Annotated in this window: 41 protein-coding genes (1 of these 41 running past the window's edge); 24 read left to right on the top strand and 17 right to left on the bottom strand. The window is 35.0% G+C overall.

The window, feature by feature from the left end; all coding sequences use genetic code 11:
• A protein-coding gene (locus A6I66_RS10805) for a SixA phosphatase family protein (RefSeq protein ID WP_067149108.1) crosses the window boundary here: on the bottom strand, positions 1-269 show its 5' portion. It extends 217 nt beyond the left edge of the window; the window shows 269 of its 486 coding nt (coding positions 1-269); the start codon lies at positions 267-269; the stop codon falls past the left edge of the window.
• Positions 270-817: 548 nt separating this feature from the next.
• Between A6I66_RS10805 and A6I66_RS10800 the strand changes: the two genes are divergently transcribed.
• The 4 genes from A6I66_RS10800 to A6I66_RS10785 all read left to right on the top strand — a co-directional run bounded on the left by A6I66_RS10800 (position 818) and on the right by A6I66_RS10785 (position 14,813).
• The gene (locus tag A6I66_RS10800) at positions 818-10,630 is read left to right on the top strand and encodes an HYR-like domain-containing protein (protein ID WP_067149106.1); all 9,813 of its coding nucleotides are present in this window, start codon (positions 818-820) and stop codon (positions 10,628-10,630) included.
• 10 nt (positions 10,631-10,640) lie between these two features.
• On the top strand, positions 10,641-11,567 hold the full coding sequence (locus tag A6I66_RS10795; protein WP_067149103.1) for a PorP/SprF family type IX secretion system membrane protein: 927 nt from the start codon (positions 10,641-10,643) through the stop codon (positions 11,565-11,567).
• A gap of 11 nt (positions 11,568-11,578) precedes the next feature.
• The gene (locus A6I66_RS10790; protein WP_067149100.1) at positions 11,579-13,498 is read left to right on the top strand and encodes an OmpA family protein; all 1,920 of its coding nucleotides are present in this window, start codon (positions 11,579-11,581) and stop codon (positions 13,496-13,498) included.
• 139 nt (positions 13,499-13,637) lie between these two features.
• Positions 13,638-14,813, top strand: coding sequence for a DmpA family aminopeptidase (locus tag A6I66_RS10785; RefSeq protein ID WP_067149098.1), 1,176 nt, complete (start codon positions 13,638-13,640; stop codon positions 14,811-14,813).
• A 61-nt stretch (positions 14,814-14,874) separates the two neighbouring features.
• Here A6I66_RS10785 and A6I66_RS10780 read toward each other — a convergent pair whose 3' ends face one another.
• From A6I66_RS10780 to pdxH, 3 genes are all read right to left on the bottom strand, one after another.
• Positions 14,875-16,194: a hypothetical protein gene (locus tag A6I66_RS10780; protein WP_067149094.1), complete on the bottom strand. Its 1,320-nt coding sequence runs from the start codon at positions 16,192-16,194 to the stop codon at positions 14,875-14,877.
• 53 nt (positions 16,195-16,247) lie between these two features.
• On the bottom strand, positions 16,248-17,126 hold the full coding sequence (locus A6I66_RS10775; protein WP_067149091.1) for a hypothetical protein: 879 nt from the start codon (positions 17,124-17,126) through the stop codon (positions 16,248-16,250).
• Between the two features lie 401 nt (positions 17,127-17,527).
• The gene (pdxH, locus tag A6I66_RS10770) at positions 17,528-18,175 is read right to left on the bottom strand and encodes a pyridoxamine 5'-phosphate oxidase (RefSeq protein WP_067149088.1); all 648 of its coding nucleotides are present in this window, start codon (positions 18,173-18,175) and stop codon (positions 17,528-17,530) included.
• Positions 18,176-18,260: 85 nt separating this feature from the next.
• Between pdxH and A6I66_RS10765 the strand changes: the two genes are divergently transcribed.
• Complete coding sequence (locus tag A6I66_RS10765) at positions 18,261-18,674, top strand: hypothetical protein (RefSeq protein WP_067149085.1); 414 nt, start codon at positions 18,261-18,263, stop codon at positions 18,672-18,674.
• Here A6I66_RS10765 and A6I66_RS10760 read toward each other — a convergent pair.
• The 5 genes from A6I66_RS10760 to rpsA all read right to left on the bottom strand — a co-directional run bounded on the left by A6I66_RS10760 (position 18,671) and on the right by rpsA (position 23,848).
• Complete coding sequence (locus A6I66_RS10760; protein ID WP_067149082.1) at positions 18,671-19,576, bottom strand: ribonuclease Z; 906 nt, start codon at positions 19,574-19,576, stop codon at positions 18,671-18,673. The two genes, A6I66_RS10765 and A6I66_RS10760, sit on opposite strands and share 4 nt — an antisense overlap.
• Positions 19,577-19,659: 83 nt before the next feature.
• Positions 19,660-19,992 carry a ribonuclease Z gene (locus A6I66_RS10755; protein ID WP_067149079.1) on the bottom strand — a complete coding sequence of 111 codons (333 nt, stop codon included), beginning with the start codon at positions 19,990-19,992 and terminating at the stop codon, positions 19,660-19,662.
• 3 nt (positions 19,993-19,995) lie between these two features.
• Positions 19,996-20,925: an aspartate carbamoyltransferase catalytic subunit gene (locus A6I66_RS10750; RefSeq protein WP_067149077.1), complete on the bottom strand. Its 930-nt coding sequence runs from the start codon at positions 20,923-20,925 to the stop codon at positions 19,996-19,998.
• Between the two features lie 80 nt (positions 20,926-21,005).
• Complete coding sequence (gene pyrR, locus A6I66_RS10745) at positions 21,006-21,551, bottom strand: bifunctional pyr operon transcriptional regulator/uracil phosphoribosyltransferase PyrR (protein WP_067149074.1); 546 nt, start codon at positions 21,549-21,551, stop codon at positions 21,006-21,008.
• Between the two features lie 464 nt (positions 21,552-22,015).
• Positions 22,016-23,848 (bottom strand): 30S ribosomal protein S1, encoded by a 1,833-nt coding sequence (gene rpsA / locus A6I66_RS10740; RefSeq protein WP_067149072.1) that lies wholly within the window; start codon positions 23,846-23,848, stop codon positions 22,016-22,018.
• A 464-nt stretch (positions 23,849-24,312) separates the two neighbouring features.
• On the opposite strand from rpsA, the gene A6I66_RS10735 reads away from it, so the two are divergent.
• Entirely contained in the window at positions 24,313-24,693 is a 381-nt protein-coding gene (locus A6I66_RS10735; RefSeq protein ID WP_067149070.1) for a LysM peptidoglycan-binding domain-containing protein, read from the top strand.
• A 147-nt stretch (positions 24,694-24,840) separates the two neighbouring features.
• On the opposite strand, the gene cmk is transcribed toward A6I66_RS10735, so the two are convergent.
• From cmk to A6I66_RS10715, 4 genes are all read right to left on the bottom strand, one after another.
• A complete protein-coding gene (gene cmk / locus A6I66_RS10730; RefSeq protein ID WP_067149068.1) occupies positions 24,841-25,524 on the bottom strand; it encodes a (d)CMP kinase in 684 nt (227 codons plus the stop codon).
• A gap of 207 nt (positions 25,525-25,731) precedes the next feature.
• On the bottom strand, positions 25,732-26,751 hold the full coding sequence (gene porQ / locus A6I66_RS10725) for a type IX secretion system protein PorQ (protein ID WP_067149066.1): 1,020 nt from the start codon (positions 26,749-26,751) through the stop codon (positions 25,732-25,734).
• A gap of 123 nt (positions 26,752-26,874) precedes the next feature.
• A complete protein-coding gene (gene lon, locus A6I66_RS10720; protein ID WP_067149064.1) occupies positions 26,875-29,325 on the bottom strand; it encodes an endopeptidase La in 2,451 nt (816 codons plus the stop codon).
• A gap of 208 nt (positions 29,326-29,533) precedes the next feature.
• Positions 29,534-30,184, bottom strand: coding sequence for a rhomboid family intramembrane serine protease (locus A6I66_RS10715; protein ID WP_067149061.1), 651 nt, complete (start codon positions 30,182-30,184; stop codon positions 29,534-29,536).
• Between the two features lie 63 nt (positions 30,185-30,247).
• On the opposite strand from A6I66_RS10715, the gene A6I66_RS10710 reads away from it, so the two are divergent.
• Positions 30,248-31,132: a lysophospholipid acyltransferase family protein gene (locus tag A6I66_RS10710; RefSeq protein ID WP_067149058.1), complete on the top strand. Its 885-nt coding sequence runs from the start codon at positions 30,248-30,250 to the stop codon at positions 31,130-31,132.
• A gap of 73 nt (positions 31,133-31,205) precedes the next feature.
• Here the strand turns inward: A6I66_RS10710 and glmM are convergent, their stop codons facing one another.
• Complete coding sequence (gene glmM / locus A6I66_RS10705; protein ID WP_067149055.1) at positions 31,206-32,597, bottom strand: phosphoglucosamine mutase; 1,392 nt, start codon at positions 32,595-32,597, stop codon at positions 31,206-31,208.
• Positions 32,598-32,788: 191 nt separating this feature from the next.
• Here glmM and A6I66_RS10700 point away from each other — a divergent pair, with 191 nt between their 5' ends.
• From A6I66_RS10700 to A6I66_RS10685, 4 genes are all read left to right on the top strand, one after another.
• The gene (locus tag A6I66_RS10700) at positions 32,789-33,382 is read left to right on the top strand and encodes an acyl carrier protein phosphodiesterase (protein ID WP_067149052.1); all 594 of its coding nucleotides are present in this window, start codon (positions 32,789-32,791) and stop codon (positions 33,380-33,382) included.
• Positions 33,383-35,065, top strand: a complete 1,683-nt coding sequence (gene ggt / locus A6I66_RS10695) for a gamma-glutamyltransferase (RefSeq protein WP_067149049.1) — start codon at positions 33,383-33,385, stop codon at positions 35,063-35,065.
• Between the two features lie 67 nt (positions 35,066-35,132).
• Positions 35,133-35,852 (top strand): hypothetical protein, encoded by a 720-nt coding sequence (locus A6I66_RS10690; RefSeq protein WP_067149046.1) that lies wholly within the window; start codon positions 35,133-35,135, stop codon positions 35,850-35,852.
• Between the two features lie 386 nt (positions 35,853-36,238).
• Positions 36,239-36,598, top strand: coding sequence for a hypothetical protein (locus A6I66_RS10685; RefSeq protein WP_067149043.1), 360 nt, complete (start codon positions 36,239-36,241; stop codon positions 36,596-36,598).
• Positions 36,599-36,710: 112 nt separating this feature from the next.
• Here the strand turns inward: A6I66_RS10685 and A6I66_RS10680 are convergent, their stop codons facing one another.
• On the bottom strand, positions 36,711-37,235 hold the full coding sequence (locus A6I66_RS10680) for a hypothetical protein (RefSeq protein WP_067149040.1): 525 nt from the start codon (positions 37,233-37,235) through the stop codon (positions 36,711-36,713).
• A 176-nt stretch (positions 37,236-37,411) separates the two neighbouring features.
• Here A6I66_RS10680 and uvrA point away from each other — a divergent pair, with 176 nt between their 5' ends.
• The 10 genes from uvrA to A6I66_RS10630 all read left to right on the top strand — a co-directional run bounded on the left by uvrA (position 37,412) and on the right by A6I66_RS10630 (position 50,929).
• On the top strand, positions 37,412-40,261 hold the full coding sequence (gene uvrA / locus A6I66_RS10675) for an excinuclease ABC subunit UvrA (protein ID WP_067149037.1): 2,850 nt from the start codon (positions 37,412-37,414) through the stop codon (positions 40,259-40,261).
• Positions 40,262-40,316: 55 nt separating this feature from the next.
• Positions 40,317-41,006 carry an LOG family protein gene (locus tag A6I66_RS10670; protein WP_067149034.1) on the top strand — a complete coding sequence of 230 codons (690 nt, stop codon included), beginning with the start codon at positions 40,317-40,319 and terminating at the stop codon, positions 41,004-41,006.
• A gap of 109 nt (positions 41,007-41,115) precedes the next feature.
• The gene (locus A6I66_RS10665) at positions 41,116-43,944 is read left to right on the top strand and encodes a gluzincin family metallopeptidase (RefSeq protein ID WP_245683454.1); all 2,829 of its coding nucleotides are present in this window, start codon (positions 41,116-41,118) and stop codon (positions 43,942-43,944) included.
• Between the two features lie 171 nt (positions 43,945-44,115).
• Positions 44,116-46,527 (top strand): alpha-ketoacid dehydrogenase subunit alpha/beta, encoded by a 2,412-nt coding sequence (locus A6I66_RS10660; protein WP_067149028.1) that lies wholly within the window; start codon positions 44,116-44,118, stop codon positions 46,525-46,527.
• Positions 46,528-46,741: 214 nt separating this feature from the next.
• Positions 46,742-47,212, top strand: coding sequence for a jacalin family lectin (locus tag A6I66_RS10655; protein ID WP_067149024.1), 471 nt, complete (start codon positions 46,742-46,744; stop codon positions 47,210-47,212).
• Between the two features lie 109 nt (positions 47,213-47,321).
• Positions 47,322-47,543 (top strand): hypothetical protein, encoded by a 222-nt coding sequence (locus tag A6I66_RS10650; RefSeq protein ID WP_067149020.1) that lies wholly within the window; start codon positions 47,322-47,324, stop codon positions 47,541-47,543.
• Positions 47,544-47,849 carry a type II toxin-antitoxin system RelE/ParE family toxin gene (locus tag A6I66_RS10645; protein ID WP_067149016.1) on the top strand — a complete coding sequence of 102 codons (306 nt, stop codon included), beginning with the start codon at positions 47,544-47,546 and terminating at the stop codon, positions 47,847-47,849. It begins immediately after the preceding gene.
• A 336-nt stretch (positions 47,850-48,185) separates the two neighbouring features.
• Complete coding sequence (locus tag A6I66_RS10640) at positions 48,186-48,860, top strand: hypothetical protein (RefSeq protein ID WP_067149012.1); 675 nt, start codon at positions 48,186-48,188, stop codon at positions 48,858-48,860.
• Positions 48,861-48,960: 100 nt separating this feature from the next.
• Complete coding sequence (locus A6I66_RS10635) at positions 48,961-49,563, top strand: outer membrane beta-barrel protein (RefSeq protein ID WP_067149009.1); 603 nt, start codon at positions 48,961-48,963, stop codon at positions 49,561-49,563.
• Between the two features lie 403 nt (positions 49,564-49,966).
• The gene (locus A6I66_RS10630) at positions 49,967-50,929 is read left to right on the top strand and encodes a D-2-hydroxyacid dehydrogenase (RefSeq protein ID WP_067149006.1); all 963 of its coding nucleotides are present in this window, start codon (positions 49,967-49,969) and stop codon (positions 50,927-50,929) included.
• Positions 50,930-51,391: 462 nt separating this feature from the next.
• On the opposite strand, the gene A6I66_RS10625 is transcribed toward A6I66_RS10630, so the two are convergent.
• Both A6I66_RS10625 and A6I66_RS10620 read right to left on the bottom strand, forming a co-directional pair.
• Positions 51,392-53,896: a heavy metal translocating P-type ATPase gene (locus A6I66_RS10625; RefSeq protein WP_067149003.1), complete on the bottom strand. Its 2,505-nt coding sequence runs from the start codon at positions 53,894-53,896 to the stop codon at positions 51,392-51,394.
• Positions 53,897-54,021: 125 nt separating this feature from the next.
• A complete protein-coding gene (locus A6I66_RS10620; protein WP_067149000.1) occupies positions 54,022-54,414 on the bottom strand; it encodes a hypothetical protein in 393 nt (130 codons plus the stop codon).
• Positions 54,415-54,503: 89 nt separating this feature from the next.
• On the opposite strand from A6I66_RS10620, the gene xerA reads away from it, so the two are divergent.
• The 3 genes from xerA to A6I66_RS16840 all read left to right on the top strand — a co-directional run bounded on the left by xerA (position 54,504) and on the right by A6I66_RS16840 (position 57,571).
• Positions 54,504-55,634, top strand: a complete 1,131-nt coding sequence (xerA, locus tag A6I66_RS10615) for a site-specific tyrosine recombinase/integron integrase (protein WP_067148997.1) — start codon at positions 54,504-54,506, stop codon at positions 55,632-55,634.
• A 150-nt stretch (positions 55,635-55,784) separates the two neighbouring features.
• Complete coding sequence (locus A6I66_RS10610; protein ID WP_067148994.1) at positions 55,785-56,780, top strand: hypothetical protein; 996 nt, start codon at positions 55,785-55,787, stop codon at positions 56,778-56,780.
• A 311-nt stretch (positions 56,781-57,091) separates the two neighbouring features.
• Positions 57,092-57,571: a glycosyl-4,4'-diaponeurosporenoate acyltransferase CrtO family protein gene (locus tag A6I66_RS16840; RefSeq protein WP_067148990.1), complete on the top strand. Its 480-nt coding sequence runs from the start codon at positions 57,092-57,094 to the stop codon at positions 57,569-57,571.
• Positions 57,572-57,671 lie beyond the last annotated feature (100 nt).

Below are 57,671 nucleotides of genomic sequence, written 5' to 3'. Positions count from 1 at the left end.
AAATTATAACCTGCGAAATCATACAAATCATAATCGAAACTTATAATCGATGCATCTATTTTAAGGTTTTTAATGAAGATTTCAGCCGTGTTTTTTGCCCGATAAGCATCGCTCGAAGCTAGCTTATCTACAGCTAGATCTTCCTTAGCTAATTGTTTTGAAACCAAATCGGCATCTTCTAAACCTCTAGCATTCAAAGGGCGTTCATGGTCTATGACATCAAACTCCCAAGAAGATTTAGCATGTCTAACTAAAATTAAATATTTCATAATAATTTATAATTTTTTAATATTTCAGGGCCAAAATAATTTGAAAAAATCACACTATTTAGAGTTAATATCCAATAAAACGACACTAAACCTCATAAAAAATAGAAGAATTTTATAAATAATTAATCATCACACGATAATTATCAAATTCTTCCGATTAAGTTCTCTTAACAAACTCTTAATCGAATAAATAAGTGATTTAACATTTTTTTTTGAACTTAAAGAGGCATATAACTTCATTTGTTATACCTACAATGATGATCCTATGCTCTCAAATCCAACTAAAAATAAATTATATCACATTGTTTTACAATGCCTTCCCTCATTTTTTACAAACAACATAAAATTACAGCGTTACTTTAAACGGCTTATTACGGTTCAAATTTATTTTGAACACTAGCCCTAATCTGTAACGCTTGATAAATTTATATAAACACTTTATCAAATGCAATATGAGAAATAATTACCATTGTATTTTAAATAAACATATAAAAAGCAGGTTACTTCTATTTGGATTGATCTTGTTTCCGTTATTCATTTTTGCTCAATTGAGTACACAATCACCCTCTATACGTACTGGAGTTAATTTCGGCTGGTCTACCACACATAATACAACCATTGAGAAAGTAACAGTTAACAGCACTGAGTATAATACCTTTGTAGTACCATCTAGCTACGAACTTACAACATTAGGACCAAATGGTAATGGTGCAAATAATATTAGAAAGGATGGTAATGAAGTCGTCGGTTCATCTACTCCAAGAGATGCTTGGAATACGGCTGCTTTGGATGCATTTCAAGATAAAAACTTAAACCATTATTTTACATCGGATAGTAATGGCGAAGATTTGTGTGGCGATTTTGCTGCTGCTGCAAGTAGCACGGCTACATCGCAAAGGCAATCTTTAATTTATTCGCCAGCCATACCATCTAATGATGATGGAATTTTAGCCATTACCGAAAGAGGTGGAAATAACTGTTTATATGTAGAAGTTTACGGCTATCCAGCCGGATCTACAGGCGGAACAGAGCAACGTTTAGGAGATACATTTGTACGAACCAATGGTAATTTTGGTAGTTGTACTATGACAACGGCTCCTGTATCTGGCTCAGATTATTGGGCTTCCGATCGCTGTAATGACAATGGTCAAGGTATTGGAATTGCACTTTTTTATCTTGATGATTTAGCACCAACAGGTTCATTAATTACAAGAATAGAATTTGTAGGAGCTACCGAAGACCATGGCGATGGGAAATTCTTTTTACTTCAAAAATATGCTGTAGATCAGCAATTAATTGAATGTTTAGATAATACCTATAATGGTGATTTAAATGTTTTAAACAATGCACCTGCTAATTCTACATACACCATTGTACCCCCTACTATAACAGGTGGTGGTACATTTACCTCTAATACAGATGGAACGTATACATTTACCCCAGCTCCTGGATATACGGGTACTATTACTTTTAGTTACGAACTATGTTTACCTCCACCAAACACCACTGTTTGTGAATCAGGCACTGTATCATTACAGTATGTTAATCTCCCTCCCGAACCCACTCACGCTATTACTTGCAACAGTACAAATAATTTTACTTTAGAAGTGACTTCCCCGCTAGGAGATTATGCTTATTCCATAGACAACGGCAGTACTTTTCAAAGTTCATCCACATTTGATAATTTAACCGAAGGCTCGTACAGTTTAATTGTAAAAAGCACTGCTACCGACTGTGAAAAACAAAATAGTTCTAACCCTATTATTTTAAAAGATTTAGTGCTTACAGGTACTGTAACCGATGTGACTTGCAAACAAGATTCTACAGGAGAAATAGACATAACTGTTTCTGGAGGACAAGCTACATACACTTATTCATGGACTGGCCCTAATGGGTTTACAGCAAGCACAGAAGACCTTACAAACTTAGTTATTGGTGATTATGAAGTTAAAGTTACAGATAGTAACGGTTGTGAAATTATTGATGATTTTACTGTTTCAGCTTCAGCCGACACCGTAGCCCCCACGATTACTTGTCCGAATGACATCACTATAAATACCGATAGTGGTTTATGTACCGCTTCTTCGGTGAATTTGGGAACCCCTGTGACCTCTGATAATTGTATGGTAGTGAGTGTTACCAATAATGCTGTTGAACCATTTGCTTTAGGAAGTACCACAGTAACTTGGACTGTTGAAGACAATTCGGGAAACAAAACGACCTGTACACAATTGGTTATTGTTGAAGACAACACACCTGCTTCGGGAACAGCTCCAAGTGGAACTACTAGTGTTAATGCTTGTGCAGAAGAAAGTGCAATTGATAGTATTGTAACGATAGCCAGTGACATTAGTGCAATTGAAGGAGCATACACAGATGTCTGTGGCATCGTAAGTGCTACTTTTAAAAGTCAGACATTGACAGGAGATTCTTGTGGCTGGTCGTTGGCGCGAGTTTACATTATTTCTGATGGCAATAACTCAAATGATTTTGATATCACCATCACACACACAGGAAGAGATCAAACTGCGCCAATCTTAACAGGAACTGCACCTTCTGGAGTTACAAATGTCGATGCGTGTCTTGCAGATGCTCAAACCGATTATCCATTTAATGCCACAACATTAGCAGCTAGTTATTCTGATAATTGCAATAACGTCACAGTTAACCTCACAAATACTAACCAAACTGGCAATGACTGTTCTTGGACTTTTGTTTACACTTACGAAGTTGTAGATGACTGCGGAAATAAACTAGAAAATCAAACTATTACACATACAGGAAGTGATCAAACTGCGCCAACCTTAACAGGAACAGCGCCTTCAGGGGTTACTAATGCAGATTTGTGTCTTGCTGATGCTCAAACCAATTATCCTTTTGATGCCACCGCAATAGCGACGAGTTATTCTGATAACTGTAATAATGTTACTGTTAACCTCACAAATACCACACAAACAGGTGATGGCTGTTCTTGGACTTTAGTTTACACTTACGAAGTTGTAGATGACTGCGGAAATAAACTAGTAAATCAAACCATTACACATACAGGAAGTGATCAAACCTCACCAACATGGATAGACGAACCGGCAAATTTAACTGTAGAGTGTGATAGCACAACAGATGCAAGTGGCGTATTTGCTAATTGGTTAGCCTCTTTCAGCGGGACAGATACCTGTGGAACAGCTACTGTAACTAACAACAGCGCCGGTTTATCTGATTTATGTGGCGTTACCGGAACAGAAACGGTGACTTTCACTTTAACAGACGATTGTGGTAATTCCATCTCCAAAGAAGCCACTTTCACGATTGAAGATACCACCAATCCAACTTGGACTAACGAACCTACAGATTTAACCGTAGAATGCGACGGTACTACAGATGCTAGTGGAGCTTTTGCTAATTGGTTAGCATCTTTCAGTGGGACAGATACCTGCGGAACAGCCTCCGTTTCAAACAATAGCACTGGTTTATCTGATTTATGCGGTACTACCGGAACAGAAACAGTGACTTTCACTTTAACAGACGATTGTGGTAATTCCATCTCCAAAGAAGCCACTTTCACCATTGAAGATACCACCAATCCAACTTGGACTAACGAACCTACAAATTTAACCGTAGAATGCGACGGTACTACAGATGCTAGTGGAGCTTTTGCTAATTGGTTATGGTCTTTCAGTGGGACAGATTCTTGTGGAACAGCAACCGTGACTAACAACAGCACCGGTTTATCTGATTTATGCGGTACTACAGTTACAGAAACCGTGACTTTCACGCTTACTGACGATTGTGGTAATGCCATCACCAAAGAAGCGACTTTCACTATTGAAGATCATACGAATCCAACTTGGACTAACGAACCTACAGATTTAACCGTAGAATGCGACGGTACTACAGATGCTAGTGGAGCTTTTGCTAATTGGTTAGCATCTTTCAGTGGGACAGATACCTGCGGAACAGCCTCCGTTTCAAACAATAGCACTGGTCTATCCGATTTGTGTGGCGCTACAGGATCAGAAACGGTGACTTTTACTTTAACAGACGATTGTGGTAATGCTATTACTAAAGAAGCGACTTTCAATATTGAAGATAATACGGCGCCAATTATTGATAATACCAATAAAGTCAATATTGATATTGTTTGTGGAACTGGGAACACACAACAGCAATTAAACGATTGGTTAAATAGTAACGCTGGATCAACTGCTACCGATAATTGTAGCAATATCACATGGACTAACAATTACGGTAGTGATACCTCAATAAAATGTATAGGAGAAAACGGTATTCCAGTAGTATTCACAGCTACAGACGATTGTGGAAACTCTAGTACTACTACCGCTACTTATATTATAAAGGATGATGTTCCTCCAACCCTGACTACGCAAGCACAAAATGTCACAGTTCAATGTGATGGCGTTGGAAATACTACCCAATTAAATGATTGGTTAAATACGAATGGTGGTGCTACAGCAACCGAAAATTGTTCTACCATAGTGTGGTCTAATGATTTTATTGCACTTTCAGATGGCTGTGGAGTAACCGGTTCAGCCTTAGTAATTTTTACCGCTACCGATGCTTGCGGAAATACCACGACCACTTCAGCAACTTTTACTATTGAAGATAGTACGAACCCAACTTGGACTAACGAACCTGCAGATTTAACGGTAGAATGCAATGGTACAACAGATGCTAGTGATGCTTTTGCTAATTGGTTAACATCCTTCGGTGGTACTGATACCTGCGGAACACCTATAGTAACTAACAACAGCGCAGGTTTATCTGATTTATGCGGTGCTACAGGTGCAGAAACCGTGACTTTCACACTTACAGATGATTGTGGTAATGCCATCACCAAAGAGGCGACATTCACCATTGAAGATAATACGAACCCAACTTGGATTAATGAACCTGTGGATTTAACGGTAGAGTGCGATGGAACATTAGATGCCAGTGGCACTTTCGCTAATTGGTTAGCCTCTTTCAGTGGGACAGATTCTTGTGGAACAGCCACCGTATCAAACAACAGTACTGGTTTGTCTGATTTATGCGGCGCTACAGGATCAGAAACCGTGACATTCACTTTAACAGACGATTGTGGTAATGCCATCACCAAAGATGCTACTTTCACTATTGAAGATAATACAGCGCCAACTATAGACACCACCAATCAAATGAATATCGAAATTGTTTGTGGAGCTGGAAACACACAACAGCAATTAAGCAATTGGTTAAATAGTAACGCTGGAGCAACCGCTACCGATAATTGTAGCAACATCACGTGGTCTAACAATTACGGAAGTGATACAGCTATTAAATGTATTGGAGAAACCGGTATTGAAGTGGTATTCACTGCTACAGACGATTGTGGAAACTCTAGCACCACTACCGCTACTTATCTTATAAAGGATGATGTTCCTCCTACCCTGACTACACAAGCACAAAATGTCACAGTGCAATGTGATGGCCTTGGAAATACTACCCTATTAAATGATTGGTTAAATACAAATGGTGGTGCTATAGCAACAGAGAATTGTTCTACTATAGTGTGGTCAAATGATTTTACTGCACTTTCAGATAACTGTGGAGAAACCGGTTCAGCTACTATAACGTTTACAGCCACCGATGCTTGTGGAAATACGACTTCCTCTTCAGCAACTTTTACTATTGAAGACACTACGAACCCAACTTGGACTAACGAACCTTCAGATTTAACGGTAGAGTGTGATGGCACTACAGATGCCAGTGGCGCTTTTGCTAATTGGTTAACATCATTCAGTGGAACTGATACTTGCGGAACGGCAACAGTAACTAATAATAGTTCTGGGTTATCTGATTTATGTGGGGCTACCGGAACAGAAACCGTGACTTTTACCCTAGCAGATGAATGTGGAAATTCAATTGCAAAAGATGCTACTTTCACTATTGAAGATACCACAAACCCAACTTGGACTAACGAACCTTCAGATTTAACTGTAGAATGCGACGGTACTACAGATGCCAGTGGCACTTTCGCTAATTGGTTAGCCTCTTTCAGTGGGATAGATACTTGTGGAACAGCAACAATAACAAACAACAGTTCTGGGTTATCCGATTTATGTGGCACTACCGGATCAGAAACCGTGATTTTCACCTTAACAGACGATTGTGGTAATGTCATCACCAAAGATGCTACTTTCACTATTGAAGATACCACCAACCCAACTTGGACAAACGAACCTACAGATTTAACAGTAGAATGTGATGGTACAACTGATGCCAGTGGTGATTTTGCTAACTGGTTAACGTCTTTCAGTGGGACAGATACCTGCGGAACAGCTATTGTAACAAATAATAGTGTGGGTTTATCCGATTTATGCGGTGCTACAGGATCAGAAACCGTGACTTTCACTTTAACAGACGATTGTGGGAATGCCATCACCAAAGAAGCGACTTTCACTATTGAAGATAATACAGCACCAACTATAGATACCACCAATCAAATGGATATTGATATTGTTTGTGGAGCTGGAAACACACAACAGCAATTAAACGATTGGTTAAACAACAACGCTGGAGCAACAGCTACCGATAATTGTAGCAACATCACATGGTCCAACAATTACGGAAGTGATACGGCTATTAAGTGTATTGGAGAAAACGGTATTGAAGTGGTATTCACAGCTACAGACGATTGTGGAAACTCTAGTACCACTACTGCTTCTTACCTAATAAAGGATGATGTACCACCAACCCTGACTACGCAAGCACAGAACATAATAGTGCAATGTGATGGTGTAGGAAATACTACCCAATTAAATGATTGGCTAAATACAAATGGTGGTGCTACAGCAACCGAAAATTGTTCTACCATTGTCTGGTCTAATGATTTTACAGGACTTTCCGATGATTGTGGAGAAACCGGTTCAGGCACTGTAACCTTTACAGCTACTGATGCTTGTGGAAATACGGCTTCCACTTCAGCAACTTTTACAATTGAAGACACCAGCTTCCCAACTTGGACTAACGAACCTTCAGATTTAACAGTAGAATGCGATGGTGCAACAGATGCCAGTGGAGCCTTTAGCAATTGGTTAGCATCTTTCAGTGGGACAGATACCTGCGGAACAACTACAGTAACTAACAATAGCACCGGTTTATCTGATTTATGCGGTGCTACAGGTACAGAAACCGTGACTTTCACACTTACAGATGACTGTGGTAATGCCATCACCAAAGAAGCGTCTTTTACGATTGAAGATCATACGAACCCAACATGGATTAACGAACCTTCAGATTTAACTGTAGAATGTGACGGTACTGCAGATGCCAGTGGCGCTTTCGCTAATTGGTTAGCCTCTTTCAGTGGGACAGATACCTGCGGAATAGCAACCGTGACTAACAACAGTACAGGTTTATCCGATTTATGCGGTGCTACAGGTACAGAAACGGTCACTTTCACTTTAACAGACGACTGTGGAAATTCCATCACTAAAGTAGCCTCCTTCACAATTGAAGATACCACCAATCCAACTTGGACTAACGAACCTGCAGATTTAACGGTAGAATGCGATGGTACAACAGATGTTAGTGGTGCTTTTGCTAACTGGTTAGCCTCTTTCAGCGGGACAGATACTTGCGGAATTGCAACCGTGACTAACAACAGCGTTGGATTATCCGATTTATGTGGTGCTACAGGTACAGAAATGGTGACTTTCACGCTTACTGATGACTGTGGAAATTTCATAACGAAAGAAGCCACATTCACGATTGAAGACACAACAGCTCCTATAATTGATTCACAAAATCTTGCGGATATCGAAATTATTTGCGGCCAAGGAGATACCGAAAAGGAATTAACCGATTGGTTAAATAGTAATGCAGGAGCAACCGCTACCGACAGTTGCAGTTCCATAACTTGGAGCAACAACTATGGTGGTGATAATGCCGTAAAATGTAAACTAGGAAAAGGTATTGAAGTTATCTTCACTGCAGAAGATGAATGTGGAAACACAAGCAATATCAGCGCCTACTATCATATTAGAGACATTACGCCTCCAACTTTAGTAACTCCTGCTTCCGATTTGACCGTTGAATGTGATGGTACGGGCAACTTAACCGCATTAAACAATTGGTTAAATGCTAACGGAAATGCTGTTGCTACCGAAGATTGTTCAACTATAATTTGGACGAATGATTTTACAGGGCTTTCAAATAGTTGTGGAGAAACTGGCTCAGCAACGGTAATATTTACGGCTACCGATGGCTGTGGTAATGCCACAATCACTTCAGCTACCTTTACTATTGAAGACACTACAGCTCCAAGTCTTCCAATTACTCCTTCAGACATTACTTATGAGTGTTTAAGTGATGTTCCTGTAGTGGGTACTTTAACGGCTTCCGATCAATGTAGCGGTCTCATTACAGCTATAGGGGTTGATGTTATTGATGATACAAATCCTTGTCATGTCATTATTAAAAGAACTTGGACCTTTACAGACGACTGCTCTAATACATCTAGAACCACTCAAACTATAACCGTTACCGATACCACAGCGCCTGTGCTTGATTTACCGGTTAATGTAACTGCCGAATGTAGTGATAGCCTATCACCTATTATATTCGGAACAGCCACGGCAACCGATAATTGTGATCCTGCACCTGTTGTTACTTATAATGATGTAAAAACCAACGGATCTTGTTCTGGAACTTATACCATTACACGTACCTGGACCGCAACAGATAGTTGTGGAAATACCGTTTCAGCAGATCAAATTATTTCAACTTCTGATACCACTGCTCCAACATTCGACCAATCAGTTTTACCTGTCGATGTGGTTGTAGAATGTGATAACGTGCCTGCATCCGAAGTTCTAACGGCTTCTGATAACTGCGGAAATGCTTCGGTTAGTGTCTCTGATCGAAGAATTAATGGTAGCTGTCCTTCAGACTATATCATTAAAAGGACTTACACGGCTACTGATGAATGCGGACTTACAAACACACATATCCAAACCATCACCGTTCAAGACACTAAAGCACCTGTATTTGTTGAAACTTTACCAGCAACTACCTTAACTGTTGAATGTGATGCCGTGCCGTCTCCTGAAACTTTAACTGCAACCGATATTTGTGGATCGGCCACTGTTACCGTTAACGATGTTAGAACCAATGGCTATTGTAAATATAACTACAGTATCACCAGAACTTGGACTGCCAAGGATGAATGCGGATTAACAACAACACATACACAAATCATCACCGTGCAAGACACTAAAGCACCACTATTTGTAGAGAGCTCACCTACGGATATTACGGTGGAGTGTGATGCTATACCTTTTCCAGAAAATTTAACGGCTACAGATAATTGCGGAAATGCAACTGTTAGTGTTAGTGATGTTAAAATTATTGATAATTGTGCCAATAACTATGTTATCGAAAGAACGTATACGGCAAAAGATGAATGTGGTTTAACCACGACCCATACCCAAATAATAACAGTTCAGGATACCACTGCTCCAACACCTTCAACCTCATTTGAAGCCAATTTAGATGTGAGTTGTACCAATATTCCTGAAATTCCGAATGTGACTTTCACAGATAATTGTTCTTCGAACATTACAATCGATTTTGAAGAAACTAATTCATTCGATGAAAATGTGCTTCAGGATTATCAAATTATAAGAACGTGGACTGTAAAAGATGAATGTTTAAATGAAGCCACTTACACTCAAACTCTACATGTTACTCTTGATGAAATATATACAGAATTTGTCGCTCCAGACACCTGCTTTAATGAGGGTATAGTAGATTTAAACAGCTTAATACCAGATGACCTAAATAAAACTGGATTATGGGAAATTATTGAAGGAGAATCTGCTGCAACCCTTGTAGGGCATATTTTCGATCCTACTAATATTAGAATGAGTGAAGACTTCCGCCCTGGCACTGATGGTATTCTTTATAGATTTAGATACACTACAACAGACAATGGTTGTATGAGTGTTAATGAAGTGGTTATGAATTTACATGCCGATTGTGTGGTACTTCCATGTGGTGTTGATAACATAAAAATTTCAACAGCCATTACACCTAATGGAGATGGATATAATGATACTTTCGATATTAAAGGTATTGATTTATGCGGATATACTGCTGAGGTTCAAGTATTCAATCGTTGGGGAGCTCTCGTTTACCAATCTAACGATTATACTTTAGGAAGTATTGAAACTTCTGGTGTACACGGCAACTGGGATGGGTCATCACCTAGTTCATCATTAGGGTCTAGCGGACGATTACCTTCCGGCACATATTATTATATCATTAATTTAAAAAATAGTGGAATTAGTCCATTGACTGGCTCTGTTTATATAGGAACCAATTAACACTTAACCTATGAAATTATTAAAACATTACATAATAGCCGTTTTATTGCTTCATTGTACTCTAGGTGTTGCTCAGCAATTGCCGCAATTCACACAGTACATGTACAATACCATTTCTATAAATCCGGCGTATGCTGGAAGTCGTGAAGCTCTTAGTATTGTTGGGTTGCATAGGAGTCAGTGGGTTGGTTTTAAAGACGGCCCTATTACTCAAACATTATCTATAAATACCCCGCTACGAAATGATCGAATCGGTTTAGGACTGTCGTTTATTGAAGACGATTTAGGCCCGACGAATTTCACTTATGTTTACGGTGATTTCTCTTACGCCATTCCAACTGGTAAAAATGGACGTTTAGCTTTTGGGGTTAAGGCAGGATTTACACATTTTAGTTTCGATTCAGATTTTCGTTTGGATGAGGATAATAAATTTGATCCACAAATCTATGGAACCGAAGACCGATGGTCTCCCAATATCGGTGCAGGAATTTATTGGAGTACAGACCGTTTGTATTTTGGTTTATCGGCTCCTAGGCTTTTAAACACCGATATCCACAAAAAAAATGGATTTGAAGCACTTGAAAATATCAGTTATTATTTAACTGGAGGTGTCGTCGTAGATTTGAGCAATAAATTCAAATTTAAGCCAGCCTTTTTAGTTAAAGCTGTTAGTGGTGCTCCACTATCGTACGATATTACCGCGAACTTTTTGTACAACGAAAAATTTTGGCTTGGAGCTTCTTATAGAATCAATGAAGTAACGGCTGCCATTGGTGGTATTGCTGATTTCCAAATATCAAAACAACTCCGTATAGGTTATGCCTATGAAAAGCCCATTTCTGATATCGCTAGATACACTACAGGTACTCATGAACTTTTACTCATGTATGAATTTAAATTCATAAAAACAGAACTAAAATCTCCTCGTTATTTCTAATCCGATTATTTATGAAAAATAAAAGCTACATTTTCCTTTATATCACGCTACTCATCAGTTTTTCTGTATTCTCGCAGCAAGGAAAACAAAATAAAGCTGATACCTTGTTTAATAAATTTTCATTTGTAAAGGCTTCGAAACTTTATCAGGAACTTATTCAAAATAACTATAATAGAGATTATGCTACTCGTAAAATTGCCGATTGCTACGCACTGTTAAGAGATCCAAGAAATGCCAACAGGTATTATAAAAGCGTGGTTAAACAAGATGATGTTCCTGTAGAGTATTACTACAAATATGCGCAGTCTCTTCGAGGTATGAAAAAATATAAAGAATCTGAAATTTGGCTACAACGCTACATCGATTCTGGTGGTGTACCAGGTGACAACGATTTTACTAAAAACGTAAACTTTATAAGTAGTGTATTTGGAGCAAAACAACAGTATTTTCTAGATAAAGTAAGGTTTAATTCTAAATACAGTGACTTTGGAGCATTTGAACACCAAGGGCAAGTTTACTTTGCCTCCTCTAGAGATCAAGGGGTACTAACAAAACGTGTTTACGGATGGAATGAGCAACCCTTTCTAGATGTTTATGTCGCTAAAGCAGGTACGCGTAGAAATGTGGATCATGGCGCTAAAGTTCCTGGAGATGTTAATTCGGTATATCATGACGGTCCCGTAACCATTACTAAAGATGGGAAAACCATGTACTTTTCTAGAAATAATTTTGCAAAAGGTGTTGAACGAAAGGATGCTAAAGGAATCACAAATATGAAAATATATAGAGCGCACCTCGTGGATGGGCAATGGACAAACCTTGAGGACTTAGAAATAAATAGCGATGATTTTTCAACGCAACATGCGGCCTTAAATAGCGATGATACTAAATTGTATTTTGCATCTGATAGACCAGGAACCTACGGAGGATCTGATATTTGGGTCGCTAATATCAATCCTGATGGTTCTATAACCGATGTACAAAATATGGGTAAAATCGTAAACACAGAAAAATCAGAAGGTTTCCCTTTTATTAACAACGAAGGCATTTTGTTCTTCTCCTCGGATGGCCATGTGGGACTAGGTTTGATGGATATTTTTGCAACATTAAATGATGATGAAAATGATAGTATTATCGACATTATAAACTTAGGAATTCCTGTTAATTCTAGTACCGATGATTTTGCCTTTACCATGAATCCTAATGGTATTACAGGCTATTTTGCTTCAAACCGTCGTGGCGGAAGAGGTAGCGATGATATTTATGCCTATCACCGTGAACCAGTACTACACGTTGAAGGCGAAGTTATTGATGCCATAAATATGAATCCTATTGAAGGTGCAAAAATCACCTTATACGATGCCAATGATAAAGAAATCGCCTATATGCTAACGGATGAAAATGGCTATTACCAAATAAATATCGACCGCAATAAAGACTATAAAATTGTGGCTACTCAAGATAAATATATAGAAGATTACAGGAAGTTTACTTCAAAAAATATTCAAACAGAATTGATTACCGTTCACACTAACTTGCTTTTAAATCCGAAACACGATGTGGTTAAGCTCGCTGAATTGGAAACCATATATTTCGATTTTGACAAATATGAAATCCGTAAAGACGCTGCAATAGAATTAGATAAAATTGTAAACCTCATGCTAAATGACTATCCTGAAATGGTTATTAGAATTGAATCCTATACCGATGCTCGAGGTTCCTTAAGTTATAATGAAAAACTATCTATTGATAGAGCCAATGCCACTTACGATTATTTAGTTTCCCATGGCATTGATTCCAGTAGAATTGTGGCTCATGATGGTTTGGGTGAAGGCCAATTGACCAATGGCTGCGAAAATGATACCGACTGTGAAGAAAAAGAGCATCAACTCAACCGTAGAACCCAATTTATTGTGGTTAAAATGGAATAAACAGTTAAAATAAGTTTTAATCTGTTTTGGCGGTGAATTTTGTATCTTCATCATAAAGACTTAAAAAACAAAATATTAAAACAGAACCTGTGTTGAGTTGTTTTTAATTATAGGTTGTACCACATTAAAATCAATCGTTATGAAAACTACAAAAGTTGCCTTACTAATCATGTTTTTATTCATTCAAGTTTATGGACAAAAACCAAGAGCCCGAGATCTAGGCGTTCCCTTTTATGGAAAAACTGGCGAATTGAATGCAATAACTGATGTTAAAGGTGTTGAAGTTGGTTATTCTACTATAATCTCCGGAGAAGGTGAAAATATAATTGGAAAAGGTCCTGTAAGAACTGGTGTAACAGCAATTTTTCCTCGAGGAAAAGCAAATAAATTTAGTCCAGTTTTCGCAAATTGGTACAGTCTAAATGGAAATGGAGAAATGACTGGAACAACATGGATTACAGAATCTGGATTTCTTGAAACTCCAATCATGATTACAAACACGAATAGCGTCGGAGTTGTTCGAGATGCTGTTTTAAAATGGTATGTTGATACAGACTGGTATAAAGGAGAAGATTGGTGGTATACTTATCCTGTTGTTGCTGAAACATATGACGGCTTTTTAAATGATATTTATGGTTTCCATGTTAAAGAAAAGCATGTTTTAGAAGCCATCAATAAGGCTTCTACGGGTAAAATTCAAGAGGGAAATGTAGGTGGTGGCACAGGAATGATGTGTTTAGGTTTCAAAGGAGGAACTGGTACAGCTTCTCGACAATTCAAAATTGCAGAATCGACTTATACTATTGGCGTATTAGTTCAAGCTAATTTTGGAGCTAAATTCAATTTAACAATTGCAGGTGTTCCTGTTGGCCGTGAGTTGATGGACACCTTAAATTACGAAATGAAAAAACCACCAAAATCCAACAGACAAGAAGGCGATGGTTCAATCATTGTGGTCGTGGCTACAGATGCACCACTACTCCCTCACCAACTTAAACGAATAGCGCAAAGAGTACCTATCGGTATTGGAAATGTTGGAGGCCGAGGATCAAATGGTTCTGGCGATATCTTCATTGCTTTTTCCACAGCTAATGAAAATGCTTTTAATAGAAAAGAAAAAGTAAGTATAGAGAGTTTGCCAAATGATCAAATGAATTGGTTTTTTCAAAGTACTGTACAAGCTGTTGAGGAAGCTATAATAAATGCCATGATTGCAGCAGACGATATGAAAGGAATCAATGACAACAAAGCCTATGCAATTCCTCACGACTTGCTCATTAAAACCCTAAAAAAATATAACCGGATAAAGGAATAACCAACTACAATAATTACTCATTAAAGATTATTTTTAGATGGATTATTTTTCAAAATACCATTTAATTTTCCGTAGATCCTGAAATAGTATTCATAGCGATAGTTTCATTATTTTTCAATCTATAATCTCTTTTATTATTTGAGCTTAAGTCTATAAATAATTCTGAATGATTGGTTTTAGTATAATCATTATAAAATGAAGCATTTTTATGCCAATTTTCTAAGGTAATATCGTCTTCCTTCAAATTTAATGAAATAGCCCTTTTACATATGTTAAAACATATATTTCTTAACTGTATTTTAGACAAATCAGTATCATTAATTTTGATGTTTTCGCTAAGTAATATGGCTTTATTAAAACCAGAAACAACACTACTTTCAAGGCTAAAGTTAGTACCTTTTCCAATAAATATAGATTCCTTTATTAAACCCACTTTAACATCAGAATCTATGTCTTCTGAATCTGTTAAAAGCGTCATGTTTTTTGCTGTTACCATGGTTTCTTTTTCAGTGTCAACAACTTTACTAGAATTAGTATGCGATAAAACGTTCATGCATCGAGATCCACTTAATGATAAATAAGGTGAACGGACAGCCAGCGAATTGTTTATGTTACAAACGGCACCATATCTAAAATCATAATCATTCCCTTTAGGTTTGTTTGAAACCATTTGATTCATTTGAATTTCCCCTCCAATAACGCCAAACGAATGACCAGATGAATAACTTACCATAACATGATTTACTGTTGTACTAGCTCCTACGGCTGCGAATAATAATCCATTTGAAATAACACCTTTGCTAGTAGTAGCTCCAGCGTATTCTATTCTAACATAGGATATAAATCCGGAATTACTTTTTAAGTTTTCTCCACCAAATTTGGTGTATTCATAATTTGTAGGTTCTATGCTTCCAAATAATGAAGCTACATGGCTTTTTCCTAATTTATTGGTATACCCATCACCAAGGATGATAATGCCTCCCCAGTCACCCGCTTTTTTCCTTGAAGCATTTGATGTAAAAACAATAGGATCTAATGAAGTTCCTTCAGCTATTATAGCTGCACCGGGAGTTATGGTTAGTGTAGCTTTAGTTTTTGAGTCTCCCATAATCACTGTTCCTGGTTCAATACCTAGAATAGCGTTATTGGTAACAAAAACATTACCCTTCAGTAAATAAGTGTGTTTTTTATACAAAATGATATCTTCGGAGATAATTCCGGATAAAACCTTAACGTTTTCGTCGTAATTAATTTTATTGGGCATAAATTCTGTCCAAGAACTTAACCAATTATTAGCCCCTATGATGCCTTTTTCTTGTTGAGCATTAAGACTACCAGAAATGATTATGAGCAAGTAAAGTATTGATGAGTGATTTTTCATAATAAAATTGTTTTTATTTAAAAGAAACTTATTAATCAGTCTATTAGAACTAATTAACTTTTAACAGAAAAGTGGTCCAAAAACTTATGATCAACCAAATACATATCATTAGTCATTTTATTTTGAATTAACAATTTTACTTTTTTAGAGAGTAATTTTTTTCGCGAGATGCCTAACTTGTAAATCGTATTTTTTGATACTAACTGGTTTTTCGAAAACCCATTAGTTGACATTTTTAAAACATAGTAACTATTTACAAGTACAAAATCACCTGTTATATTTTCTGGAGGTACTATTTTATCCTGTAATATGAAACCCTTTTCTAGTTTCGAGTTAGTATTCGTATTAAATTTATTCGTGTTAGATATTTTCTTTCTTAAATCAATAGTAGAAGTATATTCTGGTGTTTCTGGCAGTTTATATTTGTCCTCCAACCTTGATAAAACACTATTTAAATGAGAAGTCAAATCGTTCAAATTTAATCTAAGAAGTAAGAAACCAGCCTTCATTTCTTTGTTAATCTGATTATCTGAATACAGAAGTTCTTTAATATGATGCTTAGTTGCAAGAATTTGGGCTTCCTTCAAAAGCATTACTTTTTTACCAAAAGATTCGGTAGAACTATTAAATGCTATGATTTTATTTTTAATGATAGATATGGTATCATATCTACTAAAAGCCTTATTATAAGCTGTATTTATTGAAATACTATCGGCTAGTAATTGGTCCAATTTACCTTTCAATTTGACGTATTGAGGATTTAAGGAAGCTTCATTTTTTGTATAAGTAACAGAATAAATTTCAGAAACGGCTTGCCCTCTTAATGTTTGTATTCTTGTATTCAGCCTGTTAAACGAATAATCTTTTTCTTGAGGATGTAAACTGTAAATTGAGAGAAATGCCAGAATTGACAATAAATACAAAATCTTCATAATTAATAAATTAAGTTCGAAAAAATGAGGGAATACTCAAATGTAAAGACGAACCTTTTATAATTTCAAAAAAATCGTTTAAGTGCCCATTTCGCTGGTCTTAACAACGGACAGTTAAAATTCTTGTAGAAATACTACATAGTAAGTGCGAAATAACTTATATGAAATAAGTTTGATATAAAATTTTAAAGAGAATAGAATGAATCAACTATAATGCACAAAGAAAAAGTGCCGTACTTACCTTGTTTTAAAAGTCGATTAATTATGGAATAATCAACAACAATCCGATTAAATAAGCGTAATGTTTGCCAATTATAATGGATTATAGTGAAAAAACTAAAATGATTTACAACCTAAAGAATAATCAAAAAAAGAGATATTTATAAATTCTATATTAGAATTTATGGGGACAGTCTATCAATCTGCCAATCGTAATTATCCTGTAATTTATAACGGATGCGATCGTGTAAACGGTTTGGGCGTCCTTGCCAAAATTCAATTTCTACAGGTCTAACCAAGTAGCCGCCCCAATGTTTTGGTCTTATAACTTCCTTACCTTCCAATTCAAGTTCTAAAGCTTTGAGTTTATTTTCTAGAACTTGCCTATTTTCAACAACCTCACTTTGGTTAGATACCAAGGCTCCTATTTGACTGCCACGTGGACGAGACTCAAAATAGCCATCGCTTAAATTTTCAGCAATTTTCTCAGCCTTACCTTTAATAATCACCTGACGTTCTGCGCCATGCCAGAAAAAAGACAAGCATACATTAGGATTCTTTGCTATGGCTTTCCCTTTTTCACTATTATAATTGGTGTAAAAAATGAATCCTTCATAGGTGTATTTTTTTAATAGCACCACCCTATTTTTTGGGTAGCCATCCAAGCCGATAGTCGACACTGTCATAGCATTGGTTTCATCTTCAATAAAAAAAGCATCGACCTCATGAAACCATTTTTGAAACAATTCCAATGGGTTCTCAGGCACTTCTGTCAATAATAGCGCGCCTTTTTCGTATGACTTACGATATTTACTTAAATCCTTTTCCATAAGTTACAAAATAACAAAAAATTATACTTTTTTAACACAAATATCGAAGTAAACAATTTAAATTTGCAGCTTCTAAGAAACCATAATGAAATTTGAAAATTCCCCTCTAAGTAAAATATATAGTTATAATAAAGTTGAATTGCCTTTTGGTGATTTTTTTCTCTGTAAAGATATAGTTATTTCAGAAATTCACGAAGGCGTACATTATGATAAATATAAAATTGAAGCACTTGCTGAAGTCCTTATTTCTCACTATGGCAGTGAGTGTAAAATTTCCGTAATTTCTAACCGAGTAAATTCTTATTCTATAGATCTCCAAGAATGGTCTCGAACAGTTAATAATGCAAAACAAATTATCAAAGTAGCAGTTGTATCTTATACTTTTGCTACAGAGTTAAGCTTTAAATTAGAAAAGCATTTTTCAGTTCAAAATATAGAAACTTTTAAAACCTTAGAAGAATCAATCTCTTGGGTTAGTGAAAAAAAAGTCATAATCTAAAACTCAAAGGTTTTTCCGTCTCTGGCTAGCTGCACATTATTAAAGACTTCCTTAGCTTCTTTTTTAAACACCTGAATATTGTCATAGCGAGTCGAATAATGTCCTAAAATTAAGGTGCCTACATGGGCTTGCTTTGCTATTTGGGCTGCTTGTTTTGCTGTGGAATGCTTTGTTTTTGTCGCTAAGTTTTCATGTTGATCTAAAAATGTAGATTCATGATACAACACATCGGTATCTTTTATAATGGGAACAATATCCTCCTTATACATGGTATCGCTACAAAAAGCATAACTTAAAGGTTTAGGTCCAGGTGTGGTTACTTTTTTATGGTCTATTAATACACCGTCTTCATTTTCTACATCGAATCCCTGAACCAATTTTCTGTAGTAAGCCACATTGATGTTGGCTTCTTCAGCAGCATAAACATCTAACTTCCTATCCCCTTCTTTTTCCTTAAAGAGATAGCCATTAGTATAAATTCTATGATTTAAAGGGATGGTATGAACTTCTACTTTATCATCTTCAAAAATTAATTCAGATTCATTCGAAGTTAATTCATGAAAATACAAGTTGTAATTGGTCCATGAATCGGCAAGTTTTAATTGAAGCGTTACAATTTCTTTAATGCCTTTAGGTCCATAAACATGCAAATCAGTTTCTCGAGTTAACAATCTGAAGGTAGAAATTAGCCCCACTAAGCCAAAAAAGTGATCGCCATGCAAATGAGAAATAAAAATATGCTTGATGCGATTAAATTTCACCTTATGTTTTCGCAACTGAACTTGTGTGCCTTCGCCACAATCGATAAGAAACATGTGATTGTTTATTTCTAATACTTGCGACGTGGTGTTATTTAAAGTTCTTGGCGTTGCACTATAACAGCCTAATATTGATAATTTCATAATGGTATTTCTGGTAGCGTTGCATGTTGAGTTGTTTAAGTAAAGTTTACACAACAAACAACTTTACGATCTATGGAACTTGACTAAAAACCTAAATCACGTTCCATATCTTCCATTTCAATAAAATCGTAGGCTTCTTCAATAGTTGGAACAACTGAAATTTCTTCAGGAACCAAGTCTAAATCAATTTTATTGGTAACAATCACAAACGATTGTTTTGCGGCCTTATGCGTTTTTGAAAGTTCCAAGAATTCAACGATATCTGCTTTGGTAAAACTTCCTAAAGTATTTAAAGCCACAATAATATTATTGTTTTTAAATTTAGGATATAAAGCCTGTATTTTTTTAACGAGTTCTATAACAGTAACTTTTTCTTGTGTAATTATAGAAGTATTTCCGTTTTGGTCTAAAATCATAATTTACTGTTTTATTTTTGATGCTAATAAATATATCACGGCCATTCTAACAGCCACGCCATTTTCAACTTGATCTAAAATAATGGACTGCTGCGAATCGGCAACATCACTAGTTATTTCTACACCTCTATTTATAGGACCTGGATGCATAACTGTAATCTCTTTATCTAACGAATCTAATAAATCTTTAGAAACACCAAACTGCTGTGTATACTCTCTTGTAGAAGGAAAATAACTAATATCCATGCGCTCATTTTGCACACGAAGCATGTTTGCTACATCACACCAATTCAAGGCTTTACGTAAATTAGTTTCAACCTTTACTCCAAGCTTATCTATATACTTTGGAATGAGTGTTTTTGGTCCGCAAACCATCACTTCAGCACCTTGTAATTGCAGGGCAAATATATTAGAGAGCGCTACTCTACTGTGTAAAATATCACCAACAATAACCACCTTTTTGCCCTTAACCTCTCCTAGCTTTTCTCTTATGGAATATGAATCAAGAAGGGCTTGTGTAGGATGTTCATGAGCACCATCGCCAGCATTAACAATACTTGCATTGACGTGTTTAGATAGAAACACACCAGCACCTGGATTTGGGTGGCGCATTACTACCATATCCACTTTCATGGATAAAATATTGTTTACTGTATCAATTAAGGTTTCACCCTTTTTTACAGACGATTGTCCGGAAGAAAAATTAATAACATCGGCAGATAACCGTTTTTCGGCAAGTTCAAAAGATAATTTTGTACGCGTTGAATTTTCAAAAAACAGATTGGCAATAGTAATATCTCTAAGCGAAGGGACCTTTTTAATAGGTCTATTAATCACTTCTTTAAAATGATCGGCTGTTTCAAAAATTAGTTGAATATCTTGTCGGTTAAGATATTTAATTCCCAATAAGTGGTTTACACTTAATTCGCTCATTATACAAGGTAAAAGTTAAAAATTAGAGCTTAAAAATCATTTAGATATGCCTTTTAAAACTCGAACTTTAGTTATTTATTTTATTTTTCAATCAAGTAAACCGTATCGGCGTCGGCATCATCATGCTCTTTCCAGTTTACTTTTACTTTTTCATTATTTATCACATCTACTTGTCTGCCACGGTAATCAGGCTGAATAGGTAAATGTCTGCTAAATCGTCTATCTATAAGCGTTAACAGTTCAATTTCGTTAGGTCTACCAAAAGATTGAATGGCTGTTAGAGCAGCTCTAATACTTCTTCCAGTATAAAGTACATCATCAATAAAAACGATATTTTTATCTTCAACCAAGAAATTAATTTTCGTGCTATTGGCTTCTAAAGGCTTCTCACCTCTTCTAAAATCATCTCTAAAAAACGTGATATCCAAATGCCCGAGTTGTATATTTTTAACCTTATAATCTTCTGATAAAATTTTGGCAAGTCGGTCTGCTAAAAACACGCCACGAGGTTGTAAACCTATAAGCACCGTATTCGAAAAATCGTTGTGTTTTTCAATAAGTTGACAAGCCAATCGGTGAAGAATGATGTTTACCTCTTTCTCGTTAAGTAAAACTTTCTGACTCATATATTATCCAAAACGTAAGTTGGAGAACAAAGGTAATGCAAAATATTAGAAGTTGAAACCAATAACACTAAACTTTATTAGGGCGTATCCTTCCCTATTTCCATGGAAAGGTCTTGCTAGAGTTTATCTTGAGCGGAGCCGAAAGGCTATATCTTTTTTCTCCTACCTCAAAAAAGGATGCCGCTTCTATCCTTTACATGATAAACCCAAGTTGTCTTTTAGAAGGAGGTACGACTGAAGTATCTATTTTTTAGAAAATTGCTGAGTTTCATAACAACGAAGTTACAGAGGTCTTGCTGATATTGGTAGTGTGTGGAAGTTTATGTCTTTGATTTTTACTAAAATGTTCTCGACTTCGCTCTAACACCTATACCTATAATCATAATAAACAAAAAAAAGCCTCTCGAATACACGAGAGGCTTTAAGTTTTAAATGAATGAGAATCCTGTTTACACAGGAACTAATTAGTTTTTCCCGTCCATTTTATCTTTAAGCGCTTGTAAAGCGTCGTTAGCATCACCTAAAGTTGGTTTTGCTTCAGCAGCAGCACTAGCAGCTTTCTTAACAGCAGCTTTTACGTTAGCAACTTCTTCAGCTTTAAAAATAGCAGTATGAGAAGCTACAACACGTTTAAACTCTTTGTTAAATTCAATTATTTTAAATTCTGCAGACTCACCTTTCTTAAGTTTGCTTCCATCTTCTTTCTCTAAGTGACGAGAAGGTACAAATGCAACGATATCTTCGTTAAATTCGATAGTAGCTCCTTTATCAACGATTTCAGAGATTTCAGCAGTATGAGTAGTTCCTAAAGCGAATTCAGTTTCATACTTATCCCAAGGGTTAGCAGTAGTTTGTTTGTGACCTAATGATAATTTACGTCCTTCAACATCTAATTCTAATACAACAACATCTAATTTATCTCCTACAGCGCAGAATTCAGATGGGTGCTTAATTTTCTTAGTCCAAGATAAATCAGAGATGTAAATTAATCCATCGATACCTTCTTCTAATTCAACAAAAACACCAAAGTTTGTAAAGTTACGTACAACACCAGTGTGTTTAGAACCTACAGGGTATTTTCCAGTAATATCAGTCCATGGATCAGCAGTTAATTGCTTGATACCAAGAGACATTTTACGATCTTCTCTATCTAAAGTTAAGATAACCGCTTCAACTTCATCTCCTACAGATACGAAATCTTGAGCAGAACGTAAGTGAGTAGACCAAGACATTTCAGAAACGTGAATTAATCCTTCAACACCATCAGCAACTTCGATAAATGCACCGTAATCAGCGATTACAACAACTTTACCTTTTACTTTATCACCAACTTTTACTTCTTCAGCTAAAGCTTCCCAAGGGTGTTTAGATAATTGTTTAAGACCTAATTGGATTCTTGATTTGTTTTCATCAAAATCAAGGATAACAACGTTTAATTTTTGATCTAACTCAACAATCTCGTTAGGGTGGTTAATTCTAGACCAAGATAAATCAGTAATGTGGATTAAACCATCTACGCCACCAAGATCGATGAATACACCGTAAGAAGTAATGTTTTTAACAACACCTTCTAATACTTGACCTTTTTCTAATTGACCAATAATTTCTTTCTTTTGTTCTTCAATATCAGCTTCGATAAGCGCTTTATGAGAAACAACAACGTTTTTAAATTCGTGGTTGATTTTAACAACTTTGAATTCCATTGTTTTATTTACGTACTGATCGTAATCTCTAATTGGTTTAACGTCAATTTGAGAACCTGGTAAGAATGCTTCAATTCCGAAAACATCTACAATCATACCACCTTTAGTTCTACACTTAACGAAACCATTTACGATTTCACCAGACTCATGAGCAGCGTTTACACGATCCCATGCTTTGATTACACGTGCTTTTCTGTGTGATAATACTAATTGACCTGTAGCGTCTTCACGTACATCAATTAATACTTCTACTTTATCTCCAACCGCTAAGTTAGGGTTGTAACGAAACTCGTTTAAAGAGATAACGCCTTCAGATTTAGCGTTAATATCGATAATAGCATCACGATCTGTAATATGTACCACAGTTCCTTCTACAACTTCGTCATCTAAAGTGTCAACGAAATTTTCAGCTACTAACTTTTCAAATTCTTTTAATTGTAAATCGTCAACTTCATCAATACCTTCTTGGTAGTTGTGCCAGTTAAACTCTTTTAAGAATTTTTCAGGGTTTGCTTTAGCTTCAGATACTACTGGAGCTTCTACAGTTTTTGCTTCAGTTGCCTCAACTTCAGCTTGTTTTGCGTTTTCCGCCATTTTGTTAATTGATAATGTATCTTAGTTTTTTTAACCTTAATACATTATGTTTTGTATTCTGTATGCTTTGGAAGATTTAAGCGATTAACACACAGAAGTGTTATATAAAATTGAGTTCATTCCTTTTATCTTTCCAATAATCCGCTAAAAGGAGTGCAAAAATACATAATAATGATGTAATTACCTAAAAATGAATACATAAATTTAAAACCCTGACATTGAAGCTGTTTAGAGTGTAAATGTGTGAAATTTCATTTTAGTTTTCATAACAATAAAAGTGACAATCAGCTTAGTAAAAATGAAATAAGATATTTGATAGTCAAAAGTTTGTCATAATATAGTATGTCCGGTCCTTTTAAATTCAAATTATCCTTTAATTTCTCAAGTTATGGTATTACTTTTAACTAATAATTTTCATACCTTGTTAAGGTTGAAATAATCAATAACAATTTATTTAATCCATTATGACTGCAAAAGAAAAATATCAACCCGTACTAGACTTAGGAGAATCATTAAACATTAAAAACGGCGAAGTAAGAGAAGATGAAGGCGTTTTAAAAGTTAAAGGAGAAGCTAAAACCCAATATGAAAAAAATATCCTTTGGGATAAAATTAAAGAAATTGGTGGCGAAAACCCTGCTGATATTAAAGCTAATATTACTGTTGCCGATACTAGTGTTTTCCACAGACATGTGGTTAAAAGTGGTGAAACCCTTGGTAAAATTGCTGTTCAGTATTACGGAAAAGCATCAAAATATCAAGATATATTTAAAGCAAACTCTGATATTTTAAAGAATCCTGATTTAATTCATCCAGGCCAAGAGTTAATTATCCCTAATCTGTAACTTCACAAAATTACAAGCTATATAAAACGAATCTTTAAATTTTTAGAGGTTCGTTTTTTTTGTCATAGTTTGAAGGTTTGCAGAGAACACACAGCGTTATATAAGTATTGGTTTATTTCCCACTAGGTATCTCTTTGTGAAAATTGATTACAATTTAGCCTCCACTAAGGCAAGTAACTTTTGGAACTGCTCTTCTTTGGTTAATATCGAATTATCAAACTCAATAGCATCTTCAGCCTTAACAAGAGGAGAATCTGCACGTGTTGTATCTAAAAAATCACGTTCTTCTACATTTTTTAGTACCGCTTCATAAGTTACCTGATCCCCTTTTTCAATAAGTTCTTGATAACGACGTTTAGCTCTTGTTTCCGCGGAAGCTACCATAAACAATTTAAGTTCGGCATTTGGGAATACTACGGTACCAATATCACGACCATCCATTACAACACCTTTATTTTCTCCCATTTTTTGCTGCTGCTCTACTAGTTTTTTTCGAACTTCAGAAACGGAGGCTACCGTACTCACAAATTTAGACACTTCTAAGGTGCGTATGTCCTTTTCTATATTCACATCGTTTAAGTAAACTTCAGCAAAACCTAAGTCATCATTAAATTTAAAGGTAATATTGATGTTTGAAAGTTGATCCACTAAAGCCTCAACGTTGAAAGCCTCTTTAGTTATTAGTCCGTTTTGCATGGCATAATAAGCTACACTGCGATACATGGCACCTGTATCGACGTATACATAGCCTAAATGTTTTGCTAGTTGTTTAGCGACTGTACTTTTTCCGGTAGATGAAAAGCCGTCAATGGCAATGGTAATCTTGTTCATTAATTTTTTTTATGAGGTTGTAAAGTTAAGGAGTTAAATAGATATATAGTTATAATGTTAGACAGTAATATGGTTAAAAAGTTATAAGGTTATAAGGTTATAAGGTTATAAGTGAAAATTCTAAAAATCGGTTTAGGGTCAAAGTGTTTTTGAATTATTGCATACACAACTTATAACTTTAAATACTTTCAATTTTAAGTACTTCTATTATTGTAAATCAATTTGAAGTCCGAAGAAGTTAGCGTTAGCCGCACTTGTATAACTGGCATAAGTGTAACTAAAACGCATTTTATTCATTTTTATAGAAAGGCCTGCTGAGAGACCTGAAAAATTTCGCTGATCGATAATTCTCAAATCCTCTCCTCTTCTAAAATTATAACCCAAGCGCACATTAAAACCTTTATCTGGGAATAATTCTGCTCCAACAATCGTGTGTCTCACAACCTGACCTAAAAAGCTAATACTTTCTTCTGTTTCGTTACCTGCTAAATCACTACTTGTTCGTGCCGGATTTGGTCGAGCTATCGGCCATTGCTGTAAATTTTCTAAAGTGACATGCCAACGAATAGGCACGTTTTCTAATTTTTGAGAAATACCAAAACCGATTTCAAAAGGTAGTTTTTCATGAACATCGGCATAAGTTGTAATTTGTGTTCCGAAATTTCGAACCACCAAAGCCGCATTCAATCCTAAATCTTCATCTATGTAGATTAGTCCTAAGTCGACAGCAACACCAAAAGAATTATACTGTTCTAGTTTTGAAGAAATAAATTTCAGGTTAGTTCCAAAATAGAAATCGGAATACCCTAACTGAAACGCATATCCTAAAGATAGAGATGCTTCATTCCCCGAAAAAGTTCCTGTAGAATTTCCGTCTTCATCATAACCATCAAAAGAACCATAATTTATATAGTTTACCCCAGCATGAAATGTTTGAACACGTCTGTCGTACGTATAAGCGTAAGCGGCAGATCCATAACTTATGCCTCCTAAATAACTGGTATAATTTACGGCCAACTGATTATTCATATCCACATTTATAGTTGCTGGATTAAATAAGGGTTGGGTAACATCGTAGTCTACATTTGTAAAGACCTTGCCTCCTAAAGCAGCTTGACGAGGAGAAGAAATTAAATTTAAAAATTGATACGTATGCTCTCCTCCAACTTGTGCTGAAGCGAAAGTACCCATGAGTAAGCAAAAAGAGAGAATAGTTTTTTTCACCATATTTACGACACAAAGTAAGTAAATCTATCTTAAAACGATAGCATGTATCTTTTATTTTAAATCAAAAAAAAAACCTCGAAATATATCGAGGCTTTTTAAATTATCAAATTTTATGCAGTAGCACTATAGTTTTTTCGCGTTTTTCACCTTTTGGTTAGTCACCGCTATTTTAACAACATCACTCATATCTGTTACATAGTGAAAAGTTAAACCTTTTAAATATTCTGGTTTTATCTCCTCAATATCACGTCTATTATCCTCACACAATAAAATTTCCTTTATCCTGGCGCGTTTGGCTGCTAAAATCTTTTCCTTAATACCTCCTACGGGCAATACTTTACCACGAAGTGTAATCTCCCCTGTCATGGCTAAATTATTCTTCACTTTCTTTTGTGTAAATAAAGACACTAAAGAGGTTAACATCGTAACACCAGCACTAGGTCCGTCTTTTGGAGTAGCTCCTTCAGGTACGTGAATGTGTACATTATATTTATCAAAAACAGAAGCGTCTATTCCGAAAGCATCGGCATTCGATTTGATATATTCCATGGCAATGGTAGCCGACTCTTTCATGACCTTACCTAAATTCCCTGTAATGGTCAAACTACCTTTTCCTTTAGATAAAATAGACTCAATAAATAAAATATCACCACCAACACGTGTCCAAGCTAAACCTGTAACAACACCAGCAACGTTATTGTTTTCGTATTTATCGCGTTCTAATTTAGGTCCGCCAAGCACTTCAATAATATCTTCGTTAGTCACTTTAATATTATAATCTTCTTCCATGGCAATGTTTTTGGCTGCATAACGCACCATTTTTGCCACTTGTTTTTCTAAGCCACGAACACCAGATTCACGTGTATAACCTTCAACAATTTTCTCTAATTGTGGTTTTCCGATTTTTAAATCCTTATCACTTAAACCATGTTCTTTTAATTGTTTTGGAAGTAAATGTCGTTTGGCTATTTCTACCTTTTCTTCAATGGTATAGCCTGTTACATTGATAATCTCCATACGGTCTAATAAAGCCGGCTGAATGGTAGACAAACTATTAGAAGTGGCTATAAACATCACTTTAGATAGGTCGTAACCCATTTCTAAGAAATTATCATGAAACTCACTGTTTTGTTCAGGATCTAAAACTTCTAATAATGCAGAAGAAGGATCACCTTGGTGAGAATTTGATAGTTTATCAATTTCATCTAAAACAAACACAGGATTTGAGGTTCCTGCCTTTTTCAAACTCTGAATTATACGCCCTGGCATCGCACCAATATAGGTTTTTCGATGTCCGCGAATTTCTGCTTCATCACGTAAACCACCTAATGAAATACGAACATACTCACGCCCCAAAGCTTCGGCAACAGATTTTCCTAATGAGGTTTTCCCAACACCTGGAGGTCCGTATAGACAAAGGATTGGTGATTTCATATCATTACGCAACTTTAAAACGGCAAGATATTCTATGATACGTCGTTTCACATCTTCTAATCCGAAGTGATCACGATCTAGAACTTTCATAGCACGTTTTAAGTCAAATTTATCTTCTGAAAACTCATTCCAAGGCAATTCTAAAAACAGCTCCAAGTAATTTCGTTGAATAGAATATTCGGCAACTTGCGGATTCATACGTTGCATTTTTGCAATCTCCTTCTCGAAATGCTTCGCTACTTTTTCATCCCACAGCTTATCTTTAGCTTTGGCTTTCATTTCTTCTATTTCCTGATCGTGACTCACACCGCCCAATTCTTCTTGGATGGTTTTCATTTGTTGATGCAAGAAATATTCACGTTGCTGTTGACTCATATCCATCTGAACCTTAGACTGAATATCATTCTTAAGTTCAAGTTTCTGGAATTCAACGTTCATATATTTTAAGGTCGCAAGTGCACGCTTTTTCAACTCATTGATTTCTAAAAGCTCTTGTTTTTCAGCTACTGAAAGATTCATGTTAGAAGACACAAAATTCACTAAAAAGGAATTGCTCTCGATGTTTTTGATGGCAAAAGACGCTTCACTAGGAATATTTGGGTTTTCCTTAATAATATCTAAGGCTAAGTCTTTAATAGAGTCAATAATAGCAGTGAACTCCTTATTTTTTAAAGCCGGTTTGGCTTCAGGAATATCTCTAATCGTAGCCGTCATGTAAGGCTCTTCCGTAAGCACCTCGGCCACTTTAAAACGTTTTTTACCTTGAATGATTACGGTAACATTACCATCAGGCATTTTTAAAACACGTAAAATCTTAGCAACCGTTCCTGTTTCATGAATTTCTTTAGCCGAAGGATCCTCAATCGATTCGTCTTTCTGAGCTACTACTCCAATAACTTTTCCGCCTTTATTAGCATCATTTATCAGTTTAATAGACTTGTCACGTCCGGCTGTGATAGGAATAACCACCCCAGGAAACAATACGGTATTTCGTAAAGACAAAATGGGTAAAGTTTCTGGTAACTCTTCATTATTAATCGCTTCCTCATCTTCAGGGGTCATTAACGGGATTAATTCTGCATTTTCATCAAACTCCTGTAATGACAAACTGTCAAGAGTTATAAAATTAGATTTCTTCATATATTATTTTAGGTCAATCTGTCATTAAAGACCAAATCAACCATTTTTTTGATTCTTAAATAAAATATTTATTTTATTGAATATCAGTAATTTACTAAATGATAATGATATTCGGTAGTAGTATAAATTCAATACTTATGCCATAATAGTAAAGCTAAAAAGATCTCAAATGATTCATGAGCCCAAAATCATTTAAAAGTAAAAAGTCTTACAACTTCCCTGTTCTTTTCAAAATGTACAATAAAACAATAGGTAAAGCCAACAAGGCAATCATTAATAGATTGGTTTGAAAAAGCCAAGGCGCTAAAAGTAATGTGATTAAATAGCCACCAACAGCACCTCCAAAGTGCGCATCATGGCCGATATTTCCAATGCTGTTTTTCATACCATAAATAGAATATAGTAAATAGCCTATTCCGAAAAGATATGCGGGAATAGCAATTGGAATAAAGAAAAACATGAGTTTCATACCTGGTTGTAACAAAATTGCTGAATATATAATTCCTGAAACCGCACCACTTGCCCCTACGGCGCTGTATTGAAATTCATTTTTATGAAAGTAATAAGACAATAAATTTCCTAGAAGCAAGCTTCCTATATAAATGACAATAAATGGAAACGCTCCTAAATTATTAATAACCACATCAGCAAAGAAATACAAGGACAGCATATTAAAAATCAAATGCTGTGTGTCGGCATGTAAAAATCCAGCACTAAACATTCTAATTTTTTCCCCTTTTTGAATAGCCCCAATATGGAATTTATATTTTTCGAAAAAATTAAAATCACCAAATCCCTTATAGGATATAATAGCATTGGCTACAATGATGATAATAGTGACTAAGCTTAAATTGTCCATAAAGGATTTAAAGTTTAAATAGGATTTAACATATATTTGCTATTGCAAATCTAAAATTAATTAATGCATTTACTAGCTTATATTATTGTTTATCCTTTATTGTGGATAATTTCTATTCAACCATTTAGGATACTGTATTTTATATCGGATATGGTATTTGTTTTAGTTTACCATATTATTGGGTACCGCAAAAAAGTCGTTACAGAGAACTTAAAGTTGGTATTTCCTGAAAAATCTGAAAAGGATATTCTGGCCATTCGAAAAAAATTCTACAAACATATGTGTGATATGTTTCTTGAAATGGCTAAAACCATGACTATTTCTAGAAAGGCCTTACAAAAACGTTTTATCCTTAAAAACCCTGAAGCTTTTAAAGAAATTGAAAATGGCGATAAAAGCATCTTACTTATGTTTGGACATTATGCTAGCTGGGAATGGGTTTTAGAACTTCAAAATCAAACATCGCTTCCTGGTTTTGGCGTTTACAAAAAACTTAATAATAAGTATTTTGATCGCTTAGTTCGAAATATTAGAGCCAAATACAACACCACATTAATTACGACTAAGGAAACCATAAGTACCATAACGCATAATGAAGCCAAAGGCCTTAAAAGTGTTATTGCCTTTTTAAGCGATCAATCGCCTAGACTTTCTAAAGATGTGTATTGGGCAGAATTTATGGGAATAGAAGTACCTTGTTTTACTGGTGCCGAGCGTATTGCCAAAAAATTAGACTTAACTATTGCCTTTTTAAAAGTCAACAAAGTAAAACGAGGATATTACGAATCGGAATTCATTCTTTTATCGGAAAACCCTAAAGAGTTTCCAAATTACGAGCTAACCGACATGTTTTTACGTGAAGTAGAAAAACAAATTTACCAGGCACCAGAATATTATTTCTGGACACACAAACGTTTCAAACACAGGAACAAGAAACCTATAAAATAACTGAAATAAAAAAGCTGTTTAAAAAGAAAATTATACTTCACTTTTTAAACAGCTTTTTTTAAGGTTAATAATTTTACAGAGTCTTTGCTATTTCACCTAATTCAGCAATAAACTTATCACCTAAAGTATCGGCTTCATCTTGCGATTTAGCTTCGGTATAAATTCTAATAATAGGTTCTGTATTACTTTTTCTTAAGTGCACCCAGCTTTCTGCGAAATCGATTTTAACACCATCAATAGTGGTTAGTTCTTCATTTTTATAGCGGATAGCTATTTCTTTTAAAATACCATCAACATCTAAACCAGGTGTTAATTCAATCTTCTTTTTGCCCATAAAGTAACTTGGATATGTTTTTCTAAGTTCACTCACCTTCATTTTTTTATCAGCTAGCAAGCTTAAAAATAAGGCCACCCCAACTAAAGCATCGCGACCATAATGTGAATCTGGATAAATAATACCACCATTTCCTTCTCCACCAATAACAACCTTGTTCTTTTTCATGAGGTTTACCACATTCACTTCACCTACAGCACTCGCTTCATACATACCGCCATGCTTTTCAGTAACATCACGAAGGGCTCGCGTCGAACTCATATTACTCACCGTGTTTCCAGGGGTTCTACTTAATACATAGTCGGCACAAGCTACCAAAGTGTATTCTTCGCCAAACATCTCACCATTTTCATCCATAAAGGCTAAACGATCCACATCAGGATCGACAACAATACCTAAATCGGCATTATGTTTTTTAACCGCTTCCGATAAATCGGTTAAATGTTCCTTTAAAGGCTCTGGATTATGTGGAAATTCACCATTAGGCTCGCAGTATAATTTAATTACTTCAACACCTAAACGCTCTAATAATAACGGAATCGCAATCCCTCCGGTTGAATTCACACCGTCAACAACCACTTTAAAACGCTCCGATTCAATAGCACCAACGTTTACTAAATCTAAGTCTAATACTTCTATAATATGTAAATCGATGTATGCTTTATTCTTCGTGATTTTACCAAGACTATCCACATCAGCAAAATTTATGGCATCACCTTCGGCAATTTCAAGAATTTTAGCGCCTTCAACAGCATTTAAAAACTCGCCTTTATTATTTAAAAGTTTTAAAGCATTCCATTGTTTAGGGTTATGACTTGCCGTTAGAATAATCCCTCCATCGGCAACTTCCATCGGTACAGCAACTTCCACTGTAGGTGTTGTTGAGAGTCCGACGTCAACTACGTCAATCCCTAACCCTATAAGGGTGTTCATGACTAAATTCTGGATCATCTTACCCGAAATTCGTGCATCACGACCTACAACCACTTTGTAGTGTTCTTTATTACGTTGTTGTTTTAACCAAACGCCATAAGCCGAAGCAAATTTTACAGCGTCAATGGGTGTTAAATTTTCACCAACCGCACCGCCTATAGTTCCTCTAATGCCTGAAATTGATTTTATAAGTGTCATATGTTTTTATATTGACTATGGATTAATTAATAGTGTTTATTGTTGATTTTTATGTTGTGTTCAAATAAAAAAGCCTCAGTACCCTACTACAACAAAAACTTATAGATTAGAGTACATAAACTATCTATTTCCGAAACAAATATAGTATTTCAAAATCGGAATTCTTAAAAGGGAATTCGTAAATTTCCCAAATGAATTATTTAGCGCACATCTATCTTTCGGGGGAAAATGAATTGGTTACCATAGGAAACTTTATTGCCGATGGCGTTAAGGGAAAAAAGTACATGCATTTCCCTAAAGATATTCAAACCGGAATCTTGTTACATCGACATATAGACACTTTTACCGATGCACATCCAACGGTAAGGTTAAGCACAAAAAGGCTTCATAAAAAATACGGGCATTATTCTGGTGTGATTGTAGACATAATATATGATCATTTTTTAGCTAAAAACTGGCAGCAATATTCCGACACGCCGCTAATTGAGTATACCGAGAATTTTTACAATGCCTTGGAAGCGCATTACGATATATTACCGCTTAATATTCAAAAGCTACTACCCTACATGCTCGCCGATAACTGGCTATTAAGTTATGCTTCTATTGATGGCATTTCTAGAGTTTTAGATGGTATGAACAGACGTACTAAAAACCGATCGGGTATGAATGAAGCTGTCTTTGAACTACAAGAGTATTATAATGAGTTTGAAGCTGAGTTTTCTTCATTTTTTGATGAATTAATTCGCTCTTCAAAACAAAAGCTTGATGCACTAAATAGCATATAAATGAAAAATATACATATTGTTTTAGTAGCGCTTCTCACCCTAATATATTCATGTAAAAAAAACATTAAAAGAGGCTTAGTCACTAAAAACGCTATGGTAGTTTCTGCTCGTGTAGAAGCTTCTAAAATAGGTAGTGATATATTAGAAAAAGGCGGCAATGCTTTTGATGCCATGGTGGCCACACAACTAGCACTAGCTGTAGTGTACCCTTGTGCTGGTAATATTGGAGGCGGTGGTTTTATGGTCTACAGAAAGGCTAATGGTGACATTGGAAGTTTAGATTTCAGGGAAAAAGCACCAAAAGCAGCAACAAAAGATATGTATTTAGATTCCTTAGGTCATATTATTCCAGATAAAAGTATTAAAGGCGCTATGGCTGTTGGCGTTCCAGGCACTGTAGCCGGTATTATGGCCGTGCATGAAAAATTCGGTTCCTTACCTCTTGAGACCATTATAAAACCGGTTATAGAACTCGCCGAAAAAGGCTATAGCATTTCTAAAAGTCAGGAAAAACGATTTAGAAATAAACAAAATGATTTTAAAAACGTTAACAAAGACTCCATATTATTCATTAACAACTTTAAGCCTGGAGATACTTTAAAACAACCTGCCTTAGCCAGAACTTTAAAAGCGATTATGAATCACGGTAAGGCAGAATTCTACAAAGGTGAAATGGCTAAAACTTTGGTTAGGTTTATTCAAAATAACGGTGGAATTATTTCTGAAGAAGACATGGCTAATTATGAAGTGCAATGGCGCCGTCCTATCACTTTTAATTACGATGATTTGAGGATTATTTCCATGGCACCACCTTCAAGCGGCGGTATTTGTTTGGGACAAATAATGAAAATGATTGAACCTTACGATCTTCATGACATGAGGCACAATACTCTTAAAAGCATTCAAATAATTACCGAGGCTGAAAAACGTGCTTATGCCGATAGAAGTTATTACTTAGGTGATCCCGATTTTGTTAATATCCCCACTAAAACACTGCTAGACACCTCATACCTTAATCATAGAATGTCTGATTTTTCATTTAACAAATCAACGCCTTCCGAAGCTATTTCACACGGCAATGTACAGGTTATTGAAAGCAATGAAACCACACACTATTCCATTGTAGACCAATTTGGCAACGCCGTTTCCACAACCACAACTTTAAACACCTATTACGGCTCCAAACTCTATTGCAGTGAATTAGGGTTCTTTTTAAATAATGAAATGGACGATTTTAGCAGTAAACCTGGTATTCCTAATCTATTTGGACTCATAGGAGCTGAAGCCAACAGTATTGCCCCCGAAAAACGTATGCTTAGCTCTATGACCCCTACCATAGTTGAAAAAAACAACAAGTTATACATGGTTGTTGGTACCCCTGGGGGTTCTACGATAATTACTTCGGTACTTCAAACCATACTTAATGTACATGAATTTGGAATGGGTATGCAAGAAGCCGTTAATGCACCGCGTTTTCATCATCAATGGCTACCAGACGTTATAACTATGGAACCGAATTCATTTGATAAAAGCGTTTTAAACCAACTTGAAACTTTAGGTTATAAAATAAAAGAAGGAGAATCTATTATTATAGGTAAAGTAGACGGTATTCTAGTTACAGAAGATTATTCTTACGAGGGAGGTGCCGATTATCGAGGTGATGATACCGCTGTAGGGTTTTAATTAATTTACTATCTTTAAAAGGAAGTAATTAGTAAATTAGACCCAACCAAGCCCTAAAAAACGTTTTATGCCAAAAAAATCAACTAAAGTATTTAAAATTATAGCCGGTGTCATTATTTTTTTCACTCTTCCTAGTTTACTTTTTTTCGGTTTCCTTTATTTTAAATATAATGAAGATCTACCTACTGGCGTTCAAGGAGAAACTGCCGACCAATTAGCCCATAATATGTTACAGGCTTTAAACTATGAAGCCTACAAAAACACAGACCACATTGAGTGGACGTTTAAAAAGCGTCACCATTATAAATGGGACAAAAAGAATAACATCTGCGAAGTATACTGGAAATCCTATCGGGTTGTTTTAGATTTAAATAATAAAGAAAACACTAAGGTTTATATTCAAGGTTTTATTAATCAGAGTGAATTAGCACCTGAACTTATTGAAGCAGCTACCAACTATTTTAACAACGATTCCTTTTGGCTCGTCGCTCCTTATAAGGTTTTTGACAAGGGTGTTGAACGCCGATTGGTTAAAACTACAAACAATGATGCCTTATTAGTTACTTACACTTCAGGAGGCTCGACCACTGGCGATTCGTATTTATGGTTATTGGATGATAATTATAAACCTATTGCATTTAAAATGTGGACTTCTATTTTACCTATCGATGGATTAGAAGCTTCATGGAGCCGATGGAAAACGACTGAAACTGGAGCACTACTCCCCGAATTTCATAAAATGTTGTTTTTAGGTTTAGAAATCACTGATATTAAAGCATATAACTAAATCATAAAATTAAAATTCTTTGTTTTTTTGTTGAATAATAGGAAATACTCAATATCAAACAGAGATTATCGACGTAAAACTGTTAAAGTTTGTTAATTTTTTACAAATTTTTAAAAATTAACAACCCTACAAATTAGGGTACCATCACATAACTTTTATGGTAATAATTCTACTTACCCATCCAAAAGATACCCCTAAAATTTATAAAAGATTTTTTATAGATACCTATACCCTAAAATTTATATCCCTCGCATAAAAAGAGCCAATAAATAACAATTGTTAAGGACTTCAAAACGGATTTTAACAGCCTGTTTTTCTTGTGTACTTTAGTACAAGATTTAAGTAAAGCACTTAAACAGACCCATAAATTTTAATATTATAGTCCTATGAAAAAATTAACTTTTTTATTGTTTTTAGCCTTTAGTTTTTCTTTTGCGAACACTACAAATCCAATTAGTCAAGATGTTCAAGTTGGTGATGAGCTTGTGATTAACGTTCAAAAAGCAGACAAGTTCAATCATGTTGATTTCCCTAGACTTAATTTTATTGTAAAACGTGGGGGTATTGGAAACTATAGCAGTGTAGATGGAGAAGTTGTTGTGGTAAAAAATGTAACAACCAACAATCAAGGTAACACACAAGTCACTTTAGAACGTAAAAATGGAAAGAAATTCTTCGGTTATTTAAACGCTGTAGATGCCGATTTAACGAAAGCCTTAAATTCTGGCGAAATATCTAAAAAATAATTAAAGTTTTAGATTATAAGAATTAGTCCTCATATACTACATAAACTTGAAAAAGGATTACTTTATTTCCAAATAAGGTAATCCTTTTTTTTTGAAGTCAACTAAAATAATTTTACTTACTGCGCTGCCCTACAAACTTATGGCTGTCAGATTTGAAAAGCACATTAAAACTCGTCAAGCTACCGTAAATTCTGGTAATGTACTGCTGCAAGTCCACTTTACTTTGTTCATCTAAATCGCTCGAATTAATACGTTGTTCCATAACACGCAGGCGATCTCTAACCATAATAATCTTGTTAAAAAATTTATCTATAGGCAATTCGTAAGCTTTCAAATTGGTATCGCCAGGTTCAAGAATTATTTTTCCGCCCTTGTATTTATCAGCAATTGGCACCACTTCGCTCACATCACTATATTTTTTCAATATACGCACCAAACTACTTTCAACTTCAGCAAAACTAATGGTATCTACATCGCCATCGGCAGCTTCAATAACCTCAAAATCACTATCAATTTCAATGGTTTCTAAGCCGTTATCAATAAAAGTCACCCAATAATACTGAGCTGTAACGTTGGTTATCACGCCTTTACCAAATTCAGAATGATTTATGCGTGATCCTATTCCTAATATTTTCATAAGTCTAAATTATCTTAATGGTTTTACTCAGCTAAATATAAGGTCTTCGAAAGAAATTTTAAAGAAAAATAAAGTTGAAAACCAAAGCTAAAATTTATATAACGCTTTCGCGGAAGACTATAAAACTTCACAAGAATTTAACAACTAAAATTGTAACTTTGCGCTTTTGCAAATTTATGAGCCAATTCAACGATTTTATTGAGGTTAAAGGAGCTAGAGTTCACAATCTAAAAAACATTGATGTCTCCATTCCTAGAGAAAAGCTTGTCGTTATTACAGGTTTATCGGGGAGCGGGAAATCTTCTTTAGCTTTTGACACCATATATGCTGAAGGTCAGCGCCGATATATAGAAACGTTCTCGGCTTACGCCAGACAGTTTTTAGGGGGCTTGGAACGTCCGGATGTTGATAAAATTGATGGCTTATCTCCCGTTATTGCCATAGAGCAAAAAACAACCAGTAAATCGCCACGATCTACCGTTGGTACCATTACTGAGATTTACGATTTCATGCGTTTACTATTTGCTCGTGCTTCTGATGCATACAGTTTCAACACTGGCGAAAAAATGGTAAGCTATAGCGACGACCAAATAAAAGAACTCATCTACAGTGATTTTAAAGGAAAGCGCATCAATATTTTAGCGCCGGTGGTACGTTCCAGAAAAGGACATTATCGCGAATTATTTGAGCAAATAGGAAAACAAGGCTTTGTAAAAGTGCGCACCGATGGTGAGATTAAAGACATCACCAAAGGCATGAAATTAGATCGTTACAAAAATCATGACATCGAAATAGTTATAGATCGATTGGTTATTAACGATTCGGCCGATAACGACAAGCGACTTTCTGAAACCATAAATACAGCCATGTATCACGGCGACGATGTGTTATTAATTATAGATCAAGACACTCAGGAAACGCGTTATTTTAGTCGTAATTTAATGTGTCCGAGTTCAGGAATATCCTATCCGAATCCAGAACCTAACAATTTCTCTTTCAACTCCCCAAAAGGAGCATGTCCAAATTGTAATGGTATCGGAAACCTTTATCAGGTAAACGAAGCCAAAATAATTCCCGACGATTCTATTTCCATAAATAACGGCGCATTAGCACCACAGGGACCTAAAAAAAACAGTTGGATTTTTAAACAGCTAGAAACGATTGCTCAACGCTTTAATTTCAGTTTAACAGATCCTTATAAAGACATTCCTGCAGAAGCAAAACAAATGATTTTGTATGGAGGCAATGAAAAATTTTCTATAGAAAGTAAGACTTTAGGTGTTACGAGAGATTATAAAATTGATTTTGAAGGCATTGCTAATTTTATTGAAAATCAATATAATAATGCCGAATCGACCTCTATAAAACGCTGGGCAAAAGATTTTATGGATAAGGTTGACTGTCCTGTTTGCGAAGGTTCACGATTAAGAAAAGAGTCCCTTTACTTCAAACTTAACGGTAAAAACATTGCCGAATTAGCCCAAACCGATATTGTAGAATTAGCCCAATGGTTTGACGAGCTAAACGAGAAACTCTCGGAGAAACAACTAAAAATTGCAGAAGAAATTCTCAAAGAAATTAAATCAAGATTACAGTTTTTATTAGACGTTGGTTTAGATTATTTAAGCTTAAACCGAAGTTCAAAATCACTTTCTGGTGGTGAAGCACAACGTATCCGATTAGCCACACAAATTGGTTCGCAATTGGTGGGTGTGCTTTATATTTTGGATGAACCTAGTATAGGATTGCATCAGCGTGATAATGAAAAACTCATAAATTCTTTAGTCTCCTTACGTGATATTGGAAATTCTGTTATTGTTGTGGAGCACGATAAGGACATGATTGAACGTGCCGATTACGTTATTGATATTGGCCCTAAAGCCGGAAAATATGGTGGAGAAATCATCAGTATAGGTAATCCTGATGAACTAAAAACCCACAATACTTTAACTGCCGATTATTTAAACGGCAAAAAAGAAATTGAAATTCCTGAAAAACGCCGTGAAGGGAATGGACACTTTTTAGAGTTAAAAGGGTGTACGGGTAATAATTTAAAAAATGTATCCGTAAAATTTCCTTTAGGAAAAATGATAGGTGTTACAGGGGTATCTGGTAGTGGAAAATCTACTTTAATCAACGAGACCCTCTACCCTATTTTAAATGCACATTATTTTAATGGGGTTAAAAAACCCATGCCTTATAAAAGCATTAAAGGCTTAGAGCACATCGATAAAGTTATTGATATTAATCAGTCGCCCATAGGTAGAACGCCACGAAGTAATCCTGCTACTTATACAGGTACTTTTAGCGAAATTCGGGCTTTATTTGCTAAAGTTCCAGAAGCTATGGTTAGGGGTTACAAAGCTGGACGATTTAGTTTTAACGTTAAAGGCGGACGCTGTGAAACTTGTCAAGGCGGTGGTTTACGTGTTATTGAAATGAATTTCCTGCCTGATGTGTATGTGGAATGTGAAACCTGCCAAGGCAAGCGTTTTAACCGCGAAACTTTAGAAATTCGATATAAAGGAAAAAGTATAAGTGATGTATTGGAGATGACCATGAATGAGGCGGTCGATTTCTTTGAGCACATTCCTAAAATACACCGAAAATTAAAAACGATTAAAGATGTTGGTTTAGGTTACATCACGCTAGGACAACAAAGTACAACCCTTTCTGGTGGTGAAGCGCAACGTATAAAACTAGCAACCGAATTGTCTAAAAAAGATACAGGCAATACCTTTTACATTTTAGACGAGCCAACCACAGGATTACATTTTGAAGACATTCGTGTACTTATGATAGTACTTAACAAGCTTGCCGACAAAGGCAATACGGTACTCATTATTGAACACAATTTAGATGTTATTAAAACCGTAGACCACATTATAGATATTGGTTACGAAGGCGGAAAAGGCGGCGGAAAAGTCATTGTTGAAGGCACGCCTGAAGAAGTTGCCAAACACAAGAAAAGCCATACGGCTAAATTTTTAAAAAAAGAGTTAAAAGCTGTAAACTCTAAGCTATAAGTATAAAGCCTACAGCATATCGCATAAAGCATAAAGCATAAAAAAATATTAAATTATGAGAGCAGAAAAGCATCCAAAAGGATGGAACGAAATTAAAACAAACGATTCTTGGGCCATTTTTAAAATTATGGGAGAATTTGTAAGTGGTTTTGAAAAAATGAGCAAAATAGGTCCGTGTGTGTCCATTTTTGGTTCTGCAAGAACAAAACCAGATCATAAATACTATAAATTGGCAGAAAGCGTTGCTAAAAAAATTGTTGAGGGTGGTTATGGTGTGATTACTGGTGGCGGACCAGGAATCATGGAAGCAGGAAATAAAGGCGCACATTTAGCTGGAGGAACTTCTGTAGGATTGAATATTGAATTGCCTTTTGAACAACACGACAATCCTTATATTGATTCGGATAAAAACCTAGATTTCGATTACTTTTTCGTGCGTAAAGTGATGTTTGTAAAATACTCTCAAGGTTTTGTAGTTATGCCAGGGGGTTTTGGAACTTTAGACGAGCTTTTTGAAGCCATTACGCTTATCCAAACTCATAAAATTGGAAAATTCCCTATCATTTTAGTCGGAAGAGATTTCTGGGCAGGCTTATTTGAATGGATTAAAACTACGCTTTTAGATGGCTATGCGAATATTAGTCCGCAAGACCTAGACCTCATTCACATGGTAGACACCGAAGATGAAGTTATTGATATCCTTGACGAATTCTATAAAAGCTCAGATTTAAGTCCGAATTTTTAATGCCAAACTCGTATTATAATGAAGATTCCATCGTTATTGAATTTAAAGTGATACATTGTAGTCGTACCCAAAAGTTACCTAATATACATTAACCCAAATGCTATTATTGTTGAGAAAAGCTCTTTTTAATTGTATTTTCATCTTATCATGCCTTCTTAGTTTTAGTCAGAATAAAATTGAGGTTAAGGCTGTATTTGATGTGGAAAACAGAGCTATAAAAATATCTCAAACCATACAATATTATAATGATTCTGATTACACATTAGAAAGCATTTACCTTAACGATTGGAATAACAGTTATTCTTCTAAACATACACCATTGGCTAAGAGATTGGCTGAAGAGTACAAAGACGAATTTCAGTTGGTTAAAGACGAGGATCGCGGCTTTACAACCATTGAACACATTAAGCAAAATGGAAAGCGTTTAGATTATGATGTATTGAATAATCAACAAGATATCCTAAAAGTCTATCTAAAGGAACCCATAGAACCACACGGAAGCTACACCCTAGATTTAGAATACAATGTAAGAATTCCTCATGCGCAATTTACGCGATATGGTATTACTGATACAGGTGAAATAAGTTTAAGATATTGGTATATAACCCCTGCGGTTTACGATGGTACTTGGCATTATTTCAGTAACAAGAATTTAGATGATTTATTTATTCCAAAGGCTGATATTTCTTTAGAAATCACCTATCCTACAAGCTATCAACTCACTTCAGATTTAGATTTAGTTAACCTAACTGAAAGCTCTAAAAATCAAACTATTACACTTGAAGGGGAAAACAGAAATTCCAACAAACTTTTCCTTCAAAAGTTTTCACATTTTGATACTGTTGAAACCGATAATTTATCGTTAGTTTCTGATATTTCAGGCAAAGGTGTAGAGCTTTTAGATCAGGTAGTTATCAAGGAAAAAATAGTCAAATTCATAACAGATAATTTTGGAGCATATCCTCATAAAAAACTTTTACTCTCGCAAATCGATTACGACAAAGACCCTATTTATGGTTTAAATTTTCTACCAAAATTTATAAAAACACACCCTATAAGTTTCGAATATGAGCTTAAAATTTTAAAGGTTGCGTTATATAATTATTTAGAAAACACTTTACTTCTTAATCCGAGAACCGAACAATGGCTCATTGATGGGATTCAAGTTTACTACATGATGCAATATGTAGATCAATTTTATCCAGATATGAAGTTTTTGGGTTCTATTGCCGATTTTTGGGCTGCCAGACCCTTTCATGCTTCAGATATGATGTACAACGACAAGTACATTCTTGCATTTATGATTATGGCCCGAACCAATCGCGATCAAGCCTTAACTACAGCAAAAGATTCGCTTTTAAAGTTTAATGCTAACATCGCTAATAAATATAAGGCTGGTATCGGATTTAAATATCTAGACGATTTCACCGATAAAGAAATGGTTGAAGAAAGCATAGAAAATTATGTAAAAACATCAAAGCTTAAAAACACGTCTGTTTCTGCTTTTGAAGAGCATTTAAAATCACACACTGATAAGAATATCGATTGGTTTTTTACAGATTACTTGGCGACTAGAAAAGTGATGGACTACAAGATTAAAAAAGTCAGTAAAACCGAAGACTCTATCACATTAACCATTAAAAACAAAGGCAAGAATAACATGCCTGTTTCTTTATATACCCTTAAAAACGATAGTGTAGTCGCTAAACAATGGGTAGAAGATATTAAAGAATACAAAACCCTCACCATACCTAGAAATGATGGTGATAAACTCGTATTAAATTATGATAATACGATACCAGAGTTCAATTTAAGGGACAACTGGAAATCTTTAAAAGGCCCCCTTTCAAATAACAAACCATTACAAATACGTTTGTTTAAAGATATTGAAGATCCGAACTACAGTCAGGTTTTTTTAATGCCCATTTTAGAATTCAATAACATTTACGACGGTATTAACCTAGGATTAAAGGCGTATAACAAAACCGTTTTGCGTCGTATGTTTTATTATAAAGTTGCGCCACAGTATTCGTTTGGTTCTAACTCGGTAACGGGTTCGGTAACGGTTTCAAAAACCCATAATATCCAAAACCGTAATTTATATTACCTCAATTACGGATTTACAGGTTCATATATGTCTTATGCTGAAGATTTATTTGTGCGACGCGTTACCCCTTCAGTGTCTTTATTGTATCGTGATAATAACGATTTTCGATCGAACAAGCGCGGTGCTTTATACTTCCGATTTGTAGACATCCATAGAGATGAAGATGAACAACACATTATAACAAGTGACGAACCCAATTACTCACTCTTTAATACGCGATTTATTTATTCAAACGACAATCTTATCAATTTTTATAAGTGGTATGTCGATTTACAATTTAGTAATGAGTTTAGCAAACTGTCATTAAATTATGAATACAGGCATTTATTTGAAAATAACCACCAAATCAATTTAAGGGCTTTTGCGGGTACTTTTTTAAAGAATAATAACGATCCTAATTCAGATTATTTCAGTTTTGCCTTAGACCGTCCAACCGATTATTTATTCGACTACAACTATTTAGGACGCTCTGAAACTACAGGGATTTTCAGTCAGCAATACATTCCTGCAGAAGGCGGATTCAAATCCAAATTAGATCCTGCTTTTGCCAATCAATGGATCACCACTTTAAACGCAAGTACTACCCTATGGCGTTATATCTTACTTTATGGTGATGTAGGTTTCGTGAAAAACAGATATGAAGACCCTAAGTTTGTTTATGGCACAGGAATACGTGTAAATTTGGTAACAGACTATTTTGAACTCTACTTCCCTATTTATTCAAATTTAGGTTGGGAAATAACTCAACCAAATTACAGTCAGCATATTAGATTCATTTTTACTGTGGATCCACAATCCCTTCTAGGATTATTCAGAAGACGCTGGTTTTAAGTATTAAGATTTAAAAATAATCAATAAAACAGTGATTTTGATTAATTTATTCTAACAAAACACTCCATATAGGCTTCTCTGTTTAATTATCCTCAACAACTTAAGATCTTTTATAATTGCAAAAAAGCTAAATATTAACTACTTTTGCAACAACTTAAAAGCACGGCTTCTATGCAAACCTTATCAGATTTGAGCAACAACCTATCATTTGAAGATTTTAAAACAGAAGTATTAAATGATTATAGAATAGCCATAATAAGTCGAGAATGTAGTCTTTTGGGTAGACGTGAAGTACTAACTGGAAAGGCTAAATTTGGTATTTTTGGCGACGGTAAAGAAGTACCACAATTAGCTATGGCTAAAGCTTTTAAGAAAGGTGATTGGCGCTCTGGATATTACAGAGACCAAACCTTTATGATGGCCATTGGAGAACTTACTCCAGAACAATTCTTTTCAGGACTTTATGCCAACACAAATCTAGAATTAGAACCTATGTCTGCTGGTCGCCAAATGGGAGGCCACTTTGTAACCCATAGTTTAAATGAAAACGGAAGCTGGAAAAACCTTACCGAACAATACAATTCTAGTGCCGATATTTCACCTACAGCTGGGCAAATGCCACGATTATTAGGACTAGCTCAAGCTTCAAAAATTTTTAGAAATGTAAAAGGTATTAATGCTAGTAATTTCTCAATTGATGGTAATGAAGTTGCTTGGGGAACTATTGGTAACGCCAGTACTAGTGAAGGTTTATTTTTTGAAACTATAAATGCTGCAGGCGTACTACAAGTGCCTATGGTGATAAGCGTTTGGGATGATGAATACGGTATTTCAGTACACGCCAAACACCAAACTACTAAAGAAAACATCTCTGAAATCCTTAAAGGTTTTCAGCGTGATAGCGAAAATAAAGGCTACGAAATTTTACGCGTAAAAGGTTGGGATTATGCAAATTTAGTTGAAACCTATCAAGAAGCTGGTAAAATAGCTAGAGAAGAACACGTGCCTGTTTTAATACATGTTACAGAATTAACTCAGCCTCAAGGTCACTCTACTTCGGGGTCACATGAACGTTATAAGGATGCCTCACGATTAGAATGGGAATCCGACAATGACTGTAATCTTAAATTCCGTAATTGGATTATAGAAAGTGGCATTGCAACTAATGAAGCCCTTATTGAAATTGACCGCGCTGCCAAACGTGATGTTAGAGAGGCTAAGAAAAATGCATGGAACACTTTTTTAAGACCAATTAGCAGAGAACAGCAAGAATTAATTGCGCTCTTAAAACCTATAGCAAAAATAAGTGCTAACGGTGTTTTTATCGCTAAAATAATTGAGTCGCTTACAAACATAGATGAGCCAACACGCAAAGACTTGCTTTCTAATGCTAGAAAAGTATTAAGATATTTAGTATTTGAAAATTTCGAAGAAAAACGCAAGCTTCAAGTTTGGATCGATACTATTTTTGAAAATGTTCAACCTGCATTTAGCTCACATTTATACTCACAAACTCAAGGTGGAAATACACGTATTAAAGAAGTTAAACCAAGCTATGATGACCATGCTGAAATGGTGGACGCACGCATTATTTTACGTGATAATTTTGATGCCATTTTTAAAAACTACCCCGAATCTTTAATTTTCGGCGAAGACACAGGTAATATTGGCGATGTAAATCAAGGACTTGAAGGCTTACAAGCCAAGTATGGCGAACTTCGTGTTGCCGATGCTGGTATACGTGAAGCTACTATATTAGGACAAGGTATTGGTATGTCGTTAAGAGGCTTACGACCTATTGCTGAAATTCAATATTTAGACTATATCATGTATGCTTTACAAATTATAAGCGATGATTTAGCAACAACACATTACAGAACAAAAGGAAAACAAAAATCGCCTTTAATTATAAGAACCCGTGGCCATCGTTTAGAAGGTATCTGGCACTCAGGTTCACAAATGGGAGGTATTTTAAACCTTGTAAAAGGGGTAAACTTACTTGTACCTAGAAATATGACCAAGGCTGCAGGGTTTTATAACACCTTATTATTAGGTGACGATCCTGCCATTGTGGTGGAATGTTTAAACGGTTACCGTTTAAAAGAAAAAATGCCGAATAATTTAGGAGTTATGAAAACGCCAATTGGTGTTGTGGAAACACTAAAAGAAGGTCAAGATATCACCTTAGTTTCTTACGGATCTACGCTTCGTATTGTAGAACAGGTGAGCAAAGAATTATTAGCAGCAGGCATTGATGCTGAAGTTATTGATGTACAATCGTTGATGCCTTTCGATTTGAATCATGATATTGTAAAAAGTATAGCCAAAACAAATCGTGTAGTCATTATTGACGAGGATGTACCTGGCGGTGCTTCGGCATATATTCTAGACCATATTTTAAACGAGCAAAAAGCCTTTCAATATTTAGACAGTGCGCCTAAAACCATAACTGCCAATGCGCACCGACCTGCCTATGGTAATGATGGCGACTACTTTTCTAAACCTTCAGCCGAAGATATTTTTGAAGGTATTTACCAGGTTATGCACGAAAGTAACCCTACGAAATTCCCTAAAATTAGGTAGGTAGGCTACTTTCAGTGAATTAAATATTTTTAGATTGGTTAAAATTCAGGATTAATCACTTATTTTGTATTTAAATTTCGGAAAAATGCTACTCTACAAAAGTCGAAGAGGCCACGATTATTTCATCCAACAACTTGTTTTCAGTTAACCAAAAACCACTAACTGATCAAATAGTGAGGTGATTAAACCATTAAACAATTCCGCCTAAAATAACATGAAAGCTGTTTCCGTAAGAGAAATAAAAAAAGAGTTAGATACCTTATCGTCTGAAGAACTACAAGCTCTTTGTTTACGCTTGTCACGTTTTAAAAAAGAAAACAAGGAACTCCTCACCTATTTACTTTTCGAATCCCATCATGAAGATGACTATATTGAAAGTGTTAAGGGTTACATGGATGACGAGTTTAAAACTATAAATCGTACAAGTTTTTTTTATATTAGAAAAAGCACACGAAAAATTCTCCGCAACGTTAAAAAGTTTATTCGATACTCCCCGAAAAAAGAAACAGAAGTTGAACTACTACTCTATTTTTGTAAACAACTTAAAGCCTTTAGACCATCCATTTCTAAGAGCGTACAACTTCAGAATCTATATAACCGACAATTGGCACTTGCAAAGAAAATTATAAGTACCCTTCACGAGGATTTACAGTATGATTTTAATTTGATGATTGAGGAATTGTAATGGTAAAAACATTTTACCTTAATTATCTTACAGTAAAATTGATCTACACCTTTATCTTACAAAAATTTTGGAAGATTTTTTTTCGTAAATTTGTTTAAAAGACTTCACAATGGACATTCAAACTACAAAACTAGAGTTAATGAAGATTATCTTGGAAAATGATAATACTGAGTTCATCCAACGTATAGCCGATTTCGTAAACAAGGAGAAGAAAGACTTTTGGAATGAGTTAAGTTTGACTGAACAAGAAGAAATAAAAAAAGGAATTCAAGATCTTGACAATGGAAAAAGAGTTTCCTATGAATCTTTTTTAAAGAAAATTTCATCCTAAATGAAGGTATACTTATCAGAAGTTGCTGAAAAAAAACTTCTAAAGCTTTCAGAATACCTATTAGGAAATTGGAGTCTAAATACTAGAGATAAATTTATTTCTAAATTAACTGATAAAATTGAAAAAATTTCAACTCATCCTGAAAGTTGTCCAAAATCATCTGAATTTCATAACCTATATAAATGTGTAGTAACAAAACAAACAACGCTTTATTATAGAATAAACTTTGATAAAAATGAAATTGAAATCATCACAATTTTTGATACAAGACAAAATCCCAAAAACTTAAAAAAAGATATTAAATAAAATCTACTAAAGGTCAATATTAACTCATGATATAAGGGGTAACTAATAAGTTTAAAAATAGTAGGTTTTCTTTGTTTACTAAGTTTTTTATTTGACTTATTTCTGCTTTACTCCCTATTCTAAAGTTTCTAAAGAAAACTGATCACCTCCTCTTGTCCTAAGAATAGACTAGTTTCAAACTAAAATCACGTAAAATACCTTTCTTTTAAAAAACATCACAATTAAATAACTAAGGCCATCATATAAATACAATGCAAAGTTTATATTTGTGCTAAGTTTAAGGAATTATTACCCTCACGAACTAAAACATCATTTCATTAACTACAAAATATAAATATGAAGCTTTCAATTTACAAATTATTAATTCTCGCTACTATCTTTATTCTTTCTGGATGCTCTAGTGTACAAGAAGTAAACCACTGGACTTCGGGCAATGTTGCATCTATAAAATCAAAAAATGTTTTAGTGATTGTTAAAGTAAAAAAGCCAAAACTTAGGGCGGCTTATGAAGATCAAATCACAAAGCAATTAAAAGCTGAAGATATAAAAGCTACCTCTAGTTACAAGCAGTATCCCGATTTAAATCCTAATGATTCTGTTTCAAAAGAAGCTGTTTCTAAATTTAAGGAGAAACTAGAAAAAGATGGGTTTAACGGTGTTGTGTATAGTCGCGTTATTGGTGTTGAAGAGATTTCTAAAACAACCACTTCTGGAGGTTACGAAGCTGGAACAATTTTAAGTGATTATTCTAATTTATTTGACATGGGCTTTTATGGTTTTTATAGTTATCCGCTACCTAGTCCGAGTTTTGAAGGGGTTTACGAACCTCTTGAAGTGGACACTCAAACAGCCAAAATCTACGTATTGGAAACAGTTGTTTATAATTTAGATTTACCACAAAAAGATCAGCTAGTAGCCTCGGTTACGTCTAAAATAGACAATTTAGAAACGGGACATAATTTGGCAAAAAATTATGCCAAAACGATAATTAACGGTGTTAAAAAGAAATAATTGTTTTTTCCTAAATTCAATTTAACACCCCGTTATTATTACTTTTTATATATTAGTATTTGAATTATTAAAATTAATTTACCCTTAAACATTGAACATTATGAAAAAAATTACCCTTTTATGCGCTGTACTAGTTCTTATTCCCTTAAGTGCTGTATTTGCTCAGAACTTTGAAATTACGCCATCTTATGGAGCTCAATTTGGAGCTAGATTAAATTTTCCTGACGGTTATTTAAAAGTAGAAAATAGCGATCAATTTGGAGTTACTTTAGGTATGGAAGTAAGACCTAATTTGATGGGAGAAATTAGCTACTACCACCATGGGACAGAGCTAAGAGACGAGTATTACAATACACCAATACTCAACAAGACATCAAGCCTTAACATGGACTGGTTACTTGTAGGAGCTAATCATTACTTAGGAAGAAGTCAGAATATAAAACCATTTTTAGGAGGTGGTTTAGGAGTTGTTTTTGTATCTCCTGAAGATTATGAAAATTCAACACGTTTTACATTCTTTTTTAAAGGAGGCGCTAACTTTATGCTAACCGATAGAATTGGCTTAAACGTTCAAGGAAATCTATTTTTACCAATTCAATACGAAGGATTTTATATCGGCACTGGAGGTAGCGGTGTTAGCACACAAAGCACCATTGCTTTAGCTGGAATTAGTGCTGGAATTGTATTTAAGCTAGGAGCATAAGCATACTTCGTTTTTATAGTAGAGTTAAATTGTAACATGAATCGTGTTACAATTTAACTCTTTTTTTGAGCTTATATTTGGGGTGATTTTCTTCAAGGATCTTCAAAAATGACACCCCTATCAGCTACGCTGGGTAACTTCGACAAAAACGGTGTTTTCATCTCGATAGTCCTCTAGGGGATATTAGCGCTTCAATTGTGAGTTGATGCCCGATTTCACGGGTAAACAGTTACAGTTAAATAACACCCCTATAATCCCCTCAAGGGGATATTAACACAGTTCAATATTTCTACAAATAAACGCAAATAAACACTTTTATTCTCCCCTTCTACACGAGCAATTACTTAGTACAACAATTGAAATAATATAATTTGCTTTGTATATTGCTATAAAATGAAAAAATATGAAAATTGTAGTTTTAGATGGATATACCCTAAATCCGGGAGACTTGAGCTGGGAAGGTTTGGAGAAAATTGGAGATTTAACCGTTTATGATCGTACTAAATTTGAATCGGAAGTTATTTTAAAGAATATTGGCAATGCTGAAATTGTATTTACTAATAAAACACCACTTACAAAAGAAGTTATACAAAAGGCTCCAAATTTAAAATATATTGGTGTTTTAGCCACTGGATATAATGTTGTTGATGTTGAAGCTGCTAAAAGTCGTGATATTATTGTGACCAATGTTCCTGAATATAGTACTAAATCCGTGGCGCAATTTACGATGGCTTTATTGCTCGAAATGTGTCATCATGTGGGTAAACACAACCAGGCGGTTCAAAATGGCACATGGAGTTCTAGTCCTGATTTTTCATTTTGGAACCATCCGCTCATCGAATTGGATGGTAAAACTTTAGGCATTATCGGCTTCGGAAATATTGGTCAGGCTACTGCTAAAATAGCGCAAGCATTCGGATTAAATATTCTGACTTACAGTCGAACAAAATATCCGGAATTAGAATCGGAAACCTGTAAATTTGTATCTCTAGACGAATTATTAAACAACTCTGATATCATCAGTCTTCATTGTCCGCTGTTTCCAGAAACGAAGCATATTATCAGCAAAGCAAACATCGACAAAATGAAAGATGGTGTTATGATTATTAATACTTCTCGTGGTCCCTTAATCCATGAAGGAGATTTAAAAACAGCACTTAACAACGATAAAGTTAGCTCAGCTGCTATTGATGTAGCTTCGGTTGAACCTATTGAGGCAATTAATCCGTTATTATCGGCTAAAAATTGCATCATTACACCACATATTGCATGGGCTCCAATAGAAGCTCGTACCCGTTTGATGAAAACTGCTATTGAAAATTTAGAGGCCTTTATAGCGGAGAATCCTGTGAATGTGGTTGGGTAGCGCCCCAATGAAGCGGTCTTAAAAATTGATTTCACGTCAATCTGAATTTATTTCAGATTCTGATAATTATTGATATTTGACTTAATGATTGGCTGATTGGATTATACGGTGAAATATTTCGACGGTTTAATAACACCCCTATGATCCCCTCTAGGGGATACTAGCTCATCGATTCAATTTGTAGTTATGTCTTTGATTACACATGGTTGTCACATCGAACCTAGTGAGGCTTCTCTTCAAAGCACATTTTAATCGTGAGATACCTTCTATTGTCGGTATGACAAGCAAGTTCACGAACCTCCATTCGGTTCTACGATTTAACTATTCGACGGTTCAACCTTAAAAAACACCCCTATAATCCCCTTTTTAAGGGATACTACTTCTATTGTGAGTTGTTGCTTGATTACACGCTTTAACTATTCCACAATTAAACATTAAAAGAAAAAGATATTTTTTAAAGCTCTAAATTTTAGCATTTCTTAAACGTAAGGCATTCGCTATTACTGAAACCGAACTAAAACTCATCGCTAGAGCCGCAATCATTGGGGAGAGGAGAATACCGAAAAACGGAAATAATACCCCTGCAGCGATTGGCACGCCTACGGTGTTATAAATTAATGCAAAAAACAAATTTTGCTTGATGTTTTGCATCACTTTATCACTAAGGTTTCGAGCTTTTACAATACCGTGTAAGTCACCTTTAACTAAGGTTATCATGGCACTTTCTATAGCTACATCGGTTCCTGTTCCCATAGCTAATCCCACATCACTTTTAGCGAGTGCAGGAGCATCATTAATACCATCTCCAGCCATGGCAACCACTCTATCCTGTTCTTGGAATTGTTTAACAACATTGAGTTTATCTTCAGGAAGCATCCCCGCTTTAAAATCGTCAAGTTTTAGTGTTTGCGCTACAGCCTGAGCCGTATCATAATTATCACCAGTAAGCATAACCACTTCAATACCTTTATCTTGCAGTTCTTTGATAGCTTGAGCACTTGTTTCCTTTATTTTATCGGCAATCACCACAATACCAACAACCTTTTTATCCACCGCTAAAAACGACACGGTCTTGCCTTGTTGCTGATAGGTTTTAGCTTTTTCAGACATTTTAGAAGTGATTTCAGCATGGTCATGTTCCATCATTTTAGGATTTCCAAGACTTATCTTTTTGTCTTCAACAGTTGCTTCAACACCTTTTCCTGTCACTGCATTAAAATTTTCAGATTTCAAAACCTGAACGTTTTTTGTCTTGCCATAGGCAACGGTCGCCTCAGCCAATGGGTGTTCGCTATTGGTATTTAACGCTACCATGAATTGAAGCAGGGTTACTTCCGAGAAATCGTTATTGAAAACCTCAATTTTTTCAACGCTGGGTTTTCCTTCTGTAATGGTTCCTGTTTTATCTATAATTAGGGTGTTGACTTTATCCATTTTTTCGAGTGCCTCTGCATTTTTAATCAGCACTCCGTTTTGAGCACCTTTACCCACGCCCACCATTACCGACATAGGCGTAGCCAAACCAAGTGCGCACGGACAAGCGATAATTAACACCGCAATGGCATTAACTAAGGCATAAACATAAGCAGGTTCTGGTCCGAAAACAGCCCAAACCACAAAGGTTATTAAGGCAATAGCCACGACCACGGGAACGAAATACCCAGAGACTTTATCAGCCAATTTTTGAATGGGCGCACGACTACGGCTGGCATCGTTAACCATTTGAATAATTTGCGATAACAAGGTATCGCTGCCCACTTTTTCGGCTTTCATTAGAAACATTTGATTACCATTTATGGTACCGCTACTTACTTTATCGCCCAAAACTTTAGTTACAGGCATGGGCTCACCCGTAATCATAGATTCATCAATACGAGATTCACCTTGGGTAATGACGCCATCCACAGGCACTTTATCTCCAGGTTTTACTTTTAAAATATCTTGCGTAGCGATGTTATCTATACGCACTTCAACATCTTCACCATCAACCACTTTAATGGCTTTATTGGGCGCTAGTTTAAGTAACTCTTTAACGGCTGCATTGGTTTTACTATGAGCTCGAGCTTCTAAAAGCTGACCGAGAAGAACCAAGGTTAAAATAACTGTGGCCGCTTCAAAATACACATGTACAGTACCTAATTCGGTTTTAAATTGATCGGGAAAAACATTAGGAAAAATCAATCCGAATACACTAAACAACCAGGATATTCCGGCGCCAATGCCAATTAGGGTGAACATGTTTAGATTCCATGTTAGGATACTTTTATAAGCCCTCTGAAAAAACATCCACGTTGCATAAAAAACCACGGGAATAGACAGAAAGAACTGTACCCCATTCCAATATTTTTGATCAAGAAACGTGTACAATGGATTATTTGGAAGCATTTCGCTCATGGCAATTAAAAAAATGGGTAATGTAAACGCCACAGCTATTTTAAATTTACCAAGTAGTTTTTTATAGGTTTTCTCTTCGGAAGACAAATCTGCTTCCAAAGGCACCAAATCCATCCCACAAATTGGGCAATCGCCAGCTTCATCTTTGATGACTTCAGGGTGCATGGGGCAAGTCCATTGATTAGTATGCCCTACCGAAAGGTTTTGTTCTTCAACGAGATCCATACCGCAAACGGGACAATCGCCAGGTTTATCGTAGGTTTTATCTCCTTCGCAATGCATAGGACAGTAAAAAACACCAGTGCCTTGGCCAGGCTTTACCATTTCTTTTTTATGCTGACTACTACAACAAGGTTTTTCATTGAGATTATGAATGGCATACTGTCCGCCATCATTTTTTAAAGCCTCTTGAAACGTTTCAATGGGCATGTGATTGGCCATGCTTATAGTCGCTTCGGCCTTTTCTAAATTTACCGAAACATCAGAAACACCTTCAACTTCTGATAGTGTTTTTTCCACATGCGAACGACACCCATTACAGCTCATTCCTTGTATTTTATATGTATGTTTCATTAGTATTGCGTTAAATAATTAATAATCACCGATTAATTTGTAATAGCTTTTTGATACCAAAAGTATCATTAAAATTGGTGTCATATGAAATTCTCTGTGACCGGTTATAAGTTGTTAATTACAAACTATTCGTGTGTTTTATGTTCCATATAATTTTGCCATAAAATTAAGAGGTATTTGGTTTTATTGTTCTCTTTAATTTTAAGAAATCCGTATTCGTAAACAAACAGATACACTTCGCCTTTATGATTTTTCCAATAGTGAGTAAAGAAATTGGGATTAAAACCTTGATCCATGAGCAGCTCCGCACGAAGCGTTACTTTTCCGCCTTTATTGAATTCTTTTAAAATTTTCCGATTAAGCTTCAGCTGATTATCTACTTTATTATAGAACCGTTCGGGCTGTAATTTTGATTGTTGATATTGATAAGCACTTTTACATTGTACATCACAAAATTTCTTATCAGTTCTTCCGCCTAAAGCGTCATCACAATACAAACAATTTTTATAAAACCTCATAAATTTCACATTAAAAGCATAATATACGAATATTGTGTAAATAATATACTACTAATATTTTTTCCTCATCTATATTGGTCAAAAAAAACATGTATAAAGGTCGAAGCATCACGTTAAAGCATTTATTAATTAAAGACCAGCGTTTTATTGGATTACAGTTTAACACCGATAAGGTTATTCATGCACTTGTAAAACAACTGCCAGAAGTAAAATGGAGTAAAGAGTTTAATATGGCTTATATTAAAAACACAAAAGAAAACCTTGATTTAATTTACAAGATTTTTACGGGTGTTGCCTGGGTAAATGCGAATTATTTTTTTGACAAAAAGCCACGAAATGAAAACACAGAACCTTTAGATATTACTTGGTTTAGAAATCGTGCGATACCACAAAACTACCGCTTATGCCCTACTTCATATTTAGACAAATTGGAAATTAAAAAATACGCTAACAATACGGCCAGAATGTACATTTCGGCTTTTGAAGCGTTTATTAATTATTACTACAGTAAAGAGATCGACGCGATTAATGAAAATGATGTACGACTGTATATATTAAAATTAGTTCAGGAAGGTAAATCGGATTCCTCTGTTAACATCGCCATAAATAGTATTAAGTTTTACTATGAAATGGTATTAGGCATGCCAAATAGGTTTTATCAAATTGAGCGACCAAGAAAGGAAAAGAAGTTGCCCACGGTACTTTCTAAAGCCGAGATAAAACGCATTATTGCCAATACGAATAACATAAAACATAAATGTATCGTTTCTATTTTATATTCATCGGGTATGAGACGTAGTGAACTGATCAATTTGAAACTCCAGGATATTGATAGCTCCAGAATGGTTATTCGAGTTAATGCAGGTAAGGGAAAAAAGGATCGGTTTACGATACTTTCTGAAAACTTACTGGTTGATTTACGTCAATATTATAAAGAATGGCGGCCGAAAACTTACCTAATAGAAGGCACGTATGGTCAACAATATTCAGCTCAAAGTGTTGCGCAAATTGTTTCTAGAGCCGCAAAGAAAGCGAGTATCCGACTAAAAGTATCGCCACATATTCTAAGACATAGTTTTGCAACTCATTTGTTAGAAGATGGTGTTGATATCAGACAAATTCAGGTTTTACTTGGTCATAGTTCTACGAAAACTACCGAAATTTACACACATGTAGCGACCACAACATTTAAGGCTATTAAAAACCCTTTGGATGACTGAAGTCGGAACATTCGGATCATTTTTTTCACATTTTGATATAAAAGGTTTATAAAACATTACATTCATATCCCTATATTTGGTAACATATAGAACATAATGTTCGATATACTATTGTTGTAGGTAATTATCCAAAACCATTCTGAAAAATTAATGAAACACTATCTTCCAAATGAACTTGACTTCAAAGATGGGTCTGAAAAGGAACAAATCAGAACAAGAAAAATCTTTGAAGACTTAAAGCAAAAAGCAATTGATGGAAAAAAGCTTTTGGAACGGGAGAAAAGGTTTTTGTGTACAGGACTTAAACTGACATTAAAACAAAGTGACGGTAGACCCGAAAATTTCGGATTCTGTGATGACTTTATATTTAGAGAATTATACTTGACATATTTCCACAACAATCTTGAAGGACCTTTTTATAAAGCGAAAAAGGGAAAAATTGTTGAAGTAACACAAAAAGAACAAGTCCAAGATTTTAAAAAACTTCAAATTTTCTCAAATAAATGGCAGAGAGAAATTGAGAAAACCAATCATAAAGACCAAATTTTACAGGAAGTTGCAACTGAAACACGAAAAGACTTAAAAGAGCTCGATAAAAAATACCCAAGATTAGTAAGAAAATTCAGAAGGCAACAAGACAGATACAGATTGCAAAAAGATAAAATAATAATGCAATCTAAATTCATTTACCATTTGACAAAATCTGTCATTGAAGACTATGAGAAATCTGAGTTTGAAATCCCATTTTCAGGTCAAACAGTTGAATTAACAATATATTCCTTTGTTCATATTATGAGTAGACATTACTCTGAACACATTAAAGACAAACCTGAAAAAACTTATCATTATGACCATTTCTACCCTAAAGAGTTACATTTAGATTTACGAAATATATTGACTGAAATCGATAAACTTAATCGCATTGATATTAGTAAAACTGATAATATTATATTTGAATACAAAGGTGTTGTTTATCAATTATGGATTCAGAAAAGAACCAAACAATTAAAAGGCAAAGGAAATGTTAGTTTTAATCGAATACAATCATTCTATCCAATTTATAATGAAGAAAAAATTAATGAAATTAGAACTGACTATGAAACCGTGGAATTATATGAAAATTTAAAAGTATTTATAGAAAAATAACTACCTACAACAATGGCTATAAGTAATTGCTTGTCCTCGCCTACTTCTGAAAATCCTCGCGGATTTTCAGTTTGGTGTATACTTGCAAAGTTAAGTGCTAACTCACGCAACTACTCATAGCCGAGACCGTTAGCCACAATCCCCATAGAACCCCAAAAAATCATCAGTATGTAAGCTAACGTAAACTTGAGTAAATTGGAGCAGAAAATTTTAATAATTATTAAAAAACCGGCTATTTGTAAATTACTGATTTTCAGAAACATAATTTTACGTTAGTCAGAATTTGAAAAAACACGAAATTCAAGAGAAATATGCTTAAATATTTAACATTCGGAATATCAATATCATTTATATCTTGGATAGTCGGAATGATAATTAATAGTATTCTTGTCAAAACTGAATACTACAAAAAAATATCAAATCTGAATTTTATTGAAAGTAAATCTTTAAATAAAACTATTGGAATTGACTATTTTAAATGGATTGTGAAAAATTCATTTTTTAAGTTTTTTAATCAGAAAATAAAATTGAAAAATAAAAAAACGGAATTGACTGAAATACGAAAGGAAATGACAATTGCGGAAATAAGTCATTTAATTGGATTTTTATTCGTGACATTCTTTGCTGTTTATAAAAGTATTACTCACGACTTTTTATTCGGTCTGATAATAATGATTATAAATATTTTTATGAATTTATATCCTACTTTATTACAACAGGAAAACAAAAGACGAATTGACCCAATAATAAAACGACAGAAAAAAACTGTGGCTAACAAGGTGTATAATTAATGGCTAGTTCGAGCTTGCTTACGAATATTCCTGCGGAATATTCTATTCGGTTTTTATTTGTTAACTTTCGTACTAAATCACGCCACTAATCATACACGAG

The organism is Pseudotamlana agarivorans, assembly GCF_001642835.1.
GTDB classification, from domain to species: Bacteria; Bacteroidota; Bacteroidia; order Flavobacteriales; family Flavobacteriaceae; genus Pseudotamlana; species Pseudotamlana agarivorans.
The sequence above is the reverse complement of the archived record's forward strand: the minus strand, read 5'-3'. Positions and strand labels throughout refer to the sequence as shown.

Excerpts from the sequence above, each read along its gene's own strand:
- A6I66_RS10655 (WP_067149024.1), top strand. The coding sequence starts at position 46,742 with ATGAAAGCTGTTTCCGTAAGAGAAATAAAAAAAGAGTTAGATACCTTA.
- A6I66_RS10620 (WP_067149000.1), bottom strand. The coding sequence starts at position 54,414 with ATGAGGTTTTATAAAAATTGTTTGTATTGTGATGACGCTTTAGGCGGA.
- A6I66_RS10735 (WP_067149070.1), top strand. The coding sequence starts at position 24,313 with ATGACTGCAAAAGAAAAATATCAACCCGTACTAGACTTAGGAGAATCA.
- A6I66_RS10760 (WP_067149082.1), bottom strand. The coding sequence starts at position 19,576 with ATGAAATTATCAATATTAGGCTGTTATAGTGCAACGCCAAGAACTTTA.
- A6I66_RS10700 (WP_067149052.1), top strand. The coding sequence starts at position 32,789 with ATGAATTATTTAGCGCACATCTATCTTTCGGGGGAAAATGAATTGGTT.
- A6I66_RS10790 (WP_067149100.1), top strand. The coding sequence starts at position 11,579 with ATGAAAAATAAAAGCTACATTTTCCTTTATATCACGCTACTCATCAGT.
- glmM (WP_067149055.1), bottom strand. The coding sequence starts at position 32,597 with ATGACACTTATAAAATCAATTTCAGGCATTAGAGGAACTATAGGCGGT.
- A6I66_RS10630 (WP_067149006.1), top strand. The coding sequence starts at position 49,967 with ATGAAAATTGTAGTTTTAGATGGATATACCCTAAATCCGGGAGACTTG.
- A6I66_RS10710 (WP_067149058.1), top strand. The coding sequence starts at position 30,248 with ATGCATTTACTAGCTTATATTATTGTTTATCCTTTATTGTGGATAATT.
- A6I66_RS10690 (WP_067149046.1), top strand. The coding sequence starts at position 35,133 with ATGCCAAAAAAATCAACTAAAGTATTTAAAATTATAGCCGGTGTCATT.
- A6I66_RS10715 (WP_067149061.1), bottom strand. The coding sequence starts at position 30,184 with ATGGACAATTTAAGCTTAGTCACTATTATCATCATTGTAGCCAATGCT.
- uvrA (WP_067149037.1), top strand. The coding sequence starts at position 37,412 with ATGAGCCAATTCAACGATTTTATTGAGGTTAAAGGAGCTAGAGTTCAC.
- A6I66_RS10670 (WP_067149034.1), top strand. The coding sequence starts at position 40,317 with ATGAGAGCAGAAAAGCATCCAAAAGGATGGAACGAAATTAAAACAAAC.
- A6I66_RS10635 (WP_067149009.1), top strand. The coding sequence starts at position 48,961 with ATGAAAAAAATTACCCTTTTATGCGCTGTACTAGTTCTTATTCCCTTA.
- A6I66_RS10610 (WP_067148994.1), top strand. The coding sequence starts at position 55,785 with ATGAAACACTATCTTCCAAATGAACTTGACTTCAAAGATGGGTCTGAA.
- A6I66_RS10785 (WP_067149098.1), top strand. The coding sequence starts at position 13,638 with ATGAAAACTACAAAAGTTGCCTTACTAATCATGTTTTTATTCATTCAA.
- A6I66_RS10685 (WP_067149043.1), top strand. The coding sequence starts at position 36,239 with ATGAAAAAATTAACTTTTTTATTGTTTTTAGCCTTTAGTTTTTCTTTT.
- A6I66_RS10775 (WP_067149091.1), bottom strand. The coding sequence starts at position 17,126 with ATGAAGATTTTGTATTTATTGTCAATTCTGGCATTTCTCTCAATTTAC.
- rpsA (WP_067149072.1), bottom strand. The coding sequence starts at position 23,848 with ATGGCGGAAAACGCAAAACAAGCTGAAGTTGAGGCAACTGAAGCAAAA.
- A6I66_RS10640 (WP_067149012.1), top strand. The coding sequence starts at position 48,186 with ATGAAGCTTTCAATTTACAAATTATTAATTCTCGCTACTATCTTTATT.
- A6I66_RS10645 (WP_067149016.1), top strand. The coding sequence starts at position 47,544 with ATGAAGGTATACTTATCAGAAGTTGCTGAAAAAAAACTTCTAAAGCTT.
- porQ (WP_067149066.1), bottom strand. The coding sequence starts at position 26,751 with ATGGTGAAAAAAACTATTCTCTCTTTTTGCTTACTCATGGGTACTTTC.
- A6I66_RS10625 (WP_067149003.1), bottom strand. The coding sequence starts at position 53,896 with ATGAAACATACATATAAAATACAAGGAATGAGCTGTAATGGGTGTCGT.
- A6I66_RS10750 (WP_067149077.1), bottom strand. The coding sequence starts at position 20,925 with ATGAGCGAATTAAGTGTAAACCACTTATTGGGAATTAAATATCTTAAC.
- pdxH (WP_067149088.1), bottom strand. The coding sequence starts at position 18,175 with ATGGAAAAGGATTTAAGTAAATATCGTAAGTCATACGAAAAAGGCGCG.
- xerA (WP_067148997.1), top strand. The coding sequence starts at position 54,504 with ATGTATAAAGGTCGAAGCATCACGTTAAAGCATTTATTAATTAAAGAC.
- cmk (WP_067149068.1), bottom strand. The coding sequence starts at position 25,524 with ATGAACAAGATTACCATTGCCATTGACGGCTTTTCATCTACCGGAAAA.
- A6I66_RS10765 (WP_067149085.1), top strand. The coding sequence starts at position 18,261 with ATGAAATTTGAAAATTCCCCTCTAAGTAAAATATATAGTTATAATAAA.
- ggt (WP_067149049.1), top strand. The coding sequence starts at position 33,383 with ATGAAAAATATACATATTGTTTTAGTAGCGCTTCTCACCCTAATATAT.
- A6I66_RS10680 (WP_067149040.1), bottom strand. The coding sequence starts at position 37,235 with ATGAAAATATTAGGAATAGGATCACGCATAAATCATTCTGAATTTGGT.
- A6I66_RS10660 (WP_067149028.1), top strand. The coding sequence starts at position 44,116 with ATGCAAACCTTATCAGATTTGAGCAACAACCTATCATTTGAAGATTTT.
- A6I66_RS10650 (WP_067149020.1), top strand. The coding sequence starts at position 47,322 with ATGGACATTCAAACTACAAAACTAGAGTTAATGAAGATTATCTTGGAA.
- A6I66_RS10795 (WP_067149103.1), top strand. The coding sequence starts at position 10,641 with ATGAAATTATTAAAACATTACATAATAGCCGTTTTATTGCTTCATTGT.
- pyrR (WP_067149074.1), bottom strand. The coding sequence starts at position 21,551 with ATGAGTCAGAAAGTTTTACTTAACGAGAAAGAGGTAAACATCATTCTT.
- A6I66_RS16840 (WP_067148990.1), top strand. The coding sequence starts at position 57,092 with ATGCTTAAATATTTAACATTCGGAATATCAATATCATTTATATCTTGG.
- A6I66_RS10780 (WP_067149094.1), bottom strand. The coding sequence starts at position 16,194 with ATGAAAAATCACTCATCAATACTTTACTTGCTCATAATCATTTCTGGT.
- lon (WP_067149064.1), bottom strand. The coding sequence starts at position 29,325 with ATGAAGAAATCTAATTTTATAACTCTTGACAGTTTGTCATTACAGGAG.
- A6I66_RS10755 (WP_067149079.1), bottom strand. The coding sequence starts at position 19,992 with ATGATTTTAGACCAAAACGGAAATACTTCTATAATTACACAAGAAAAA.